Raw genomic sequence first — 57,671 nt, 5'->3', positions numbered from 1 at the left:
GTAGCTTAGTGTAGATCAAAACCCGTCTTAATACTTTGCCCTGCCCAACACCCAGTGGATATGCCAATAAAATCAACTCGCCAGCTTAATCCCCAAAAACTGCTGCAATCCAAATGGACTGCTGTCAATCCGCAAAACAAGGAAAAGCATTTCATCGTAATCAAGCTGCTTGAACCAGAATTGCCAAACATGCCGCTTGAACTGATTGAGCTTGAAGCCGTACACTCCCATCGCAGTTTCATCCTACCCTGGCGGGAACTGAAAAAATCAGAGCAGTGGTTGCAAGGCTGGAAGTGACAGGCTTAATCTGAGACCTTCAAAGACTGTAATGGTCAAATAATTCTGTTTTAACGGCGCTGGTAACTATAAAATTAGACAGCGTAGCCTCGATGAAACGAAGTGGAATCGAGGATCATCGCAGCAGATTGCTTTAAAAATACGATATGCTACCTCCAAGTCATTTTGTCAAATCACTACCAATAAACCCCATCTCCCAAGAAAGCAGAAATCGTTTTTAAAAAACAATAGAAATTCATTTTATTGTTGATTTAAACGCAAATTTTAGGATTTACTATTCATTTGATTTAGGTGAATAAATTTCTTGTTTACTTTTTTCAAACTTAAATCCACCAATTAGTTGTCCATTATAGGGACAAACAGATCCTACAGCATTATACAAACCAGAATAATAACGGACATTCCTTTCAATTGGCGCGTTATTTGCCACAAAAGCTTTACCAGCTGTCCACAACTCTGTAACCTCGTCATTAGTAAGAGACGGCGGTGGAGGTGTGCTGGTTGCACCACCAAATGGTTTTGCAAAGGCACTGAGTATCGATACTACCGTACTTTCCGGAAACGTAATAACAGCAGTCGCTGCTTGTAGAATGCCTTCTCCATCAAGAAGAGCACTGCCAATTACCGAATCCCTTTTTATGGCTCTTGCACATTCGTCCACTGCCGTTTGGATAGTCGCAATTTGATAGCTATCAAGCTTTACATCACTTAATGCTATTTGAGTTGTTTCATTTGGATGCTTTAAACTAGCACTACCAAAATTTTTGTACTCTCGTTGAAAAGGAGAACTACAGCCCATTCCGAAAAACAACAATAAAGCAACAAGAACTGACAATTTATTATTTTTGTACATAGCACCCTCAACTTTTATGATTTTATTATTAAATAAGAATACTGTCAGGTCTCACATTACTATATTTTCAAAACCCTTGAAACCCTTTTCCAAAGATTTAACACGGCGACTACCTATGCTAAATTAGCCGCCAGCTAATCCAACTCCACCCAGTTAATACCGGCGACACCTGCCGCCGCGGGCGGAGACTTGCCAACAGAAAATAAATGGCGCATATTCAGCCAATAATTGCCGGAAAATACCCACGAATGGAATGGCCAAACTATTTTCCCTCTGGAAATTGAACAAATTGACGGCTATTTTTTAAATGAACACAGATGAAGTTCATCGCAACAACTGAAGTCACGGATTCAGGGTAAAGTCACCCGTCGCGAAAAGTTTCTCGATCAACTCAACGGATTATTACCCTGGCAGTCCATGATGGCGGTGATTGCCCCGTATTACGCGCTCGGCAAGGGTCGCGGTCGGAGCCTTTCCTCTGGAATCCATGCTGCGTGCGCATGTGGCGCAGATTGTTTACAACTATTCCGATCCAGGCCTGGAAGATGCGCTGTATGAGATTGAATCCCTGCGCCGATTTTGCGGTATCCGCCTAGCAAACATTCCAGATGAAAGCACCATTCTGCAGTTTCGACATTTACTCGAAGCACACGGCTTAACCGAGCAAATTTTCAAGGTCATCAACCAAACGCTAGGTGAGCGTGGTTTGTTTTTAAAAGCGGGAACCATCGTCGATGCCAGCCTGATTGCCGCCCCGACCTCGACCAAAAATCAAAGCAAAACGCGTGACCCGGAAATGCATGCCAGTAAAAAGGGCAATCAATGGTTTTTCGGCAGCAAATTTCATATCGGTGTTGATCACGAAACCGGCTTGGTGCATACCCTCAAAGTCACCTCTGGACATGTCAGCGATATTGCCGAAGCCGCCGCCTTGCTGCATGGCGAAGAGCAGTTTGTACACGGCGATGCGGGTTATCAAGGGTTGGATAAACGCCCCGAGATGCCAAGCGAAAACCCGCCGACATGCGTGATTGCGATGCGTCCGGGCAAACTGGCCAAGTTAACGCAAGACGATAGCGATGAGGCCCAACGCATGCGCAAGGCAGCTCGCGAACTGGCCAGCCGCCGAGCCAAGGTCGAACACGTATTTCGGGATATTAAAATCCGCTTTGGTTACGCCAAAAATCGCTATCGCGGTTTAGCCAAAAACGCTGCCCGATTGACCTTCCTGGCAGCGATTGCCAATGTCATACGCGGGGATGCTTACGAACGTCGACGCCTGATTGCGTCTGAAATTTGAAAATAGGCCCAGAAACGGGCTTATTTTGGAGTAAATCCGGCTGTTTTTATACAAAAATGGCCAAATATTCAAATCTTTGATCAACTTTTCAAGTGGCTGATGCTGAAAATGTCAGTTTTTCAGAGATTCACTAACTTTTGTCGAAATTCTCTAAAAGGTTTTGAAACGGTTGGCGATTTTTCCAGCGATATGCTGCAAAATCACGCTTGTCAGTAGACAAAATTCGACCATGTCCTAAATGTTCTGCAAGTACGACCAATGATGCATCAGCAAAATCCATTGGTAGTTTTTCATATTGACGCATCAGTTCCAATTGCCTAGGTAACTGGGCAGCGCCAACTTCAAACAATAAAAAAAGCTGTTTTTCTTGTAACTGAATCAGTAGTTCAAGGAAATTCAAAGCAACTTTTTGATAACGACGCTGATTAAGCAAATGCACAGTTTCTGTCAACACAGGTGTTGTGGTAACTAAAGTTTCGTTGCATTGAACAAGAAAATGCTTACAGATATTATGATTTGAATCGCTACTGTCGAACAATCCAACCCAAAATCCTGTATCTGCAATGATCATGTCTTTGTTTAAGAAATTTTATTTGAAAAATCCATTTTTTCTTTATAACTGGTTGAAAGCTGTTCACCAGTTGAGATACATCCGATCAGACCGGCTGTGTCGAAAGCTTGATAAATTAAAGAAGTCTCATCATTTAGTTTGGTTTCAATATTTTGCCGCCAATTGGTATCTATCAAATCAGCAATAATTTCTGCAGGACTTTTATTAAAGCGCTGCTGTAACTCCAGGAATCGCTGAGCGTGAACAGGGTCTAATTCAGCTTCAATATGCATGGTAAATCTCCAATCAGATTTAAGGCCTCGCCTTTTACTTATTATTTTTCACAATCCGGTTAACTTGTAACTAGTGTAACCCAAAATGCTGTCCTATTTCTTTGATGCCATGAGGGACGCAGGTATTTATTTTTGCCAAATCACTCCCGGCTACTTACCACTAAACCCTACGGTTTAGGAAATACTCCAGCTACTTGGGCTATTTTTCTGGCGTGGGCCTTACCGTAAATGGCATAAATAGTGGCACATAAATGGAGTAAGTCCACTTATGGCCAATTTTTATCAGCCATTATTCAATAAATCTTTTGATCAATTTTGGCTATCAATAAAGAAATTACAATAAATCAGCACAAATTCGCGCCCCTGCCCAGAAGCTGAAACCGGGCTTTCTGGCAGAGGTGTTGCCAGCAGGGATGCTGGCAGCAAGCCTACAGGGATGTATTCACGGCGTCCTCTGGCAGGAAGCCCGGTTTCAGCTTCGGTGATTTACCAGCAACCTTTACACACAGTAACTATTTAATAAGCCTCAAAGCAAAAAACAGCTTAATAATCGCAAAGTCATCGCAAAATTCCTCTGTACACGACAAAACCTAAAAACCGGCTAAAGAAGATGATCTAAGCTTATGACTTGAAAGCCCATCGCAAATCTGTTTCACTCTCTAATGACTAAAAAAGGGGGTGAACATGGACTTAAACGATGGGCTTAGAGCGATTTTAAAAGACCATGTGTCTTGGAGCAAGCGCCGTTTAGATTGTTTTATCGGTCTGTTACTGGCGTTAATCCAATCCAGGCACATGAATTTAACGCAATTAGCGGTGAATTTTGGTGGACAGGCGACCTTAAAGTCCCGGTACAGGCGGCTTCAGCGTTTTTTTCAAACCGTTGTTTTTGATTATGACGCCGTGGCGCATCTGATCATGCAGTTGTTTGATTTTAAGGGCCAGTCGTATTATTTGACTCTGGATCGCACTAACTGGAAATGGGGAAAGGCCAATCTGAATATCCTCACCCTGGCGATTGCTTATAAAGGCATGGCGGTGCCGGTGTACTGGTTGGTGTTGAATAAGCAGGGTAACTCCAATCAGCGTGAACGAATCGCCTTATTGCAACGCTTCATCCGGCAGTTTGGTCGGCATGGCATTCAAGGCGTATTGGCTGACCGGGAGTTTATTGGCGATCAGTGGTGGCAATGGTTAACAGACCATACCATTCCGTATTTGATTCGGATGAAAGACAATCAGTTACTGACCAATCGCCGCCACGCCGGAAAGCCCGTTCAAGCCCTATTCCGGGATTTAAAGGTGGGCGAGCAGCGCGTACTGAGGAAAAGACAGCGCATTGGCGATCAGTGGGTTTGGTTGAACGCCTTAAAATTAGAGACCAACGAGCTATTAGTGTTGGCCAGTAACCGGCGCTTGGCTCAGGCGATTCAAGTTTACGGCCAGCGCTGGCAAATTGAAAACCTGTTCCAATGCTTGAAAGGGCGCGGCTTCCATTTAGAAGATACCCGGCTGACCCGGTATTATCGGATTAAGAAAGTCATGGCGCTCCAAGCCATTGCTTTTTGCTGGGCCCATAAAGTCGGGGAATGGAAACATCGAGCCGTTAAGCCGTTAACCATCAAACAACACGGTCGCCCGGAATGTAGCTTGTTTCGTTATGGGCTAGACGAGCTGAATAACTTTTTGTTGAAAACGGTTAAATCGGCTGATGAGATGCTTCGATTCTGGATTTTGTTTTTATGTCCGCCGACTATGATCGATTATGACCGAAGTCGGTCTGGGAAAATAACCCTCAGAATTTAAGTGGCGCGTTTTGTCGTGTACAGAGGCAAAATTCAAAGCCTATCCCTCGATTCCGCTTCGCTGCATCGAGGCTACGTCAACCTCGGCGCTTTTTATACTAAATCTCTACCAAACCCAAAATAACCATAAATTTAAGCAATACTGATCACAAATTAATATTTTGCTTAATCATAACCCATCAACCAGCTTTCAGAACACTTCAAACCCACGGCAACCGCCATCCCCCCAATCCCCTGTATAATATCCCCACACCCCAACCGCATTAAACCCAAACCATGCCAGAAACCGTTTACAGCGTTTCCCAACTTAACCGTGAAACCAAGCGGCTGCTGGCCAGTCATTTTTTGACGGTACAGGTAACCGGAGAGATTTCCAATTTGAGTATGCCCAGTTCCGGGCATATTTATTTCACCTTAAAAGACGCCCAGGCCCAGATTCGCTGCGCCATGTTTAAGGGCCAGCAGCTGCGCCTGCGCTTTAAACCGGCTAACGGCGCACAAGTGCTGCTTAGCGCCCAGGTCAGTTTATACGAGCCGCGCGGCGATTATCAATTGGTGGTGGAAGACATGCAGGCCGCCGGGGATGGGGCTTTGCGGCTGGCTTATGAACGGCTTAAACTTAAATTATCCCAGGAAGGCCTGTTTGATGAAGCCCGCAAACAGCCCCTGCCCTTGCTGCCGCGCCAAATCGGCGTAATTACCTCGCCCAGCGGCGCGGCCATTCATGACATTCTGACCGTATTAAAGCGCCGCTTTCCAGCCATCCCGGTATTGATTTATCCGGTTGCTGTGCAAGGCGAATCGGCCAAATTTGAAATCGTCCAAGCCCTGACGACCGCCAATCAGCAGGATCAGGTGGATGTAATCATCCTGGGCCGGGGCGGTGGTTCGCTGGAAGATTTGTGGGCATTCAATGAAGAAATAGTCGCCAGAGCCATCGCCGCCAGCCAGATACCGGTGATTTCTGCGGTGGGCCATGAAGTAGACTTCACCATTGCCGATTTTGTCGCCGATATCCGCGCCGCCACCCCATCCGCCGCCGCCGAACATGCCGTGCCGCATCAAAGCGAATGGTTTAATGCCTTTCTGGCCTATGAACAGCAGTTGCAGCAATTGATGCTGCGCCATGTGCAGCAGCGCCAACAAACCCTGAGCTGGCTGAGCAAAGCCCTGCAACAACAGCATCCCGGCCAGAAACTGCAACGCAATGCCCAGCGCCTGGACGAACTGGAACAGCGCATCAATCAGGCCATGCAGCGCAAACTGCACGATCTGGCCCAGCAACTGGCGATAGGCCGCCACAAACTGCGTCAGGTGCAGCCGGACGCCCAAATTGGCCGCCATCAGCAGCAATTACAGTATTTACAGCAGCGCCTGCACCGCGCCATGCTCAACAAATTACAAAAACTCCGCGACCGGCAGGCGGCAATCAGCCAGACCCTGCATGTGGTCAGCCCTTTGGCGACTCTGGAGCGCGGCTACAGCATCGTGCAACGCCAAGACAACCAGCAACTGGTTAAATCCGTACAGCAGCTGCAGTTAAACGATTTATTACTCAACCGCTTTGCCCAGGGCAGTGTTATCAGTCAGGTTAAGGAAATTATTCATGATTAAAACCATTTTATTCGGCAGTTTGCTGGCCCTGCCCACCCTGGCGGCAGCTTTGCCGCAAAGCCTGCTGGTGCCGGGCGGCATCGCCAGCATTGCGGTAGGCAATGCCCACAGCCCTGCCCCCAAAGTGTTTTACCAAAACCAGCGGGTGCTGGTGAGCCAGGATAACGGCCAGTGGCGAGCGCTGGTGGGCATCCCGCTATCTGCCGCACCGGGTATGCATCAGATCAGCATCCAGCAGGGCAGCGCCAGCCAAACGGCAGAATTTCTGGTGCTGGACAAGCATTATCCGGAACAGCGCCTGACCATCAGCAATAAACGCATGGTCGATGAAATGACCCCGGAGGATTTAAAACGCATTGACGCCGAGAAACAGCTGATGGCCGGTGTCAAAGCCACCTGGACAGAGCAGCCGGTCGATACCCATTTTCATGCCCCGGTAGATGGCCGGCTCAGCAGCCTGTTTGGCCTGAAACGCTTTTTTAATAATGTGCCGCGCCAGCCGCATAACGGCCTGGACATAGCCGCCCCACCCGGCACCGCCATCCTGGCCCCGGCTGCCGGCACGGTGCTGGCCACCGGCAACTTTTTCTTTAACGGCAATACCGTGTTTGTCGATCACGGCCAGGGCTTGCTCAGTGTTTACCTGCACATGACCCAGATTGATGTGCAGCGCGGCCAGCATGTCCAGCCCGGCGACCGGTTGGGCAGCGTGGGCGCCACTGGCCGGGTCACCGGCCCGCATTTGCACTGGATAGTCTATCTAAATCAGGAAACCGTAGACCCGGCTTTATTCATCCCCGCCGATCTGCCGCGTCTGGCGGCCAGAAACAAGCATTAGGCCGGGGAATAGCGATTTAATTGACCTTTTCCGCACTGGGTTATATAGTTATGGCTTCGCACCGCGCCATTTAATCAAGAAAATTAATTGCTTACGCTTTTAAACTAAACCGGGCGGTACGACCGGCTCGACCTTCTCCGGCCAGAGAGGCGGCCTTTAGGCAGAAGAATAAGAATAATAATCGCCAAAAATGATTAGCGCGGGTTTTGCTTAAGCCGCGCCGCCCGGCTTTAGCCTAAGCCGTTTGCTGATTAGCCACACTGTTCTTCCGATGCATTAATCATTGCTAGCTAATTTTCAGGACTTGTCCATGCACCAGTCATCAGAAGCAGACCATTTAACTCAGCTGCTGCAGCGCTTTCTGGATATACACGCCGGGATTGCCGCTTTTCTACCCGCTCAGTTTCTGGAAGAAGAACTGGGCTTATGCCGCAAATTTGCCGAACAGCTCCAGCACGAAGAATTTCCGATTGCTTTTACCGGCCTGAGTGGCCGCGGCAAGTCCACCATTATTAATGCCCTGCTGGAAAAAAAACTGCTGCCTACCGGTGTTAGCCCTCGTCCGGATTTTGCCTGTATTATCCGTCAGGGCAAACGCGATCTGGCCCAAGTGATTTATAGAAACCACCCCAGCCGCTATCTGGCCGATCTGGGTCAGGCCCGCGCCTATCTGCAAGGCCAGCCCGACCCGGCCGCCCCCGCCGACACCATCACCTGCCTGGAAATTCGCTTGCAGGACACCGCTTTTCCAGACAAATTTGCCCTGGTGGATTTTCCGGCCATCGACACCGCCACGCCGGAACAACACGCCGCCAGCCACGAATTTATCCGCGCCGAAGCCAAGGCCTGGGTGTTGTGTCTAAACGCTGCCGATGCCGATTTGCAATCGCCGCTGCTGCAAAGTTTTTTTCAGCAGATTCAGCATGACAATCCGGAATTGTTTAAGCGCTGCTTTGTGTTGATTAACCAATGGGATAAAGTCGATACCGGTCTGCAGGCCCAAGCCGAGGCCGACTTAAACGCCGCCATCAAAACCGCCGGTTATGAGTTTGCCAATCACCGGATTTATAAGGTCTCGGCCTTAAATTTCCAGATATTAAATCAGGAAATCACCACCGATACCGGCTTGCAGCGTGATGTGGATCATTTGCTGGTTTATGCCGATCTGGACAGCATTTTCGCCGACCCGCATGGCTTGATTGAGCAGCATGCCGAGCTGAGTGAATTTAAGCGCTTTAAGGCTAATCTGATTAAATTTATTAATCAGACTGCCGCAGCGGAACTCAACGACAATGCCCGCACCGCTTTGATTAAGGCCATTGTGGTGCTGAACAGCCATTTGCACGAAAACGCCGAACTAAGCCTGGATCCGGCCGAACAGGAAAAATATCTGCATAATCAGCGTGAAGATTATGTGGATACCATTTTAGTCCAGTTTAAACAGGACATCACCGGCATTCTGCAGCGCTTTGAAAACGATTTAACCGATGCCGCACCGCAAGTATGGCATGAAGGCGTGCAAAAAGATTTATTAACTGATATCCGCAAACTGCTGCTCGATCCTGAGCAGGGTCTGGCCCGGCAAATCATCCCCGGCCTGGGCAAAGGCGGCATCGCCGTGCCGCAGATTTCCAAATTTGTCACCGAGGTGTTTGAAGCGGTACAACTGGACAGACGCATGATAGAGGCGATGGAAAAAACCGCTCGCACCCATGAAAAACTGGACCGGCTGAAGTTTGAACTGCAACAGCCGTTCCGGCAATTCTGGTTTGACAGCCTGGATAAACGGGTGGATGCGGTACTTAATCCGGAATATATTGTGATGCGTATCTACGGCATTCTGGAAAATCTGATTACCTGGCGGGTCTGGCATCGGGATATCGAAAACAAGCTGGATGCCGCCAATCTGGAAAATATCGACAAAATCATTGCCGAAATCGATGGTTTTTTCAGCCGTAATCAGGAAAAAATCCGCGAACGGGTGCAACAAACCATCAAATACCATTTTCAACGCTATGTCATCCCCAAACTCAAAGACATTTTCAGCCTGCAACTGGGCGATGCCAATGAATTGACGGTGGGCCTGAAAAACCGCATCCGCAACACCATAGACGAACCAGGCAATAGTTATAACGATGAATATCAAAACCTGATGGCGGCCATTCAGGCCCAACAGCAGGCCCTGGCGCAATTATCCAGTTTGAAACAGGAGCTATATCAATTATGAGCAGTCTGATTATTCCCAACACCTGTCCAGATTGTGGCGCGCCTACTATTGATGATCGCTGTGAAGCCAATTGCGGCTGGACTTTTAACCCGGCGCTGCCGCTTACTGCGCCGCCGATAGTGGAAATCCCGGATAAGGGTTTACGCAAAAGTTTTTTTGACCGGTTTTTTAATATGGTCGGCAGCCACCCCGGCCCGGCCAACATTCCCGCCCCATTGCCGGAGCTGCCGCCGGAACCGGCAGCAGAACCGCTCAGCAGCAGCCCGCCGGCCGCGTTGGAAAAAGCCCCGGAACCTGCTACCCCACCTGCCGAAACCCTGGAAAATCGGGTGGGGCAGTTAGAAACCCGCATTAAATCCGCCGATCAACTCAGTAAATATCTGCTCAACCAACTGGATCACAAACTGGCGATCCGGGTTAAGGAACAGGAAAGCCTGATCGGCATCGAAGCCGAAAAAGCCGTGCAGCATATCAAACCGGCCATCCAGACTGAACTGCACACCTTTATACGCGAAGAAGTCAGTCTACAAACCGAGCCGGTGGTGGCGGAACAACTGCAAAAAATTGAGGCCGCCAATACCGTGGCGCTAAGCAATATTGTCCAGCAGCAGGTGGAACGCAAGTTGGTGGCAGAAGAACTGGACAGCCAGGTTGAACAACGGGTGCAGCACAATTTCCAGCAAAACTTTGCCCGCCAGTTTCAGGAAAGTCTGGATAAATTATTACTCACCGATCAGGACTATGTAGAAATAAAAAAAAAAGTGGTGAGTCGTTCCACGACTAAGCCCGGCATCCCAGGCCGGGACAAGGCCTGGTACTGGTTATCCGGCACCAGCGTGGAATTGCTGGAGCATTGCCCGGAATCGGAAATCAAAAAATATCAGGCACTGGGCATATCCATGTTAATGCCGATGCTGATGGGCTTTTTTGCCTGCCTGCATCTGGCCGAACAGCATTTCACCAGCGAAACCCTGGCCAGCCACAGCATGATTATCGGCCTGTCGTTGGTATGGACTTTATTCATCATGGCCATAGACCGGATTTTACTGGTGTCCTATCGGGTCAGCGGCCAGTGGCAGGTCAAAATTGTCCAGTTCGGCTGGCGGTTTTTTATTGCCCTGCTGTTTGCGCTGATTTTTGATGCCTCGTTTTTGCCGACTTTATACCACTCCGATGTGCAGGCGGTGATTAATAATAACCGTAAAATCCAGTTGGATGAGCTAGGCAATAAACTCAGCAGCCAACAGCAGCAGTTGTTCGGTTTGCCGGAAGCCGAAGATTTGCTCAGCGCCGATCATGCCGACCGCAAAGCTTATGAGCGCCTGAAAGCCGAGCTGGATGCCGCCGGCGACAACATTAAAGTCTACGCCGCCGACCGCCAGGCTGCCATTGCTGACGCCTCTTGCGAAATCAACGGCGGCCCGGCTTGCCAGAAAGGCATAGGCGCAAAATTCAATGCCGCCAAACTGCGTGAAGATGCCGCCAACGAGCGTCTGGAAAATGCCAAATTGCATAAACAGCTGCTGGAAAACCAGTTACACAGCTTGTATGAAAAAACCAGTGCCAGGGAAAACATACTGGCCGAACTCAAAACCAGCCCGGCCTACCACGATCGAAAGAAACAGGCCGAAGCCGAATATGAACTGGCCGGCAAAGATATTCTGGCTTCCAATCCCCGCGAAGAAACCAAAATTGTGTTCGATTTGTTCAAAAAAGCCTGCAGCGATGGCGATTGGCTAACCGCCGCCACGTTTCTGGCCTATCTGATCCTGTTTATTCTGGTGGATACTTTTCCGATCATCATGAAAATTCTGATGCCGCGCGGCATGTACGACAATCTGCTGGAGGCTCAGGATCAGGCCATAGGTGCTAAAAACACCGGTCCAACTCAAACCGTTAACGGCAATATCGTCACCACCGGCTTTCGCCAGACCGACCTGGGTTTTGAGATAACCGAAATTACCGCCCGGTTTGCCGTTAACAAGAGTTACACAGCCTGGCAGGTGATACAGAACACCCTGGAAGCGCAACTGGATCACTACATCCGCGCCAACTGGAAAAATCACGGCTCGGCACGCAGCAGCGATCCGGATAAATCCGGCTTTGCCGTGTATACCCTGTCCTGCGGCACGCCGCCGCTGAGTTGAGCTTATTGTGTGGCTGCGGCCCGGTCGCGCAAATAATGGCTGTAGCTTTGTTTGTTGACACAATCATCTTGCATGGCACGCTGGCATTGCTGTTGTTGCAAATTTTGCACAGTGGCGTAAGCGGATTGTTTCAGGTCGGTACAGCCGCAGGCGGCCAACAGTATCAGCCCGGTCAAAACCGGCACTTGCATAGGCACTGACTTGGCACTCCCCAAAAACCTGACAAATAGATACCGGCTTGTTCATTTCCACCGGCTTCGCGTAAAATCTCCCTAATTATAATGATACCCAGACACTGGAACAACACCATGAAAGCGATATTAACTGCCCTGTTACTGCTGTCCTCAAACTGGACTTATGCCGAAGAAGCTAAAAAAGAAGAAGAATGGCATGAAACCACCTTATCGGACGAAACTATCAAAAAAATTCAACAAGCCCAATACACTTATAAAAAATGCGTGGTGGATGCCATGAGCAAACCGGAGTTTGCCCAACTGGAAAGCCGGAATGCCACCGATGCCGTGATCAGACAATGCGAACCGGTACTGGGCGATATCCGTAAAGTCTATACCGATGTGGAAGTACCGGGCGTGATTGCCGACCGGCATCTGAAAAAACTGCGTATCCAAGTCACCCGCAGCGTTTTACAGGAACTGATGTATAAAGAAGCCGCCAAAAAAGCCGGCCAACCTTGATTTAATAATATATGAATACTTTTACCATTGATTTGTCTTTACAGCCCACAACCCTGGATTTGTGGCATGTCAGTCTGGCCGCCACCGTGGCCGTATTGTTATTGATTTTGCTGATTGTGCTGCTCAGCGCCCTGTTCCGCAAAAAACCCCAGCCTGCCGTCATCGTGGCGCCGGAGCCGGAAATCAGAATAGTGGAAAAAATTGTGGAAGTCGAAAAACGGGTGCAATTACCGGCACCGGAGCCGGTGATTTTAAAAGAAGCCAGCAGCGATGCCGCCCTGCAACTGCTCAGCCTGTTACAGCAGGAAGCCCGTTTTATTGATTTTATTCAGGAAAACATGAACGCTTACAGCGACACCGATATCGGTGCAGCGGCGCGTATCGTGCATCAGGGTTGTGCCAAAGCCATTAATGAGCATTTTAGCTTAAGCCCGGTCAGTCAGGAACTGGAAGGCAACCGTATCACCCTCAACCCCGGTTTTGATGCCAACCTGTTCCGCCTGACCGGTAATATCAGCGGTGTGGCGCCATTTAACGGCGTGCTGGTACACAAAGGCTGGCAAGTAACCGAGGTGCGTTTGCCCAAGCTCACCGAAAATCACAATGCCCATATTATCGCTGCCGCCGAGGTGGAACTATGAGCCAGGGCTCACGTTATTCGGTCGGCATTGATTTAGGTACCACCCATTGCGTTTTGTCTTATCTGGATTTGCACAGCGATCAGGATCAGCCGGTACAGCTGAACGTATTTGCCATCCCGCAATTGACGGCGCCCGGCCTGATTGAAGAAAAATCACAACTGGCGTCCTTTATCTACCTGGCGCATGGTGCAGAAATTGCCGAAGGCGCTGCGGCGCTGCCCTGGACCAGCCAGCCTGAGCATCTGGTGGGCGAAATCGCCCGGAATCTGGGCAGCAAAACCCCGGTGCGGCTGGTGGCCAGTGCGAAAAGCTGGTTGTGTCACACCGGCGTGGACTGCAAACAGCCTATCCTGCCGGCCGATGCCCCGGCGGATGTCCCCAGAGTGTCACCGTTTCTGGCCAGCACTGCCTACTTACAGCATTTAACGGCAGCCTGGAATCACCAATTTCCAGACCAGCCGCTGCAAGCTCAGGAACTGACCATTACCGTCCCGGCTTCGTTTGACCCGGCAGCACGGGATTTGACCATCGAAGCCGCCCGCAGTGTCGGCCTGACTCAGGCTGTTCTGCTGGAAGAGCCGCAGGCCGCTTTGTACAGCTGGATAGAAAAAAGCGCAGACGACTGGCGCAATCAGGTGCAAGTGGGTGATGTGATCCTGGTGGTGGATATCGGCGGCGGTACCACCGACTTGTCGCTGATTGCGGTGACGGCTGATCAGGGCAATCTGCAATTGACCAGGGTAGCGGTGGGCGACCATATTCTGCTGGGCGGCGACAATATGGATTTGGCACTGGCTTATACCGTTAAAGCCAAACTGGAAAAAGACACCGGCAAACGTCTGGAGCCTTGGCAATTACAGGCATTAACCCATGCTTGCCGGGAAGCCAAGGAAACCCTGTTCAACCAGCCGGAACTGGCGGCCATGCCGATTGCTTTGGCAGGACGCGGTTCGGCACTGATCGGCGGCACTTTGCGCAGCGAATTAAGCCGGGCCGAATTACACCAGGTGCTGGTGGAAGGCTTTTTGCCGGTAGTGGATATCCACACCAAACCGCACAGCAGTCCACGTAGCGGCTTGCGCAGCGCGGGTTTACCTTATGCTCAGGATGCCGCCATCACCAAACATCTGGCGGCTTTTTTAAGCAAACAACTGCATGCGGTACATGACTTTGCAGATATTAATCTGCCTGGCCACGCCGGATTTTTGCATCCAACCGGCGTGTTATTCAACGGCGGGGTACTAAAAGCCGAGGTGCTGGCCGAACGCCTGCTGGAAACCCTGAATCTATGGCTGGATGCCGAGCAAGCTCCACCAGCCCGGCTGCTGCAAGGCGCAGACCTTGATTTGGCCGTGGCACGCGGCGCGGCTTATTACGGCTATGTCCGCCAGGGTAAAGGAGTACGCATCAAAGGCGGTACAGCAGCGGCCTATTATGTCGGCGTAGAAAGCGCCCGGCCCGCCGTACCCGGTTTACCGCCGGAAATCGAAGCCTTATGTCTGGCCCCATTTGGCATGGAAGAAGGCAGTGAAATCTCCCTGCCCAATGATGAATTTGGCTTGATTATCGGTGAACCGGTCCGCTTCCGTTTCTTTGCCTCCAAAACCCGCCGCGAAGATCAAGCCGGCGACCGCCTGGATTACTGGCAGGATGAGGAGTTGGAAGAACTGGATGAGATCGAAATCACTTTACCCGAAGCCGGTTATCCCCCCGGCGAAGTGGTACCAGTACACCTGTCTGCCGCCATCACCGAAGTCGGCACCCTGGAACTGCGAGCAGTATCCAAACACAATCAGCAACACTGGAAAATAGAGTTTGAGGTGCGCGCAAACTAAGCCCATCCCCTCGATTCCGCATCGCTGCATCAAAGCTACATGTCAATTTCAAGCACCCCGTAGCCTCGATGCAACACAGTGGAATCGAGGAATTCGCAGGATGGCCTTCATCCAAGAGCACTTTAAGAATGTGTTAAACACATCATTCGCAGCAAACTACTCGTTTAAAAAACAATCACCCAACCTGACACAAAGAAACGCCAAACCAAGCAATTTTTCAACCCAACAACGCATCCACAATCAAACCATCTTCCATGTGCAATACTTTATCCATCCGCGCAGCCAGATCCGGGTCATGGGTAACAACCAGAAAACTCACCTGCAATTCCTGGTTTAATTCCAGCATCAATTGATAGATTTGTTCGGCGGTTTTACTATCCAGATTCCCGGTAGGTTCATCAGCCAATACGCATTTGGGTTTATTGATCAAGGCTCTGGCCACGGCGGCACGCTGGCGCTCACCACCGGACAATTCGCCGGGCTTATGCAAAATGCGATGACCCAGCCCCACCCGTTTCAATAAAGCCGTGGCTTTGATTTCTGCCTCGCGAATACTGACCTTAGCTATCAATAACGGCATAGCCACGTTTTCCAACACGCTAAATTCACCCAGCAGGTGATGAAACTGATAAATAAAACCCAGGGACTGGTTACGCAAGCGGCCTAATTTGGCGCCGCGCAGTTGGTTGTAATCGTAACCATCCAGGATCACGCTGCCGCTGCTGGGCTTTTCCAAACCACCCAACAAATGCAACAAAGTGCTTTTGCCGGAACCGGATGCGCCCATGATGGCTACCCGTTCACCGGCCAGAATCTGCAGGTCTACCCCTTTTAATACCTCAACATTCAAATCGCCTTGCACATAACGCTTGGTCAAATCCCGGCACTGCAAAATCACCGAATTACTCATAACGTAATACCTCGGCAGGATTGATGCGCGATGCTTGCCAGGCCGGATACAAGGTGGCCAACAAGGACAGCACAAACGCCATACCGGCAATCCAGTAAACATCCACCCAACTTAATTTGGAAGGTACTTCGCTGATGTAGTACACGTCGGCGGCCATAAAATGAATACCAAAAGCCTTTTCAATAGCCGGCACGATGGTTTCCACATTCAAGGCCAGCAGCACACCGCCTGCGGTACCTAACAGGGTGCCGATGCTACCGATCACACAACCCAATACAATAAAAATACCCATCACGGCAAGATCGGATAAGCCCTGAGTTTTTAAAATGGCAATATCACCGCGTTTATCGGTGACCACCATCACCAGAGTGGAAACAATATTAAACGCAGCCACCGCCACAATCAGCAGCAGAATAATAAACATGGCGCGTTTTTCGGTTTGTACGGCACGGAAGAAATTACTGTGTGCCTTGGTCCAGTCGCTGACCCGATAATCGTCACCCAGCGCATCCGCCAGATCCTGGGTAATCACCGGGGCATTGAATAAATCATCCAGTTTTAGCCGCAAACCGCTGACTGCCGGTTCTATGCGAAATAATTTACCGGCATCATCCAGATGAATCATGGCCATATTGCGGTCATACTCATACATACCCACCTGGAAAGTACCCACTACGGTAAAGCGTTTCAGGCGCGGCAGGATACCCGCCGGGGTAGAATTGACTTGCGGAGTAATGACGGTCAGCTTTTCTCCAACACCCACCCCCAGATAATGGGCCAGTTCAATACCCAGCACAATGCCGAATTCACCGGATTTTAAGTCGCTGAGCTGTCCCTGGGTCATGTGAGCCGCCACTTCGGAAACATTGGCTTCATATTCCGGCAGGATGCCCTGCAGCATGGAACCACTAACCTGACGATCGGCGTTGATCATCACCTGGCCTTGGGTAAAAGGCGCAACCCCTTCCACATGCGGCAATTTGCGGGTGCGCTCGGCCAGGGTTTGCCAGTTTTCCAGCTGGCCAAACCGGCCGCTGATGGTGCTATGGGCGGTCATGCCCAAAATGCGTTCCCGCAATTCGGCTTCAAAGCCGTTCATCACCGACAGCACGGCTATCAGTGCCGTCACTCCTAAGGCGATGCCCAATACCGAAGTCAGGGTAATAAATGAGATAAATTGAGTACGGCGCTTGGCGCGGGTATAGCGCAAGCCTATGAAAAAGATTAATGGTCTGAACATGTTATGGTTTTAGGCGGACTTACAATCGTGACAGTAGCCGTATAGATATAAACTGTGGTCGGTTAATTCATACCCTAGACGTTTGGCGATTTCGTCCTGGCGCTTTTCAATAACTTCATCGTTAAATTCATCAACTTTGCCGCACTTCATGCACACAACGTGATCATGATGACTGCCCTTATTGATTTCAAAAATCGAGTTGCCGCCTTCAAAATGATGACGATTGACCAAACCCGCCGCTTCAAATTGGGTCAACACCCGATACACTGTAGCCAAGCCGATTTCTTCGCCTTCGCTTAACAGGATTTTATACACCTTTTCGGCAGATAAATGCCGGTCATCCTGCTGCTTTTCCAGAATTTCCAATATCTTGACTCTGGGCAAAGTCACCTTTAAACCAGCATTTCGTAAATCCTGCGTTTCCACAAGTCTGCCCTCCGTTAAACGCTCACAAACAAAGTCATTGTATCGTTTTTTGCTGAAAGCCGCTGATGGAATTATGGGATAATGGGCTCAATTTCGGTCAATTTAGTTTTTTATTTCATGAACAAACCCGCATTATGGCTTGCTCTGACCGCCAGCTTGGCGCTGCCGGCCTGCTCATTCCTACTAAATAACGTGCCAGGCGTCTATAAACTGGATATTGAGCAAGGCAATATGATAGAGCAAAGCCAGGTGGATCAGCTCCGGCCCAATATGAACAAGCGCCAGGTGTTATTCATTATGGGTTCACCGATGTTGAGCGACAGTTTTCACGACAATCGTTGGGATTACATTTACGCCAAACAACCCGGCGGCGAAGACCGCGTGCAAAAACGCCTGACTCTGCTGTTTAACGGCGAAACCCTGATCGGCATGCAAGGTGACTACCGGCCCGGCGCCGCACCCGCCACCAACAAAGCCAGCACCGAAACCAGCATCGACTTACCCAAACGGGAACTTGACCAAACCCTGTGGGAAAAACTGACCGGCGCACCCGGTACCGCCAGCCAATCGTTACCCACCACCAAACCTTAGCTTCGATTTGGGAACTCTTGCCGGTTCCCATCATCTAACCGGGCTGAGTAGTGAATCTCACAGCCGGTTCTTTATCTCGTACTTATATCGTTAAATGTAATTTAAAATTCGAATTATATCGTTTTATTTAATTTGAATATTTTCTTATCATTAACCCCACAGTCAAGCAGACTGTAGATACGCGATCAATGGACTAGGTAATTCCTCCTCACCTAACACGGAAGTCTCAGGGCGGTGTAGCCGCCCTTTTTTTTTCGCCCCCTCGATGTCTGGGTTTCGCCAAAAGCCTGATGATCAACTTGCATAAAAAAGGAAAATTTCATGCCTCTACAACAATTAGTGGAATATTTTAATGACCGGCTTGAACACGAACACAATAGCGGGTTCAGACCCTTCATTTTAGAAAACAAACGCGTCCATGCCTTATACGGCCCTATTAAAATAGGCAGCACGCTGGCAGCTGTTCATACAGCGACGCCTGATCACACCATCATAGGCCACACCGCCCAGCTCAGTGTGGCAGCCAATCCGGCCCAGGCCCTCAAGCAGGGTGAACTGGATCAACTGGTAGAATTGCCGCCGGTAGAAACCGCCAATTCCCAGACTATCATTAATTTTGACCGCTTATCCAGAGCGGTGCATATGCTGAATTATCTACCGCAATCACATCTGGACGAGCTATTGTTCCTGGATGTCGATCCCCGCCATATTCTGGGGGTAAAGGAAGACCACGGTGCCTATTTTGAGGAAGTCATAGTCAAATGCGGCCTGCAAACCGAAAACGTGGCCATCACCATGACGGTGAATAATGTTTACGCCCGCTTCTTTCAATCGCTGTTAAAAGGCTTGAATAACTACCATAAACGCGGTTACCGGCTGGCTTTAAAATTTGACCATTACAGCTTGGAAAAGACCGCAATTGAATTAATTTCCCGTGCGGCGCCGGAGTTTATCGGCTTGTCGGCGCTGAATTTCGAACGCAACCGCGACAGTCTACTCCCGGAGAAACTCCAGCAGTTTAACGGCCTGGCCAATACTGTTAATGCGCAAAGCATCTTGCTGGACATCGAAGACCAAAAAACCGCCGACCTGGCCACCTCCAGTGAATTTAATCTGGTACAAGGCCGTTTTTACAATGAAAACGGTTATATTCCCGTTCACCACAAACAAGCTATCACCGTGCTGGGCAAAGAACAAAACGATTACCGATTTTAAGCCGCCCCCGCCCTGCTGCCACCCAGCAGGGCGAAATCACCGCCAACCCATCATAACTATTTGATAAATAACGAAATAAAATCACATCCCACCAAAATAACTCAGCAAAGCCAAAATTGCCTGTAAAATAAATGCTGTGTTTTCATGAAATTTTTGCTTAACCACCATGTCCGCATCCCCTGTTCAGCTTGATGTGCTCTGCATCGGCCACGCCAGTTATGATCTGGTGTTCTCAGTCAATTCACATCCCGGCCCGGACGAAAAAACCGTCGCCGACAAACTGCTCGGTTGCGGTGGCGGCCCAGCGGCCAATGCAGCGGTAATGGTCAGCCGTCTGGGCTGCAAAGCCGGCTTCGCCGGCTATCTGGGTAATGACAGCTTCGGCACCAGTCATCTTCAGGAATTGCAACATTACAACGTGGATACCCGCCTGGTGGTTCGCGGCCCAGCGGCCACACCTTTATCCACGGTACTGGTTAAACCGGACGGCAAGCGCAGCCTGATCAATTACAAAGAGGTCATAGCACTAAGCCCGGACTGTCTGGATTTTACTCAGGTACAAGCAAAAGTGATTTTATGCGACGGCCATGAAGGGCCATTGAGTTTAACCCTGCTCAACAGCCCGGCTCAGCAAAACACCCCCTCGGTACTGGATGCCGGCTCCCTGCATGAAGGCACCCGACTGTTAATGGAACGAGTGGATTATCTGGTGTGTTCTGAAAAATTTGCCTGCCAATACAGCGGCACTGTCGATCTGGCCCTTACGGAACTGGCAGCTCTAAGCCCGGTGGTGGTGATCACTCTGGGCGAACACGGCCTGATCTGGCGGCGCGGCACCGAACAAGGCAAACTTGCTGCGCCACCGGTCACCGCCGTTGACAGCACCGGAGCCGGTGATGCCTTTCACGGTGCATTCGCGGCTGGATTGGCCGCCGAATTGGCCTGGCCTGAACTACTGCGTTACGCTAGTGCTGCCGGTGGTTTATGTTGCCAACAATTAGGTGCGAGAACTGGTTTACCGGATCAGACTCAGGTTCTAAACTTACTGAGGCAGTGGGTGTTATAAGCTTGCCAAATTGAGAGTAGTCACTCAATGTCGTTGGACTTAATTTCTTTAGGCAAAAAAAAAGCCCAATGATTAGATTGGGCTTTTGGAGTTAGAAGCTTGGCAATGTCCTACTTTCACATGGCAAACTGCCACACTATCATCGGCGCTAAGCGGTTTCACTTCCGAGTTCGGGATGGGATCGGGTGGTTCACGCTCGCTATGGTCACCAAGCAATTTTGGTGGGCAGGCGGTTCTTTAACCTGCCGTCAGACCTTTGAGGCTTTAAGTCTTAGTCCTCCCGTATTTCTACGTTGGCTATGACTATTGCATCGCTATCGCTTTTGCAATCTTTTTTGCTTTTTTGCTTCTCAAAGGCGTCTGGAAATCTGTATTCGTCAGTTCTTTTCGTTTCTCTCGCATTTTATCAGCGCTTTGCCAACAAACACCAAACGCATTGGGTGTTATATGGTCAAGCCTCACGGGCAATTAGTATACGTTAGCTACATGCATTACTGCACTTCCACATCGTACCTATCAACGTCGTCGTCTTCAACGGCCCTTCAGGGGACTTATAGTCCCAGTGAGATCTCATCTTGGGAGGGGCTTCCCGCTTAGATGCTTTCAGCGGTTATCCTGTCCGAACGTGGCTACCCGGCAATGCCATTGGCATGACAACCGGAACACCAGAGGTTCGTCCACTCCGGTCCTCTCGTACTAGGAGCAGCTTCCCTCAAATCTCAAACGCCCACGGCAGATAGGGACCGAACTGTCTCACGACGTTCTGAACCCAGCTCGCGTACCACTTTAAATGGCGAACAGCCATACCCTTGGGACCTGCTTCAGCCCCAGGATGTGATGAGCCGACATCGAGGTGCCAAACACCGCCGTCGATATGAACTCTTGGGCGGTATCAGCCTGTTATCCCCGGCGTACCTTTTATCCGTTGAGCGATGGCCCTTCCATACAGAACCACCGGATCACTAAGACCTACTTTCGTACCTGCTCGACTTGTCCGTCTCGCAGTCAAGCACCCTTATGCCTTTGCACTCATTGCCTGATTTCCGACCAGGCTGAGGGTACCTTCGTGCTCCTCCGTTACTCTTTGGGAGGAGACCGCCCCAGTCAAACTACCCACCAGACACTGTCCCCAAGCCGGATGACGGCTCTAGGTTAGAACTCCAAACATACCAGGGTGGTATTTCAAGGTCGGCTCCACAAGAACTAGCGTTCCTGCTTCTAAGCCTCCCACCTATCCTACACAAGTAGGTTCAAAGTCCAGTGTCAAGCTATAGTAAAGGTGCACGGGGTCTTTCCGTCTAGCCGCGGGTACACTGCATCTTCACAGCGATTTCAATTTCACTGAGTCCCGGGTGGAGACAGTGTGGCCATCGTTACGCCATTCGTGCAGGTCGGAACTTACCCGACAAGGAATTTCGCTACCTTAGGACCGTTATAGTTACGGCCGCCGTTTACTGGGGCTTCGATCAAGAGCTTCTCCGAAGATAACCCCATCAATTAACCTTCCAGCACCGGGCAGGCGTCACACCCTATACGTCCACTTTCGTGTTTGCAGAGTGCTATGTTTTTGCTAAACAGTCGCAGCCACCGATTTTTTGCAACCTCCTTACGCTCCGTCCGCGAGGGACTTCACTTATCAAAGGCATACCTTCTCCCGAAGTTACGGTATCATTTTGCCTAGTTCCTTCACCCGGGTTCTCTCAAGCGCCTTAGAATTTTCATCCCACCCACCTGTGTCGGTTTGGGGTACGGCCACTGTTAACCTGAAGCTTAGAGGTTTTTCCTGGAAGCAGGGCATTCATCACTTCGCGTCTCTCTCAAGACACTCGTCATCACGTCTCAGCATTATGAATCCGGATTTGCCTAGACTCACTGCCTACTCGCTTAAACTGCCACTTCCAACCGACAGCTGATGTAGCCTTCTCCGTCACCCCATCGCAGTTAACATTGGTACAGGAATATTAACCTGTTTTCCATCGACTACGCCTTTCGGCCTCGCCTTAGGTGCCGACTAACCCTGCGTCGATTAACGTTGCGCAGGAAACCTTGGGTTTTCGGCGAGAGGGTTTTTCACCCTCTTTATCGTTACTTATGTCAGCATTCGCACTTCCGATACCTCCAGCCCACTTCTCAATGAACCTTCGCAGGCGTACGGAACGCTCCTCTACCACTCACGCCTAAGCGTAAATCCGTAGCTTCGGTACTATGCTTAGCCCCGGTGAATCTTCCGCGCAGACCGACTCGACCAGTGAGCTATTACGCTTTCTTTAAAGGGTGGCTGCTTCTAAGCCAACCTCCTGGCTGTCTGGGCCTTTCCACATCGTTTCCCACTGAGCATAGATTTGGGGACCTTAGCTGACGGTCTGGGCTGTTTCCCTTTTCACGACGGACCTTATCACCCGCCGTGTGTCTCCCGTGCTGGCACTTCTTGGTATTCGGAGTTTGCATCGGGTTGGTAAGTCGGGATGACCCCCTAGCCGAAACAGTGCTCTACCCCCAAGAGTGATACACGAGGCGCTACCTAAATAGCTTTCGAGGAGAACCAGCTATCTCCGAGCTTGATTAGCCTTTCACTCCTATCCACAGCTCATCCCCGTCTTTTTCAACAGACGTGGGTTCGGCCCTCCAGTCAGTATTACCTGACCTTCAGCCTGGCCATGGATAGATCGCCCGGTTTCGGGTCTACACCTTGCGACTAAACGCCCTATTAAGACTCGCTTTCGCTACGCCTCCCTTATTCAGTTAAGCTTGCCACAAAATGTAAGTCGCTGACCCATTATACAAAAGGTACGCAGTCACCCCACGAAGGGGCTCCCACTGCTTGTACGCATACGGTTTCAGGTTCTATTTCACTCCCCTCTCCGGGGTTCTTTTCGCCTTTCCCTCACGGTACTAGTTCACTATCGGTCAGTAAGGAGTATTTAGCCTTGGAGGATGGTCCCCCCATGTTCAATCAGAGTTTCTCGTGCTCCGACCTACTCGTTTTCACTAAGAGAAAGTTTTCGTGTACGGGGCTATCACCCTGTGCCGCCGGTCTTTCCAGGACCGTTCCACTAACTTTTTCCTAGCTTAAGGGCTAGTCCCCGTTCGCTCGCCACTACTTAGGGAATCTCGGTTGATTTCTTTTCCTCCGGGTACTTAGATGTTTCAGTTCTCCGGGTTCGCTTCCAGCCGCTATGTATTCACGGAAGGATGACGGGGTTATCCCCGCCGGGTTTCCCCATTCGGACATCTCTGGATCAGGGCTTGTTTGCAAGCTCCCCAAAGCTTTTCGCATGCTACAACGTCCTTCATCGCCTCTTACTGCCAAGGCATTCACCGTATGCGCTTATTCACTTGACCATATAACCCGAATGCGTCTGTTGTTCGGTGCTCGGTGTTGTTTGGGCTTGGGCCTCATCACTTGCGTGTGCGGCTTGCGCTTTAACTTTCTCCTCTCACTTCACTTCAGTGCTTTTGAGTTTCTAGTCTGCTGACATGTTCGCTGATTTTTGCTTGAGTGTTGTGCCCACTGTTTTCACAGTGAACAGAACCCATCACGATCTTGACTTTCGTGATGTTTACGTTTTACAGATTTCCAAATTGTTAAAGAGCGATTGGGGTTATTCTCCCAATTCCATGCGGTCTGTTCTCTATCCGGTTAAGCTGATCTCAGCCTACAGGATTCAAACGACATGGAGTTGTGAGTGTGTCCTTCATCTAAAACATCGACGCGCGGTTATGGTGGAGCCAAGGAGGATCGAACTCCTGACCTCCTGCGTGCAAGGCAGGCGCTCTCCCAGCTGAGCTATGGCCCCTTTGTGGGTATGGCTTACGGCTTGGCTTTCTTGGCCTTCGCTTTTCAGCGGCGGCTTGGCGTCGGCTTGCTATGCTGCTTGCCTCGGCCCGGTTTAGTTGGTGGGTCTGGGAGGAGTTGAACCTCCGACCTCACCCTTATCAGGGGTGCGCTCTAACCAACTGAGCTACAGACCCAGGTGCGTCGTGTTTTCTATCGAAATAATTTGTTGTGGATACGTGCCAGGATGGCTTTGACTTTGTAAGGAGGTGATCCAGCCCCAGGTTCCCCTAGGGCTACCTTGTTACGACTTCACCCCAGTCATGAATCACAAAGTGGTAAGCGCCCTCCCGAAGGTTAAACTACCTACTTCTTTTGCAACCCACTCCCATGGTGTGACGGGCGGTGTGTACAAGGCCCGGGAACGTATTCACCGCGGCATTCTGATCCGCGATTACTAGCGATTCCGACTTCATGCAGTCGAGTTGCAGACTGCAATCCGGACTAGGACCGGCTTTTTGGGATTTGCTGGCTCTCGCGAGTTTGCTGCCCTCTGTACCGGCCATTGTAGCACGTGTGTAGCCCTACCCATAAGGGCCATGATGACTTGACGTCGTCCCCACCTTCCTCCGGTTTATCACCGGCAGTCTCCCTAGAGTTCCCAGCCGAACTGTTGGCAACTAAGGATAAGGGTTGCGCTCGTTACGGGACTTAACCCAACATCTCACGACACGAGCTGACGACAGCCATGCAGCACCTGTCTCAGAGTTCCCGAAGGCACTCCGCTATCTCTAACAGATTCTCTGGATGTCAAGGGTAGGTAAGGTTCTTCGCGTTGCATCGAATTAAACCACATGCTCCACCGCTTGTGCGGGCCCCCGTCAATTCATTTGAGTTTTAGCCTTGCGGCCGTACTCCCCAGGCGGTCAACTTAATACGTTAGCTCCACCACTAAGTTCTTTAAGAACCCAACGGTTAGTTGACATCGTTTACGGCGTGGACTACCAGGGTATCTAATCCTGTTTGCTACCCACGCTTTCGTACCTCAGCGTCAGTTTGAGTCCAGAGAGCCGCCTTCGCCACTGGTGTTCCTTCAGATCTCTACGCATTTCACCGCTACACCTGAAATTCCACTCTCCTCTACTCAACTCTAGTGACCCAGTATCAAATGCAGTTCCCAGGTTAAGCCCAGGGCTTTCACATCTGACTTAAATCACCGCCTACGCACGCTTTACGCCCAGTAATTCCGATTAACGCTTGCACCCTCCGTATTACCGCGGCTGCTGGCACGGAGTTAGCCGGTGCTTCTTGTATGGGTAATGTCAGTCTACCGGGTATTCGCCGATAGGTATTCCTTCCCATTGAAAGTGCTTTACAACCCTCAGGCCTTCTTCACACACGCGGTATTGCTGGATCAGGCTTCCGCCCATTGTCCAATATTCCCCACTGCTGCCTCCCGTAGGAGTCTGGGCCGTGTCTCAGTCCCAGTGTGGCTGATCATCCTCTCAGACCAGCTATGGATCGTCGCCTTGGTAGGCCATTACCCTACCAACTAGCTAATCCAACATAGGCTCATCTCATAGCGCGAGGCCCGAAGGTCCCCCGCTTTCACCCGTAGGTCGTATGCGGTATTAGCGTGAGTTTCCCCACGTTATCCCCCACTATGAGGCAGATTCCTATGCATTACTCACCCGTCCGCCACTCGTCAGCGCCCGAAGGCCTGCTACCGTTCGACTTGCATGTGTTAAGCATACCGCCAGCGTTCAATCTGAGCCATGATCAAACTCTTCAGTTTAATTTCAACTGACACTAAATAAGATTAGTGTCCAATCTCTTGGCTCGACGACAGAGCGTCTGTACTGCTAAATTGACGTGTCTCTCTGTGTCGATCTTTCTATTAAGCAAAGCTTAAATCTCGACACATACCCACACAAATTATTTCGATTCGGTTGTTAAAGAGCTGAGGCTTTCGCCCCGTTGAGCCGACAAATTATACAGCCTTTCTTATTTCAGTCAAGCGTTTTTTTTCAGAAGTGATGTGCGATTCGGCATTAAAAACTCACTACCTCATCACCCAACGACCGAAAACCAACACCCGACTATTAAGCAACAACCTCAATTAAAACCGTTACTTAACAACACTGAAAACCTGTTCGTCTCGCCCCACCGCTGTTCGATTCCAGGAATCAATCACCGCTGAAGAGCCGCCCATTATACGGGGAATTTTGCCTTCGGCAACCCCTTTTTGACGACTTTGTGAATTTATTTTAGCCCTACTTTTAAGATCAATAACTTATCGGAAATGTTTTTTGAGAGAATGGCTAAGGACGGACTAAAGCACAATTATGCAGACCGGTGTTGTCGGCACATATGACAGATACAATCTAAAATTCTTTACACAATCGGCCATTAATTAATGACGCAGTCAATTTGATTTGCTATTGGTTTAACACCAGTCGAAAGCCCGCACTTGAGTTGCGTAGCCCCTGATGCCAGTAACAACGGTAAGCTGAGCGGCAGAGCACTCCACCACTAAGCCAAGAGCCACCACGCAACACCCGCCGATCTCGTTCTTCTGAAGACATATCGATGTCGACTGCGATTGCGACTGCTAAATGTTCTTGCCAATTGTCCTGGCACCATTCCCAGACATTGCCGTGCATTTCATATAAACCCCAGGCATTTGGAGGCAGGGATTTGACGGGCACAGTTCTTTTTCTATTTAAACCATGATCCGCGCCAGCATATGGCTTAATGCCGTTATAATTAACCAGTAGCGGGGTGATATTTTCCCCCAGAGAAAACGGGGAAATGGTACCGGCCCGACAGGCGTATTCCCATTGGGCTTCACTGGGCAAACTCACCGGCAGACCATGGTAAAACGCAATTAACCGCTGTATGAATTCCTGCACATCCAACCAACTGACACTGTCCATCGGATTTAAAGAGTTATCCCGAAAATGACAGGGATTAGCACCCATGACTGCGCGCCAAAATGCCTGAGTAACAGCAGTATCAGCAATCCAGAAACCTTGGCTGATCGTCACCTGATGCAGATCTTCGTCATCATAACGTTTGTCCTCATGCGGTGGCGAGCCCATCATAAACTCGCCCGGCTTGATCCAGCGGAAGATTTGCTTTATGCCGTTGAATATGAATACGGCATAAGGACCAAATTGATCGGCGCCCATTTGTTCAGCCCAGACTGGCTTGTCTGGCGTTAAAGTAGCCAGCAGATTAGGGGCATATTCTTTCACGACGCCTGTTAGCCATTGCAATTCGTGCCGCTCGGTACCTGTAAGAATGCGGGTAATTTCCCCATACAGCCGAACTTTATCAATAGCCGCGTTGTGGTCGGTTAAAGATTGAGTGTTATGACTAACGGTTGACGATTTGAAGTGTGACAGGACCTGCAAGCGCTGGATAAGCTTGCTTAAACCTTGAGTAATATTATGGAATGCCTCATCCAAATCTGACCAGCTTTTTACCGGCTTTAAATCGGTAGGCAAAACTTGCAGCTTGGCAAGCGGGGTAGTAGCGATATCGGTACAGCGCAAGAAAATCAATACCACTACGCATTCACCCCGCTCGTGACGCTGAATGGCTCTTTGCATTTCATTTTGATAACAATAATCGGAATCGATGAAGTCTGGACTGATCAGCAGCAAAACCAGATCGGCTGTTTCCAGATGGTAGTCAATGTGATTTTCCCGATACTCGCCGGATAATATGGCCTTATGATTCGATATGCCAATCAAGCCTTGCTGCTGCAATGGCTTCAGCCACTTTGCCAGTTCTTTACGATAAATTTCGTCTTCCCGTGCATAGGTAACAAATAAACTGATCGATTTTTTGCTTGGCATAATAGCGTGAATATCATTAGATTATCTAGCTTTAAGCGGATGAACCTAAGCCTAGTATAGTCATTTATAACAGACTTTGCTACTGACTTTACAACCTAGTAACCAACCAATCTTATTTTGACGGATATGGCGTAGGATGCGCTGAATAGTGATGCGCATCAATCGCAGCGCACATCCAGAATCGGCACATCCTCTGACGCTTCCGTCAAAGTAATGGTGGTCAACCACTAGGTAATTTAATTAGAAATTGACAACAATCCAGCCCCTGGCTCGTAACGGAAATAGTCAGGGGCAGTCCCATTTTATCCCGACAGCATTAGCTCAATTCTAAAATAAATCGATTAATGCGTAGCAACAATATTTTGACCGGGCACAAAGGGCGGCAATACCGGCAGGATGTCTTTCAAAAATACCTGTAGGCGTTGTTCGGCCGCTTCTTCGCCTTCAATGCGGTCTATATTGGTAATAATCCTGATCAACGAGCCATCGGTACGGTTCATGGTAATAGCATCATAGATCAAGTACCATTTGGCCAAGTATTCATTGGTGATGTCACGACCGCGCTGGGCGAACCAGAAGTACACCAATTGCCGGGTTTCGTCTTTTTCGATGATAGCCCGGTTCAGTTTTAAGGTTTGACCATCCAGGCTTAATGCCGGAAAGTCCACTTCGCGGATCTGGCTGATTTGCCAGCCGCCACCTGGTATGCAACTGCGCGGTGAGTGGATGGTGGCGCCTTTACGTTGGGATTGGTAATAGGCAGCGTAAAAATTGACACCATTGCGAGTTTGCGGCTGGGCGTAATTCATGATTACGTAATCGGTTAATTTAAGCTGATCCAAATAATCCTGACCCAGATAATCGTTTTTACCCTGCCAGTTACCGACTTGATTGGGGAAATTAATATAGGCTTTACGCTGGGGGATGATGTCGTCTCCCCTGCCCTTAAAGTTTTCCGAAACGCCCGCAGCCAACAACAGCAACAGCAGAACCGCGTAAAATGAGCGATTAAGTACGATAGGGCCGCTGGGCGCGGCAGGTGCGCCTGACCAGTTATCAGGAATCTGCACCAGTTCGTTGATAGGGACTTTATTACCGCTAATGCGGCTGAAGATCCACATTTCAATAAACAGCAATACCATGCACAACAAAAATACCGCCCAACCTTCAAAGTCATGTAAAAAGCCTTCGGCCATTTCCGTACCCCAGCTGTTAACCAAGACACCTATTACACCGATACGAAAGCTGTTCATAAAAATGGTCAGCGGTGCAGATGACAGAAAGATCAGCCATTTTTGCCAGAGAGGGCCATGAAACAGATAGGCGCATAAAAACGCCAGACTAGCTAAAGGAAACAGGTAACGCAAACCGCTGCAGGCATCGACCACCTGAAGTTTATAGACCCCCAGATCAATGACATTACCTTCCAGATAGACCATGATATTGCAGGCACGAATGAATTCGACGCCAAACCAGGAGGATATCAACTGCAGCTTGGAGGAGATGGTACTAATGATAAATGCCGGAAACGGCACCATAAACACCATAAACAACAATGGGATGGCTGCAATCCGCAAACCACGCACACCAAACACCACACCAAACAGACCGGTAAAAGCGATTAGAAATGCATATTGCTCCAGCGCGTACAAGGCGGCCAAACTACCCGGCACGAATATCAATAAACCCAGCAGCAGCAGGCCCAAACCGGCAAGTGAGTCTTTGAAACCTGATACCGGGTGAAATTCACTACGTCTTAACCAGAGAAAATAGATGCTGATGCAGGGGATAAAAAAGCCATGACTATATTCTTCGACATTAAACCAGACATCGACCATTTCTTCTATACCGACCCGAAACACCAACCCCAGCAAAACCAGAGCGATGCCCCATAGCAACCAGATAATATAAGGGTTGAGCGGTGTGTGAGCCTGTTTTAAAGAGGTCATGGTAAGACTGTTCCGTTGTCAAATAGGTAAAAAATCATGTGCGGCCAGGATTAACACTACATGGTAAAGCACTGGACGATGTGGATGCCGCGCGCCCCGCACTACACGAGCACGGGGCATTATATAATACTAATGATTATTCAACCTTGTCGCTGGTAAAAATGGGATTATTTTTATCTGCTTCGGTTAATTTGGCTTTTTCTTCCGGGTAGATATGCCAGAAAGACTGGTCAATAGCACCGTCAACATAGCTGTCTTTACGATCATGACCAAATGGGCACCACCAGTTTTCAACCACTTTGACCAGATAGGCGTGCCATTCAAACAGCGCAACGCTATATGGACAGTACCAGGTGCAATTGAGTATCCAGAACAGTTTGGATTGGGCCATGCTGAACTTGAACGAGCCATCCATGGTGATCTGGTTTTTTAAATTATAGCGGTGGCTCGCCCGGCTGGGTAGGTAATCACCCCACTTTTTCACATTCTCGGCGCCGACCAACTTCAGACTCCAGTAAGTCAGATAGGCGCTGCTGATCACGAACGGCAAAGTCAGGATAGGCAGATAGATAAACAGTAAGCCTATAGCTCTGGCAATTACCGGTTGTTGCTTATGGTGGCAGCCGATATTGACGCGCTCATGACAGGATTCGCAAGCTTTCATAATAATTTCTCCACGGGTTGTTTAATTATTGTTAGTTCGGGATTAAGTAATTGAAATACACTCAGACAGGCTTGGCAACAGAATTGTTTTTGATCGTTGTGATCATGCAAGACAAAGTCTGTCAGCAATACCGGCTGTTGGCACAGGGTACAGGGAAATACATACTTTTGCATACTTCTATTAAAAACGGCTGGAAACCGCACAAAAATAGGTTTTTAAATATTCACTTTCGGGTAAAGCAGGATGAATGGGATGATCCGGACCTTGGCCGCCGGTGGCTAATATCACCAAATGCCGGTCGATGTGGCGCGCGGATGAGCGGAGAATTTCGTGCAGATTGTCTCTGCTTAAATGATGTGAGCAGGAAGCTGAGACCAACAGGCCTTGATTATTCAGAACCTGCAAGGCCAGATGATTGAGGCGGCGATAGGCTTCATATCCAGCCTTGAAATCTTTTTTGCGTTTGATCAGTGCCGGTGGATCCAACACTACAGCATCATAACGCTGGTTTTGCTCGACCTGCTGCTTAAGAAATTCAAACACATCCGCTTTGATGAATTGCATTTTATCTTGCACGCCGTTCAAAACCGCGCTTTGTCCAGCCAGAGCCAACGCGCTTTCCGAGCTGTCCACACAGGTGACTTCGACGGCGCCGGCTACGGCAGCGGGAATCCCCCAGCCGCCAGCGTAACTAAACAAATCCAGCACTTTAAGACCTTGCGCCCACTGAGCAAACTGAGCGCGGCCCAGGCGGTGATCGTAAAACCAGCCGGTTTTTTGACCATCTGCGACATTAATATGGAAACGGCAGTTATTTTCGATTATTTCCAGGGTATCCGCCAAATCACCATAGGCCAGCACCGGTTCCAGACTTAAATTTTCCAATTGGCGCTGACTGGTGTCATTTTTTAACAATATTGCCGTCGGATTGAGCAGTTTTAACAGAATATCAATCAGCAAATCCTTGTGCTTTTCCATACCGGCAGTGGTGATCTGTACTGATAATACCTGCCCAAACCGATCTATCACTAAACCCGGCAGACCATCGCTTTCTGCAAATACCAGCCGGTAATAAGGCTGTTCGAACAAGCGCTGGCGTAATTCCAGTGCGGCGCTGAGCCTGGCGGTAAAGAATTTTTCGCCGATGGCAGCGGCGGGTTTTCTGGATAACAGCCGGGCGCAGATCAGGGCATTGGGATTGACATAAGCCACACCCAGCGCCTTGCCGGCATGGTCGTGGACGCTAACCAGATCACCAGGCGCAAACTGGCTGAGCGGACTACGACCGGTATCCACTTCATTGCTGAATACCCATAAATGCCCTTGACGCAGGCGTTTATCTTCGTGTTTTTGCAGAAATAACTGGGGATAACTCATGTCTTGCAGGTTTAACCATAGGGGTAGGTGCTATTCAGGAGCCGCGGTTTAGCTGCGGTATAAAGCCGAACCAGAATTAAGATTTAGGCCGTTTTTTGCTCGGCATCGATACGGCACCAGTCTTCACGACCATAGGTGCCGAGGACATTCAGGCCCAATTGACGATAGCTGGCCGCCACTTCACCGGCCTGTTGTTTGAGTATACCGGATAACACCAGCTTACCGCCGTCTTTAACCAAGGCGCTAATAGGGCCGGCCAGCTCTATCAATGGCTTGGCTAGAATATTGGCAACCACAATATCAGCGGTCAAAACATCAAATTGCTCCGGCAAATAATAACTGATGCGGTCTTGGACTTGATTTTTTTCGGCATTGTCGCGGCTGGCAGTTATAGCTTGCGGATCTATGTCCAGAGCGTGAACATGTTTGGCTCCCAACAATAAGGCGGCAACCGCCAATATGCCGGAGCCACAGCCGTAATCGACAACCACTTTGTCCTGCAAATCGTGACTGGCCAGCCATTCCAGACATAAGGCGGTGGTTGGGTGGGTACCGGTGCCAAAGGCCAAACCGGGATCTAAAGTCATGCATATCGTGCCGGCTTCGTGACGTTCCTGCCCGGTGGGACACACCCAGAGTTTATCGGCAAACTTCATAGGTTTGTAATGCTCCATCCAGGCCCGCTCCCAGGCTTGATCCAGCAGTACTTCGGCATTCCAGCCATCCAGCGGTTGACCGATGAACTGATTGAATACCAGGGTATGCACTACATCAGGATCGGTGTCCAGTTCGAACAGTGCCGTGACTTTGGTATTGCTCCAAATGATAGTCTGATCGATAGCGGGTTCATAAACCGGCTCATCTTCTGCGTCACTGAAGGTGACCGAAACGGCACCTAATTCACTAAAAAAATCCGAAAGTTCCGGTGCGGTAGATTCATCCGTTATCACCGAAAGCTGATGCCATGCCATAGTTTAACCACAGAAAAAATAAAAACCGCATTTTATACCTGTTGCAAGGCTAAAGCATGGGAAGTTTTGCCGGTTTGGTTTGGGCTTGGACTATGTATCGGTTAATTAAGAGACTGAAGTTTCCCAAAAATTTGTAGATTGTTAGAAGGCTTTGCGAGTGTTTATAAAGAATTGCTTTTGATGTTAGGCGCTTGTCGACTAATCATATACGTTAGACATTAATTGTTTATTTTCCTTAAAAAACAATACTTTGATAGTGAATGAGATCAAGTTTTACTGTATAATGAAAGTTCCTAACGCTTTGATTAGACAAATAAAAAGACCTCATTCATGTTCATTTTACGCGATATAACACAACCCTTACAAGCCCAATTTAGCCACTCTGAACTAGGCAAAGAGCGGTCCTCATTATTCATCTATACGCTGCTTTCCATTATCATCCCATTCACCTCGTCGATTACCTCAAACTGCTATCGCTGTCTTACCACCTTATTTGGCATTGACCTTAACCAAAAGCGTTTTTATACGTTTATGGCATCCAGCACTTTGCCGTGGCAGCGTGTTTGGCAAACTATTTGGGGATTAATTCCATCACCCGAAACAGATGGACGATTATTATTGGCTTTGGATGACACCATTAACCCTAAATCAGGAACCCATATCTTTGCTTGCGATACAGTATTTGATCATGCTGCCAAAACAAACCAAAGCCAATATCCTTGGGCTCAAAATATTGTTGCCGTTGGTTTACTTAAACGCATCAAAGGCCGCTGGGGTTGCTTATTCATGGATTTTCGATTTTACATTGCGCAAAAAACCCTAACGGCAAACTCGAAAAATGCCAGAATCAAAGATCAGCCTGTGCCTTTTCAATCAAAACTTGAACAGGCCTGCCATATGTTGATCGGCATAAGCCAACACTTTCCAAACACCCCTGTGCTGGCTGTCATGGATAGTTGGTTCGGTAACTATAGTGTATGGCAACCCGTACGAAAATGTTTAGGGTTACGCTTCCATATTCTATCTCGATTACGGAGCAACAACGTGTTGTATAATCAACTCGTCGAATCGAAAGAAAACAAGCGTGGTCGTCCTGCCAAGTACGGCAAGCGTATCGGTTCTACGGCTGAGATAGCCAAACAATTTGTCTCTTTAGCAAAGAACTATACCGTTGAACTCTACGGTAAAACGCGTCAGGTGTCTGCCTATGATCAAGTGGTGGTGCTAAAAACACTTAAATGTTCTGTTCGCGTTGTTTGGGTGTATCGTAAAACCCAATGGATAGCCTTGTTTACCACAGATCTGACGTTGTCGGTGAATCAAATCATTGAATTTTATGGCGCACGTTGGAAAATAGAATCTGGCTTTAAAGAACTGAAGCAAGACATAGGCAGCCAATCGGCGCAATGCCGCAAAGCGGCGGCTGTCATCAATCACTTGAACTTTTGCTTAATGGCTTCTACCCTGGCTTGGATTTATGCTGATAAATTAAAAGCAGACCCAGAGCGTCGGCATAAAGTTAAAGGTCGAACCAGTTTTGCCTTTTCTGATGTTCGACACATTATTGCTGAAGCCGCACTTAATGAGGATTTTGTTAGGCTTTGCCCTAAACCCAGCAACTCCCCAATAAATTCTATCGTAGCCGTGTTATTACGCATGGTGGCTTGATGAATTTCGCGGAAACTTCAGTTAAGAGATTGACTGCTGCTTTCTATTAGAACCAGACTGGCTTAATAGGTAAGCTGAGGATGGGATTACCAAGATAATGCCTTGTCACCTTTTTTCAAAAGCTATGTTTGCGGATTCCACTTTTTGCATAATAAATGCTTTCAGTTTAAGCCAAGCAACCCCCGCCCCCCTTTGAGAAAAGGGGGCGGGGGTTTATGAAGGACACACGACAGCGTGCCCTCTCTACATTAATGAATACCCAATTTCTTTTCCAGATAATGAATATTTTGGCCGCCGGCGGCAAAAGCCGCATCGGACATAATCATTTGCTGCAAGGGAATATTGGTTTTGATACCGTCGATAACCATTTCACTCAGAGCGGTTCTCATTCTGGCAATGGCGCTGGCGCGGTCTTCACCATGAGCAATTAATTTGCCTATCATGGAATCGTAATACGGCGGCACCCGGTAACCGTTGTAGATATGGGTTTCGCAGCGGATACCCGGGCCACCCGGCATGTGGAACTGATCGATCAGGCCGGGACAAGGCATAAAGGTTTGCGGGTCTTCTGCGTTGAGACGGCATTCCACCGCATGACCGGTGAATGTCACCTGATCCTGAGTGATGGACAGACGTTCGCCGGCAGCTACTCGAAGCTGTTCTTTGACGATATCAAAGCCGGTGATCATTTCAGTAACCGGATGCTCCACCTGTACCCTGGTGTTCATTTCGATAAAAAAGAACTCGCCTTTTTCATATAAAAACTCAAAAGTACCGGCCCCCAGATAGCCAATGTCGCGGCAGGCCTGTGCACAACGCTCACCCATTCTTTGCCGCTGTTCCGGTGTAATACCCGGTGCCGGAGCTTCCTCCACCACTTTCTGATGGCGGCGCTGCATGGAGCAATCCCGCTCACCCAGATGGATGGCGTTACCGTGAGAGTCGGCCATCACTTGAAACTCGATATGGCGCGGGTCTTCCAGAAATTTTTCCATATACACGGTGGGGTTGCCGAATGCAGCAGCCGCTTCGCCTTTGGTCAGATTAATGGAGCTGATCAGATGTGATTCGGTATGCACGGTGCGCATACCACGACCACCGCCACCACCGGCGGCTTTGATGATGACTGGATAACCAACCTCCCGGGCCAGTTTCAGGTTGGCGGCATCGTCATCGCCCAAAGGTTCACCATTGCCCGGTACACAAGGGATACCGGCAGCAATCATGGCTTTTTTGGCGGAGATTTTATCGCCCATCATGCGAATAGTATCCGCTTTGGGGCCGATAAACACAAAACCGCTTTGGCTGACTTTTTCAGAAAAATCGGCATTTTCCGACAGAAAACCATAACCGGGATGAATGGCTTGAGCATCAGTTACTTCTGCAGCACTGATAATAGCCGGGATATTCAAATAACTTAATGCGGAAGGTGCCGGGCCAATACAGACGGCTTCATCAGCCAGACGCACGTGTTTTAGATCACGATCAGCTTGCGAATAGACGGCGACAGTTTTGACGCCCAGTTCACGGCAAGCGCGTAAAATACGCAATGCAATCTCGCCGCGATTGGCGATAACAATTTTCTCGAACATAGTTCCCCCAGTGGCAATTTATTCTATAACGAACAATGGTTGACCGTACTCGACGGGATGACCGTTTTCCACCAGAATTTGTTTAATTTTTCCACTTTTATCTGATTCAATTTGATTCAGAATTTTCATGGCTTCTATGATGCACAAAGTCTGACCAACAGTAACAGTGTGACCGATTTCGACAAATGATCCTGAGCCCGGTGAAGCCGAGCGGTAAAACGTGCCGACCATAGGTGACAGTACTTGATGACCAAGGATTTTTTCTTCGACCGGGGCAGCTGTTGCCGAAACCAGCGGCACGGCAGGAGCAGGCGCTGGTGCAGCGGCGGGTGCAGGTGGCGCATAATGGCTATATTGCGGAGCAGGAGCCGATGAATAGCGGTTGATTCGGACTGACTCTTCACCTTCAGTAATCTCTATCTCAGCAATATCGGATTCCTCGATGAGATCGATGAGTTTTTTTATTTTTCTAATATCCATTGTTCTGAGTTCTCTCTTGTAAAAATTGATGAGCAGCTTGCAGCGCCAGCAGATAACCATTGGCACCTAATCCACAGATAACGCCAACGGCGATGTCTGAAAAATACGAATGTGTTCGAAAAGCCTCCCGTGCATGGACATTGGATAAATGTACCTCTATGAACGGAATTTTGGTGGCAAGTAAGGCATCGCGTAACGCCACACTGGTATGGGTAAAAGCGGCAGGATTGATGATAATGAAATCAGTATGTTGCAGATAGGCGGCGTGAATGTGTTCCACCAGGACATGCTCGGCATTGCTTTGCACAAAAGCAAGCTCTAGCTTTAAATCGGCAGCCAGATGCTCCAGATTGGTTTGAATATCCGCCAAACTTGTTGTGCCGTAAATCCCTGGCTCTCTGATACCTAGTAGGTTTAAGTTAGGGCCGTTAAGTACGGTGATTTGCGCCATAGCAGGTGGTAAACGATAAAACCTTAAAGGCGCAAATTTTGCCTAATTTGTGGGCTATTGTCCAGATAATCTGTTAATAAACCGAAATTATTCTGCTTTGGGTTTATTCAGCAGGGGAGCAAGGACAGAAAGCAGCTTGTCTTTGCTTAATTCCCCGGGCTGATGATGGATAATTTGACCCGTAGGATTGACGATAATGCTGAACGGCACGGCGTTGATTATATTGCCCAGCCGGTATGCCAGGCTCAGGCCGGCTTCTCCGGCAACCAGAATAGGGTAATTAATGTGGACACGAGCCAGATAATCCAGCACAGCCGCTTTTTCTTCGATAGCCACACCAATAAACTGAACACCCTGGGCTTGCAGCTCGGTTTGCATATTGATGAATTCGGGGATTTCTTTGATGCAAGGCCCACACCAGGATGCCCAAAAATTCACCACCAGAAATTTACCGCGCCATTCGCTGATAGCATGGGGCTTATCGTCGATATCCGGCAAGCTGAATTCAATAGGCGGCGCGGTGGCAGCTGTTTGTTCGCTGAGTTGCTGAATCCGCTGGGCAAATATACCCGCCAGCAAGGCTAATGCAGCTATGGCAAGAAAGATAACGGTTTTTTTAGTCATGCGTAAATTTGAAATGTTTGGGTGTCATGTTGGAGGCTAAGTATTAACTTAGGCGCCTGGCTGTCAGGCATTTTTCCATTTGATATTGCAACCGATGCTGGGGGTTTGTTCGGCACTGATGGTTTGACCGGCCAACAATTGATCCAGCGCATTACGCAAGTCCTGCCCGGTGACTGGCTGGTTATTTTGCGGGGTGGAGGCATCCAGACGACCGCGATACACACAATTCAAATATGCATCAAACAGATAAATATCGGGTGTACAGGCGGCCTGATAAGCTTTTGCCACTTGCTGGCTCTCGTCGTATAAATAGGCAGCAAAGGGATTACCCCACTCTGCCATCAGAGCCTGCATTTTATCCGGGGCATCTTGCGGATAATTGTCGATATCGTTGGCACTAATTGCGATAAAGCTGATGCCCAGCGGCGTGTACTGGCGTGGTATGGCCTGTAACTGCTGTTTAATATGCAGTACAAACGGGCAATGGTTGCAGATGAACATCACCACTGTACCGAGCCGACCTTGCAGATCAGACAATCTGAAAGTTTTGCCGGTGGTGGTATCGGGCAGGTTGAAATCGGGAGCGATGCTACCCAGTGGCAGCATATTGGAAGCGGTGGCGGCCATAAGTATCCTCTGGTTGGTATGTGGATGGACAATCCGGGTAAAACAGCCCTGGCCAAGCCGACAATATCCGCACGGTATATCTCCGGATTTTATTCAGCTTTTAGCAATGTCCGTAATCACGCTATAATAGCCTTTTTTACCAAACCTTGAGGATCAAAAAATGGCTGCAGATTTAATTGCCCCCTCCATTCTCTCCGCAGATTTTGCCCGTTTAGGCGAAGAAGTGGTGAACGTTTTAAATGCGGGCGCAGACATCGTGCATTTCGATGTTATGGACAATCATTTTGTGCCGAATCTGACCATAGGTCCCCTGGTTTGCGAAGCACTGCGTAAACACGGCGTTACCGCACCGATTGACGTGCATTTGATGGTAGAGCCTGTCGATCGCCTGATTCCTGATTTTGCCAAAGCCGGGGCCAGCATCATCACTTTCCACCCGGAAGCCTCTGTGCATATTGACCGCACCCTGCAACTGATTAAAGATCAAGGCTGTAAAGCCGGTCTGGTATTCAACCCAGGCACACCTTTGCATTATCTGGATTATGTGCTGGATAAAATCGACATGATTTTATTGATGTCGGTTAACCCAGGCTTCGGCGGCCAATCGTTTATTCCTTCCGCACTGGACAAACTACGTCAGGTGAGAAAAATCATTGATGATAGCGGCCTGGATATTCGCCTGGAAATCGACGGCGGCGTAAAAACCGATAATATCCGCGCCATCAAAGAAGCCGGTGCGGATACTTTTGTAGCTGGTTCCGCGATTTTCGGCAAACCGGATTACAAAAAAGTCATTGATGAAATGCGAGCTGAGTTGGCGTTAGCCGGTAAATAAATACCGCTAACCTAGTTCTTGAAAAACCGCTTTAGCCCTTGGGGCTGGAGCGGTTTTTTTGTGTCTGAGGAAAAACTTTTTGGTTATGGCGTGCCAGACTATCAGCATACCACCACTCAGGTCGCTGGCGGGATAACCAAAACCTGACCGATCTTGACATTGCCGTCGTTCATTTTATTGGCCAAACGCAAAGCGCGCATGGAGACTCGATATTGCTGGGCTATGCCGGACAGGGTTTCACCACGATTGATGGTATGCTGGGCCAGGCTGTCGACAACCTCGTCTTGAACAGCAGCCAGCAACATGGGTTTATCGGAGGCTGGCAAAGAATTATTTTCCACTTGGGCACGGACAACCCGAGCGGCCCTGGATTGCTGGGCCAACAGGGTATTGGCCGGGGCATACTGCCGAAAATGCGCCATGATGCCGCCAAACATGGCGGCGGCCATTCTGTCCTGATAAGCTCGGCTATTGAGGCGATTTTCTTCTTCTGGATTGGAGATAAAAGCGGTTTCTACCAGAATGGAAGGAATATCCGGTGATTTCAGCACCACGAAGCCGGCTTTTTGCACAGCGCTTCTATGTAATTCCCCCAAGCTTCTGACGCTTTTCAGAACCTTGTTGCCGACATTTTGACTGGCTTCCTTGGCGGCTTTATTGGATAAATCGTGCAGAATGCTAACCAGGGTATCGTTACCTGCGTCATTGCCGTTACCGCCAACGGCATCAGCGGCGTTTTCGGTGTCAGCCAGCCAGCGGGCACCGGCGCTGGAAGCACCTTTGCTAGCCAGGGTATATACCGACGCGCCACGGGCACTGGCATCATTAAAAGCATCAGCATGAATAGAGACAAACAGATCGGCTTTGGCCTCGTGAGCCAGCCTCACCCGCTGGTTTAATGGCACAAAATAATCACCATTGCGTATCATGGCGGCTTTCATGCCAGACTGATTGTTGATGATGGCCTCCAGGCGTTTGGCAATGGCAAAAACCACGTCTTTTTCCTGAGTGCCGTTACCGCCTTGGGCTCCGATATCTTTGCCGCCGTGACCGGCATCAATGGCGACAATGATATCCCGGCCTTTGGTTTTAGGGGCTTTCAGTGCCACCGGGCGCACTGGAGTGACTGGGGTTTCGACCGCTTTAACAGAGCTGGTTGCCACCAGATCGGCATGACGATCAACCTTCTGCGGCAAAGCTGCTTTTAACTGCAGATCAAACTGCAGTTCTGCGCCGTTATTTTTTTCTACCAACAGCGATTTGCCCTGGGCCGAGCCTTTCAGCTCGATGACTATGCGCAAATCCTGGCCGTTGCGGATGCCGGTACGCAGATTGGCAAACAGGGGATGATCATTCGGCTGATTTAACACCTGATTCAGCCGGGTGTTTTCTAGATCGATGACCAGGCGATGGGGATTGCTGAGGCTGAAATAACGGTGGCGGCATGGCGCGGACAAGTCAAAAGCGAGGTGGGTTGGCTCCTGGCTGGAATAACTGATGGATTTCAATTGCAATTGCTCAGCGTTGGCTGTACAGGAAATCACAGCAAAACACAGTATCCGGTAAAATTGACGGAGGCATCGCATAATCGTATCCAAGCATTCTTGATAATGTTGTTAAGATTATAGCAATATGTCTTTGTTTTTCCAGTGGAGAATTAAAGAATTTTTTAAAGCAGGCGCTAGGGCTTGAATTTCCAGCAACCGGATGTCGGCCTGATAGCGTAAATTAATTTCTAAATCAGCCGCCGGCAGAAAACCTTGGCCCATTTGCGGCCATTCGATCAGACACAAGGCGGTTTGTTGCAGATAGTCGGCCATGCCCATCCATTCCAGTTCTTCCGGGTCTTTGAGCCGATATAAGTCGAAATGAAACACTTGCCTGCCGGCCAGCTGATATTCTTCGACCAGACTATAGGTTGGGCTTCTCACTGCCTGGCTATAACCGGCGGCGCGCAATAACCCCCTAATTAAAGTGGTTTTTCCGGCACCCAATTCGCCATATAAAAACACCAGGCATTTTTCCGGCAAAGCCTGCCATAGCGCAGCACCAAACGCCTCGGTGTCCGCACTATGGTGCAAGGCGAATTGCACCAGCCTGCCTGCTGTTTATTCGCCGGCCAGGATACCTGCCAAGCGGGATGCCGGCACATAACCCGGCAACACATTGCCTTTGGCAGTAACTATCATCGGCGTGCCGCTCATGCCGAAATCTTCGCCCAATTGCATATGGGCATCAATGGGATTGACACAAGGCTTGCTGTCCAGGGTTTCACCTTTTTTGGCAGCGGTAAGGGCTTTGTTACGATCTGCGGCACACCAAACCGAGATAGCTTTTTTATAGGAATCCGAACCTTTACCGGCTCTGGGGAAAAACAGATAGCGTACCGTAATGCCCTGGGCCAGATATTGGTCAATTTCTGAATGTAATTTGCGACAGTAGCCGCAATCGATGTCGGTAAATACCGATACCTGATATTTGCTGGTTTCCGGTTTGAAAATTATCATGTTTTCCGAACCCAATTTATCCAGCGCCGCTTTACGCACATCGGCCAGTTTGGTTTCGGTGACATTTTTTTTGGCGACAGTATCGTATAACTGGCCTTGCAGCAAATATTTGCCGTCTTCAGAAACATAAAACAGATTAGCGCCCACTCTTACTTCGAACAAGCCATTGATTTCAGAAGGCTTGATGCTTTCGACCTCGGTATTGGGCATGAATCCGCTCAAGGATTTTTTAATAGCGGCCTCATCTGCCGCAGCGTTGACGGCAAAACCGGCAGCCCATAACAGCACGAACATGGAAATAAGTGATTTCATAGATAAACAAATAAGAAAAATGAGATTGATAGACTGTGGATTACCGGCTGGGTTCAGCCATTAATGCGGAAATAATTTGCCCAGATCCAGGAACACGGCAAAGATCATTAAAGACATCAACAAAAACATGCCGACTTGCTGAAAATACATCTGAATTTTTTCCGGCACCGGACTGCCCTTTACAGCTTCAATGGTAAAAAACAATAGATGGCCGCCGTCCAGCACTGGAATCGGCAACAGATTCAACACCCCCAAACTGACACTGACCAAGCCCAGAAATTTTAAAAAAGCCGTCAAGCCCATATCGGCAGACTGGCCGGCATACTGGGCAATACTGATAGGCCCACTGAGATTATCCACCGAAGCTGAGCCAACAAACATTTTGCCCATCATCTTCAGGGTACTGGTCACATAAAAGCCGGTTTTTTCGAAGGCAACCGGCAGGGCATCCCAAGGCGACAATACGTAATCGACTTTAAGACCGTCCATAAAATCCTTCGGTACATCCACACCGGCACCGATTTTGCCTATGCTTTTACCGTCACGTTCTTCTTTATGCGGAATAATCGACAATTGTACCGGCATCTCATTACGTTCGATGACCAGTTTGATCTCGACATCGGCTCTAGCCTGAACATAGTCCACCCATTGCTGCCAGTCCTTGATAACCTGACCATCGGCACTAATAATTAAATCGCCGATCTGCAGGCCGGCCACCTGGGCTGAACCGTGCTCAAACAGTTTGCCTATCACCGGCCGCAACACCGGCATCCAGGGCTTGAAGCCCAGATTTTGGCTAAACTGTTCGGGATTGTCGATATCGGCATCAGTCAACTGGATCAAACGCAACTGATGAGCACCATCCTGAGTTTTAACTTCAACATTGAGCTGATGTTCGCCATTCAGTGCCTGAGACAGCAAAGTATCCAGTGCCTCCATCCAGGTAATGACCGGTTTTTGGTTAATACTGATAATTTCATCCTGCTCGACAAATCCGGCGCCTGCGGCCAGACTACCCGGCGCCACCGGCCCCAGTATCGGCTTAAGACCCGGCTCGCCGATTACCAGCACCAGCCAAAATAAAATCACTGCCAGCAATAAATTAAATAGCGGCCCGGCAGCCACGATAGCGAATCTTTTCCACAACGATTGGCGGTTAAAAGCATGCGGCAGGTCTGCTGTTGCCACCTGACCTTCACGCTCATCAGCCATTTTTACATAGCCGCCCAGCGGAATGGCCGATATCACAAACTCGGTGTCGTCAGCAGATTTGCGCCATGAATACAAGCGCTTGCCGAAACCGATCGAAAACCGTAATACCTTAACCCCGGCTTTACGCGCCACCCAAAAATGCCCATATTCGTGAAACGTCACCAGAATGGCGATGGCGACGATAAAGTAGAACAGCGTATGGACGGTTTCCATATTTAGGCCGGTAAGGCGGTGATCAGACTATGAGCGACATTTCTGGCCTGCTGGTCGGCAGTCAGCACAAGTTCCAGGCTATCGGCAGATTCCGGGCTAAATTGACTCATAGTTTGTTCAATAATTTTAGCGATGTCGGTGAAACGAATTTCCTCATCCAGAAAAGCCTGAACGGCGATTTCGTTGGCAGCATTCAATACCGTGGGCATAATGCCGCCGGCTTTAATGGCCAGATAAGCCAGTTTCAAACAGGGAAACCGTTGTAAATCGGGTTGTTCAAAATCCATATGCCCCACTTTAAAAATGTCCAGCGGCGCTACACCAGAATCGAAACGCTCCGGCCAAGCCATAGCATAGGCAATTGGGGTACGCATATCCGGGTTACCCATTTGCGCCAACACCGAGCCGTCGACATAATCGACCATGGAATGAATAATACTTTGTGGATGTATGACCACCTGAACATCATCCGGTTCCACATTAAATAACAAACAGGCTTCAATAAGTTCCAGCCCCTTATTCATCATAGTGGCGGAATCTACCGAGATTTTTCTGCCCATATCCCATTTTGGATGGGCGACCGCCTGTTCCGGGGTGACATGATCCAAATCGGCCAGCGGGGTTTGCCGGAACGGGCCGCCAGAAGCCGTCAGCAAAATGCGCCGCACCGCTTTGGCAACTGTACCGGTGGTGTATGCAGCCGGCATACATTGAAAAATGGCATTGTGTTCGCTATCGATAGGCAATAACTGGGCACCGGCATCACGCACGGCCTGCAGAAAAATCTGACCGGACATCACCAGCGCTTCTTTATTGGCCAGCAAAATGGTTTTGCCGGCTTTGGCAGCCGCCAGAGTGGGAATCAGGCCCGCGGCACCGACAATCGCCGCCATGATGGAATCGACATTTTCCAGGGTCGCCACCTGCTGTAAAGCCTCGGCTCCAGCCAACACCTTGATGTCGGCCACCGATGAGGCGGCAATTTTGGCGCGCAGCGCATCGGCTTTACTTGCATCCGCCATCACCGCATATTCGGGATGGTGAACCAGACATTGCTCAAACAGACCGTCGACATTCCCGTTCGCGGTTAAAGCCACCACCTTATACAGGTCAGGATGGCGCGCCACCACATCCAGTGTACTGACGCCTATTGAGCCGGTGGCTCCCAAGATGCAAATGCCCTTCATGCAAATACGCTCCTACCAATTAACACGATACCGGCATAAAAAAACGGCGCTGCGGCAATAACACTGTCTATTCTGTCCAGAATGCCGCCATGACCCGGCAATAGATTGCCGCTGTCTTTAACACCTTTTTTTCTTTTCACCAGACTGAAGAACAAATCCCCGTAAATCGATACCAGCACGGTCAAAACCGACAGGAATAAAATATCCACCGACATCAGGATAGCAATTTGCGCTTCTTCGGCTTCCAGCGGCGCCAGACCATAATACAGGCGCAAGGCTATGCCGCACACCAAGGCAGAGACCAAAGCACCGTACATGCCTTGCACGGTTTTACCGGGGCTGATATCGGGCGCCAATTTGGTTTTTCCCCATTTTTTACCGGCAAAAAAAGCGCTGACATCGGCCGCCCAGATCAACAACAGAAAATACAGCACCATAGCCGAGCCGTAATAAGCCCGCAGTTTTACCAAGAACATCCAGGCCGATAACAATACCAGCCACCCGACAAAGGCCTTGAATCGCGGAGAAAACGCCATAGCCAATAATTGCCCGCCGGCATTTCTGATCAGGATCATGGTTACTATCCAGAACAGTACCGGTGCAATCACCAGCCATTCCAGAGCATCGGAATAATCTTTGACTTCCGGCCATTCCAGGGCATCGCCCAACAACTCCAGAAATACCGTCCAATAAGTTACCCCCAGCATCGGCAAGATCAGCAACACCAAAAATTGGATGCGTTTAGGCTTAGAGTCAACATCAGTCAGCGCCAACCATTCCCAAGCACCCAGCAAGGTAATTATTGCAATGAACAGGGAAAAATACAGCGTAGGCAATTCAAAAATCGCCAAAACGGCAACACTCGCTAACACGACTGCTGTTATTATTCTTTTTATTAACATAATTTAGCTTATTAATTATTATTGGTAATTATTCAGGGTAAGGTTGCCGGTCTTGTTATTTTTAAAGGAACACTGGGACGCTGAATAGTTACTATTGTATTTATAAATTAGCCAGCGTTTTTTTCTCAACCATTTGTTCACCGGTGTGCCCAAACCGTCTTTGCCGGCTTTTAAAGCTGGCTACTGCATTGGCAAGTTCATTCTTGTCAAAATCCGGCCATAGCCGATCGGTAAAATAGAACTCGGTATACGCCAGTTGCCACAGTAAAAAATTACTGATGCGCTCTTCGCCGCCGGAACGGATAAACAAATCAGGTTCCGGCAAACCCGCGGTTACCAGATGCTCGTTAAGCAATTGTTCGGAAATCTGTTCAGGCTGCAATTCACCCTGGGCAATGCGCTCGCCAATTTTACGCAGTGCCTGGGTAATATCCCAGCGTCCACCATAATTGGCCGCAATCAACAGCGTCAAACCGGTGTTTTGCTGGGTTTGGGCTTCTGCTTCACGGATTTTTTCCTGCAATTTTTCCGGAAAACCGCTTTTGTCGCCAATGATTTGCAAACGAATATTGTTTTTCATCATACTGTTGACTTCGGATTGCAGCGTTTTCATGAATAAATCCATCAACAAGCTGACTTCATCCAGCGGCCGCCGCCAGTTTTCACTACTAAAGGCAAATAAGGATAACACCTCAATATGGTTATCGCTGCAAAATTCAACAGCCTTGCGTACCGCCTTGACACCGGCATGATGCCCGACGATACGCGGCATCAGCCGCTTTTGCGCCCAGCGGCCATTACCATCCATGATAATGGCTATATGGCGCGGCACATCACCATCGCTTACCGGTATTTTTCCTACTTTAGCAGTCATAATTTCGCTCAATTACATGGATAGCAGATCGGCTTCTTTTTCTTCCAAGGCTTTTTCCACTTCCTTAATATACTGATCAGTCAATTTCTGAATTTTATCTTCCGCCTGACGGGCATCATCTTCGGAAATCAATTTTTCTTTCAGGGCTTCCTTAATCGCGGAATTGGCATCCCGGCGAATATTGCGAATCGCCACCCGACCGCCTTCAGCCTCATTTTTCACTACCTTGACCAAATCCCGGCGCCGCTCTTCGGTTAATGCCGGCAAAGGGATACGGATCACCGTACCCTGAGTGGCGGGGTTCAACCCCAGGCCGGAAGACATAATAGCTTTTTCGATGGCCTGGACTATACCTTTCTCCCAAGGCACCACTTTCAGGGTGCGGGAATCTTCAACCGAAACATTGGCCACCTGCGATAAGGGTGATTCCGAGCCATAATAACTGACCGAAATCTGATCCAGCAGGCTGGGATGAGCCCGTCCGGTTCTGATCTTGGTAAAAGCTTTTTGCAGCGCTTCGATACTTTTCACCATGCGCGATGCTGCATCTTGTTGAATATCATTGATCATTCTATTCTCTCACGATAAGCGAGCCGATATCTTCACCCTGCATCAGGCGCATTACCGCTCCAGGTTCAAAAATATTCATAACCCGCATAGGCAAATTATTTTCCCGGCATAACACCAGTGCGGTGGCATCCATAACGTTCAGACGCTGATCGATAGCCTCGTCATAGGTTAAACGCGGATAAAACACTGCATCCGGATCTTTATTGGGATCAGCGGAATAGACCCCTTTGACTTTGGTAGCCTTGATCATTAATTCCGCATCAATTTCAATGGCGCGCAGACTGGCAGCGGTATCCGTGGTAAAAAACGGATTACCGGTACCGGCGGCAAAAATGGTGACCCGACCTTTTTCCAAATGTCTGACCGCCCGGCGGCGAATATAATCTTCGCAGACCTGATTAATTTTCAGGGCTGTCATTACCCGCACCGGTTGGCCCAGGTATTCCAAAGCATCCTGCATGGCCAAGGCATTGATCACGGTAGCCAGCATACCCATTTGATCACCGGTCACCCGATTCAAACCGGCAGAGACTTTTTCTGCCCCACGCAAAATATTACCGCCGCCTATCACCAAGCCCACCTGGATACCGGCATCACACAAATCTTTAACTTCATGAGCTAAGCGCTGAACGATATCAGGATCAATACTGCCGCCCTGTTCACTCATGAGGGCTTCGCCACTCAATTTAAGTAAAATTCTTTGACAAATTATCCGACTCATAATCAAACGTATCCGCTATTAATGTTAAGTTAAAGGTAATTATTCAGCGTCATGTTGCATGAGCCTTTTTTAAAAAACGTACTTGGCTGCGAATGATGCGCTGTACTGCGGTTAGCACATCCTACAACCAGCTGTTTTTAAAGGGACACTTGGACGTTGAATAATTACAGTTAAAGCAAGTCTTGCCCGACAGAAAAAACCCGGTATCGACCGGGTTTCTGGAGCGGGATTAAGCTCTGACCTGCGCCATGACTTCTTCAGCAAAGTTTTCTTCTTTCTTTTCGATACCTTCGCCCACTTCAAAGCGAGCAAAACGCACCACTGAATTCCCTTTGGAAGTCAACAATTTGCCTACGGTAACGCTGTCGTCTTTGATGAAAGGTTGACCCAGCAGAGTCACTTCCGCCAAAAACTTGGCGATCCGACCGTCTATCATTTTTTCTACAATTGCCGCCGGTTTGCCGCTTTCCAGGGCCTGAGCCGCGAAAATTTCTTTTTCTTTGGCTATTACTTCAGCAGACACTTGGTCGCCGGAAACATAAGCCGGTTTGGCAGCTGCCACATGCATGGCAATATCTTTGCCCAGTGCAGCGTCTTCCTGGCTCAACTCTACGATCACGCCAATTTTGCTGCCATGCAGGTAAGCGGCCTGACCGCCAGTGCTGGTGGTAAATTTAACGAACCGACGCACAGTGATATTTTCACCCAATTTGGCGATCAATGCACGGCGGGTTTCATCCACAGTGCTGCCATTAGGCAATACCAGGCCCTGTAACTGTTCTTCGGTTTCCACATCACTGTCCAGCAACGCAGTGGTGACATCGTTAACAAAACCGGAAAAATCATCGCCTTTGGCAACAAAATCGGTTTCGGAATTGACATCCACCAGCACTACGGTTTTGGCATCGTCAGATACTTTTACACCGATAATGCCTTCTGCAGCGATACGGCCAGATTTTTTATCTGCTTTGGCCAAACCTGATTTGCGCATGTTTTCGATGGCCAATTCCATATCACCGCTGGCTTCCACCAGGGCTTTTTTGCATTCCATCATCCCGGATCCGGTTCGCTCACGCAATTCCTTCACCATAGCCGCACTAATACTCATGATTATTCCTCAAGTTTATTAACTAAAAAAACGCCTCACTAAGGAGGCGTTTAAAAGACTTACTCACCCTGGCCGAATAAATCAGCCCGGCATAGCCGCATTAACGGCCTAATTAATTTACTGCTTCAGGAGCGACTTCTTCGACAAAGTCGTCCGCTTTGGCTGACGCATCCAGGCGTAATGATTTGGCTTCCAGAATTGCAGCCGCTGCACTTTGGCAGTATAAAGAAACCGCCCGAATTGAATCGTCGTTACCAGGAATTACATAATCTACCGTTTCAGGTGAATTGTTGGAATCCACAATACCTACCACCGGAATGCCCAGTTTTTTGGCTTCCATAATGGCATTTTTTTCGTAACCGACATCCAATACAAAAATCACGTCAGGGGTACCGCGCATATCTTTGATACCGCCCAGACTGCGTTCCAGTTTTTCCAGCTCACGTTCCATGCCCAAAGCTTCTTTTTTGCTGAAACGTTGGTAAAGTGTACCGTCAGCTTTCATCGCTTCCAGTTCTTTCAGGCGATTAATGGATTTTTTGATGGTTTTAAAGTTGGTCAGCATACCGCCCAACCAGCGATGGTTGACATAAGGCATGCCCGCGCGAGTGGCTTCATCAGCCACGGTTTTGCGCGCGGCTTTTTTAGTGCCGACAAACAGAATAGTGCCTTTATTGGCAGTCATTTGACCCAGATAATTCATGGCATCATTAAATAAAGGAAGCGTTTGTTCCAAATCAATGATATGAATCTTGTTACGAGCGCCGAAAAGGTAAGGTGCCATTTTCGGGTTCCAGTAACGGGTTTGGTGTCCAAAATGAACACCGGCTTCTAGCATTTGACGCATTGACACTGCGGCCATTGTTTTCTCCTAAGAATTTGCCGGATTTTCCGGCTTTGGGTTACGCCTCCGTACTGTCCCGACTGATGACCGGCCCAGGCAAACTTGCCTAAAACCAGCACCCCATCAATCGTGTCGACAGACGTGAGTATTAAAAATACATAGTGAACTTATCTTTATACCATGATTACGTTTTCACAACAAGGCCGAATCTGTTAGACTGACTAAGCACCCGCATAACCGCGACTGTAAAACCTTATTAACCCTATGTTTTCTATTTAAGAGCCACGCAAAGACCGCATGAGTATTGTAATAAAAACCGCTGACGAAATTGCCAAAATGCGAATTGCCGGTAAACTGGCCGCAGAAGTGCTGGAAATGATTGCACCCCATGTTGTGGTTGGCGTTACCACCGAGGAACTGGATCAAATTTGCCACGATTACATTGTCAATGTGCAGCAGGCAATTCCAGCGCCATTAAATTATCGCGGTTTTCCCAAATCGATTTGCACTTCGATTAATCATCAAATCTGTCACGGCATTCCCAGCGATAAAAAACTGAAAAGCGGCGATATTGTTAATATTGATATTACGGTGATTAAAGACGATTATCACGGCGACACCAGCCAGATGTTCTGTGTCGGCGAGGTTAGCCCGCACGCCCGGCGGCTGGTGGAGATTACTCGCCAAGCCATGTTTTTGGGCATTGAACAGGTCAAACCCGGCGCCCATTTTGGCGATATCGGTTACGCGATTCAAAAGCATGCCGAAACCAATCGTTATTCTGTGGTCAGAGAATTTTGCGGCCATGGTATCGGCAAAAAGTTTCATGAAGAGCCGCATGTGCTGCATTACGGTAAACGCGGCGATGGGGCTGTTATCGAGCCGGGTATGATATTTACCATAGAACCCATGCTGAATCTGGGCAAACCGCACATGAAAATCCTGGCTGACGGCTGGACCGCCGTGACTAAGGATCACAGCCTTTCCGCTCAATGGGAACATACGCTGCTGGTGACAGACACCGGCTATGAAATTCTGACTTTACGTGAGGAAGAACGGTGAATCTAGTCGAGTTACCGGTTCGTAAATCTATCAGCTGTTTTGCCCAACCCAATCCGGCGGCAGCTTTTAAGGCCCTGATTCAAACGCATTCTCAGGGGCTAAGATTACGGTTTCGACCGGATCAGTCGGTGTCAAGCTTGCTGACTGCTAAATCACGCTTCACTGATGGTTTGCTGAAATGCTGCTGGCAGCATTTTCTGGGTGTCAAAAACCACGCCCTGGCCTTGATTGCTACCGGGGGTTATGGCCGCACTGAACTGTTTCCCCATTCTGATGTCGATATTTTGATTATCGCCAGTCCGGCGGATAAAGAGTTGTTTCAGGAACAATTAGCCAATTTCAGCCGTTTTCTGTGGGATATCGGTCTGAAACCGGGCCAAAGTGTGCACAGTATCGACGAATGCCTGGAAGCCGCCGGTGACGATCAGACTATTTTCACCAGCTTGCTGGAAATGCGGCTGATCACCGGCAATGCCGAGCTGTTCCGAAGCCTGAAAACTCAGCTGAGCACACGCCAACTTTGGCCTTCCGAACAATTTCTACCGGTTAAGATTGCCGAACAAGAGCATCGCTACAGCAAGTTTCATGAAACCGCCTACAATCTGGAACCCAATATCAAGGAAGGTCCGGGCGGCTTACGCGATCTGCAAGTTATTGCCTGGGTATTTAAACGCCACTATCATGCGGCCAGTCTGAACGAGCTGATTAAGTACGGCTATTTACCCAAATCCGAATATCACAGCTTTATTACCGCCAAACAAATTCTGTGGCGCTTGCGCTTTGCTCTGCATTTATTAACCAATCGCAGCGAAGACCGGCTGCTGTTTGATTACCAGCGCGAACTGGCGGCCTGGTTTGGTTATCTGGATCAAGATCAGCAGCCCGATGTTGAAAGCTTTATGCAGTTTTATTACAAGACGGTCGTGGACATTGAACGTCTGAATGAAATGCTGCTGCAATTGTTAAATGAGAAGCTGATCAGCGATCCTGATCAATTGAAACCCATACCGATCAGCGCCGATTTCTCGGCAATCGGCGGCTATCTGGAAGCTACCAATCACGAGGTCTTTACCGAAAATCCGCTGGCATTGCTGGAAATATTTCTTTTGGCTCAGCAATTACCTTCGTTAAAAGGCATCCGCGCCAGCACTTTGCGTTTGATTCGCAAAAACGTGCATCGAATCGATCAGGCCTTCCGCACCAGTAAACAGGCCAACCGGCTGTTTCTGGAAATATTGCGCCAACCGCGCGGCATTACTCATGAATTAAAACGCATGAACCGTTACGGTGTGCTGGCCGCGTATTTGCCGGACTTTGCCAATATTGTTGCGCGCATGCAATACGATTTGTTCCACATTTATACTGTGGATGAACATACTCTGTTTTTAATTCGCAATCTGCGCCGGTTTTCGCTGGACAAGCACAGCAAGGAATTGCCGTTCTGCAATAAAATATTCCTGCTGATCCCCAAGCCGGAAATTCTGTATATTGCCGCGCTGTTTCATGACATTGCCAAAGGCCGGGGCGGCGATCACTCGCAATTGGGTGCTACCATTGCTGAAAGATTCTGCTTTCAGCACGATTTACCCACCCATGACATCAAGCTGGTCACCTGGCTGGTGCGGAACCATTTACTGATGTCTATGACTGCGCAGCGTAAAGATATCAGCAACCCGCAGATTATCCATAGCTTTGCGCTGCAAGTCGGCAGCATAGAATATCTAAACCATTTATACCTGCTGACTGTGGCCGACATCCGCGCCACCAGCCCCAGCCTGTGGAACTCTTGGAAGGACTCGCTGCTTAGAGAATTGTATATCGCCACCCATAATGCCTTGCACCGGGGCCTGCACAATCCGATGGCCCGCTCGGAACGCATTAGCGATAATACCCGTGAAGCCCGTCAGGAATTGCTTAAACTGGGCATTTCCACCACCAGCATTGACCAATCCTGGCGGCATTTAAGCGAAGACTATTTTTTGCGCTACTCGGCGGACGAAATTGCCTGGCATACCATCGCTATCGCCGCCAGCGCCGAAACCGAATTGCCGCTGGTGCTGCTGCGCCCGCAAACTCAACGCAGCAGCGCGGAAATCTTTGTTTATACCCATAATCAACCCGGCATTTTTTCCACCTGTACCGCCACGCTGGATCAACTGGGCTTAACCATTCTGGATGCCCGCATCATTACCACTGCTGATCAATATGTGTTGAACAGTTTTCAGGTGCTGCAACAATCCGGCCAACCGATTAAAGATCTGTTTCAGGAAATACATATCGCCAGTTCGCTGCGCCAGGCACTGTTAAGCAAACGGGTCAATCGCCACCCCCGCAATTTGCATAAACAATCGCGTCAGGCCCGCCACTTTCCGATTCCAACCCGCATCACCTTCCTGGATGATCCTTATCAGCGCCATACCATTATTGAGCTGATTACCACTGACCGGGCCGGGCTGCTGTCGACTATAGGCCAGGCCTTTAGTGAACTGGACGTGCAATTGCATGATGCCAAGATTACCACCATCGGTAGCCGGGCTGAAGACATGTTTTATATTACCGACCAGCAGGGTCAGCAAATTGGTGATGCCGATAAACAACTCCAAATCCAGGAGCGCATTTTGGAGTTATTACACAATGATGCTTGAGGTTGTTGGGGTGGCGAGCTGCGAGCGATGGGCTTTATTGGGTTTGGCAAATTACATGGCGGTCGCTTTGATTAAGATTATGTTTGTGTTGATAGTTGATTTTGGTTGAAGCGGTGGTGGGTATTGATGAAGTCTGCTGACGCTGGTTTGATTGAGGCTGCGCGGTGAATTCCTCGATTCCACTGCGTTGCATCGAGGCTACGGGGCGCTTTGATTAAGGCTGTGTTTGCGTTGATAGCTGATTTTGGTTATAGAGGGGTGGGCATTGGCGAAGTCTGCTGGCGCTGGTTTGATTTAGGTTGTGCTGCGAATTCCTCGATTCCACTGCGTTGCATCGAGGCTACGGGTCGCTTTGATTGAGGCTGTGTTTGTGTTGATAGTTGATTTTGGTTATAGAGGGGTGGGTATTGGTGAAGTCTGCTGACGCTGGTTTGATTTAGGTTGCGCGGCGAATTCCTCGATTCCACTGCGTTGCATCGAGGCTACGGGTCGCTTTGATTGAGGCTGTGTTTGTGTTGATAGTTGATTTTGGTTGAAGCGGTGGTGGGTATTGATGAAGTCTGCTGACGCTGGTTTGATTGAGGCTGCGCGGTGAATTCCTCGATTCCACTGCGTTGCATCGAGGCTACGGATTCCTGGCTTTAATAACCGTAAATCAATTTTAAATAAGTGGTTAGCTTCGAGCGATGGGTTTTATTGGGTTTGGCACATCATATGCCGTATTCGTCAAAATAAGATTGGTCGACTACTAGGGGTTGATGATGAACCGCAACGAATCCGATACCGTTAGGGTTGGCATTTATGCCAAAAATTAAAAAATTTGGCACTGCTTTATTGTTTAAATATCAATTGCGGCATTTTTGATTAGCCCTTATGCTGTTCAGCCCAATGGAATTGCCGGGTTAACCACTAAAATCATGCCGATTTTGCCAACTCATAAAACCACCATAGAATATCTAGAGCATTGCCGGGTACAGGCAGCCGACGAACGCTTGGTTTATGTCAAACGCAAAGAGGCCCTGGAGCAGCATTTCGCCATACCCTATGGCAATACCTCGGTATTACTGTTAGGCCCCGGCACTTCAATCACTCAACAGGCTGCGCGGCTGGCCGCCTCGCAAGGCATGTTAATCGGCTTTTGCGCCGGCGGCGCTACACCGATTTATCTTGCCGCCCTTAACGAATACCGCGAACCGGAATATCTGCAAAAATGGTATCCCTTATGGGAAAATCCGGTAAGCCGGCTGGCGATTGCCAAGCACTGGCAAAAAGTACGTGCTGAATTGGTTTGTAAAGTCTGGCTGAAACTGGACGGCGTAGAAATCAACTGTCGGGAAATCGCCGACAACTTTCTGGCCAGGGTGGCCGCAGCCGCCGACACTCAGGGCGTGTTAATTGCCGAAGCCTGGTTCGCCAAACAACTGTACGCCCTACTATCCCGGCACTTCAGCACCCAATTTACCCGCCAACCCAAAGCGCTTGATCTGACCAATCAATTTCTGGATAACGGTAATTATCTGGCTTACGGTTTGGCGGCTTGCAGTTTATGGATATTGGGCATACCCCACAGCCTGCCGGTATTACACGGTAAAACTCGGCGCGGTGCATTGGTGTTTGACCTTGCCGACTTGGTTAAAGACGCCGCCATCATGCCCAACGCATTTCTGGCAGTTGCCAATAAAGAAAACGAAAGTCAGTTCCGGCGCCGTGCCCTGGCAACCCTGGATGAAATTAAAGCCCTGAAATGTTTATTTGCCGAACTAACCGCCGCCTGTAACGGCGACATAAACCCAACCGACCAGCCCAGCGCTTAACCATGTTAGTGGTATTAATCAACGAATCGGAAGGCAAAGCCTGGAAACGTACCCGACGGGTACTGGCCAAATATCTGCCGCAAATCGGCAGCCGGGTCTGGGCCGGGCACATCAGCGAAGAAGGTCTGAAAGATCTGCATCAGGAAATTAAAAAAACAGTTAGTAAAGCCGGCTCTGTAAGCTGTCACCGGGTCATGAGCCGCAATCGCTTGGAACTGCAATGGATAGCCGGCCAAAAAGACTTTTATGATTCCCAAGGCCGTTATGCCTTTCGCACCACGCACATCCGCAAAGAATACAGCACCGAACCACTAGGCCCCTATGCAGAACTGGTATATCTATGCCGACGCATGGCAGCATTGCTGCACGACATCGGCAAAGCCACACTGGCCTTTCAGGGCAAACTGCGAAGCGCATATCACCATGAAGAATACCGGCATGATCTGGTAGGCTTTTTGATGCTGCAACAGCGCTTTGCCGCCAGCCAGCCACCTGATGATCAGGTTTTTCTCACGGAACTGGCAAAGGCGGATCCGCTGTGGCCGGAGGGCGAACTGCTGTTTGAAACCAAAAACCAACCCACACACTTTCCCAATCTCAGCCCCAAACAACTCAAGACATGGCTGGCAACCGCGCCTATTTTTAGTCTGGTAAGCTGGCTGGTGTTAAGCCATCACCGTTTACCAGCCGGCAATGACCAAATTGAAGTATGCGCCAAAGACCCCACTAAAAAAAGCACACACGTCAATCAAACAACATCGCAAGACGGCAAAGTCGCCACCCGAACCCTCAGCCAACAAGCCGCAAACAGCCAACTACCCTGGCAAGAACCTAAATGGCAAACCCAAGTTGCCGCCATTGCAGAAAAAATCAGCGCACTACTCAAGCAATACCCAGACTTACGCGCCGATTTAACCACAAACACCGGCGACTGGATTTTGGCAAACGTACATTACAACCGTCCCCTGCTGATTGCCGCCGACCACTTAGCCAGCATTCAATGCAATACCAGCAAACTGGCGGTAGACAAAGCCTCACCCAGCCAGCCAGCCTACGCCAACACCTATCAGGAACAGCAAAAACCCTACTGGGGCGACACCCTCCCCCAACATTTGCTGCGCGTGGAAAAACTCACCCGCAAACTAAAAACCCTGCTGGCTAATGCCGGGCATTTCCGTTCTGCCGGGTTACAGATAACGTCTCAAGCGCGAATCCCCATTACAGCCCCCAATTTTTACTGGCAACAAAAACTCGCTGAAGCCGCTCAACACACCCTGGAAAATCGCCCGGTATTTGCCGCCATCCTGGCAGAAACCGGCAGCGGCAAAACCTTGGCCGGCGTGCGCTTGCTGGCAGCCATCAGCCCTAAGGATGAACAGGGTGAACCGCGTTTGCGTTATACGTTGGCTTTAGGCTTACGCTCACTAACCCTGCAATCTGCAACTGCATTACGCGAACAAGCGCTGATTAGCCAAGAAGATTTTGTCACCTTAGTGGGAGGCCTAGTCTTGGACGACACCCAAAATTCCAGCGAATCCAGCGAGGCATCCAAAAATGGTAAGGAAAACACCACAGCCGATGACGAAAACGGCTACAGCGTAGGCGGGAAAGATATTAACACCCTCAATCCCGACAATATGCCCTGGCTGGATTGCCTGGACGCCCACCTAGATGGAGACTGCCAAGGCAAACGCGACCGACCGGCCTTATTCAAGATTGTTCATGAGTGGCTAGGCCAACGCGGCCTGCAATTGCTGGAAACCCCAATAGTCGCCTGTACCGTTGACCATCTGGTTCCAGCCACCCACGCCACCAGCGGTGGTGATGCGCGAATGGCATTACGCATCTTCACATCCGATCTGATACTGGACGAAATAGACAACTACAGCGCCCAAGATCTGATCACCCTGGGCAAACTATGTTTCATGGTTGGGCTGGCTGGTCGCCATGTGGTATTAATGTCAGCCACAATGGGGCCGTATGTGGTACAAGGCCTGTTTGACGCCTGGTGGCGGGGCTTATGCATAAAAGCCAAACTGGACGCACCCAGCTTTAACTCCCACACAGCCCACCCGCTTCCCGCCCGACTGATCTTTGCCGGCAACCAGCCCGGTCTGGAAGTTGAATGCCACGATCTTCACACCCACGTTCCGGCCAAATTAATGTTGCATTACAATGATTACGTCAAGCGCACCTGCATAAAAATTCAAGCTACGGCACAACGCCGTCATTTGGATATTTTGCGCCTGACCCCACTGGCACAAGCTACCGATAAAACCAG

The 57,671-nt window shown here is 49.3% G+C and carries 46 protein-coding genes, 2 tRNA genes, 3 rRNA genes and 1 pseudogene (1 of these 52 running past the window's edge); 19 read left to right on the top strand and 33 right to left on the bottom strand.

Annotated elements, in window-relative coordinates:
- Window positions 1-60 precede the first annotated feature (60 nt).
- The gene (locus KEF85_RS04780) at window positions 61-297 is read left to right on the top strand and encodes a TIGR02450 family Trp-rich protein (protein WP_215583572.1); all 237 of its coding nucleotides are present in this window, start codon (window positions 61-63) and stop codon (window positions 295-297) included.
- Between the two features lie 274 nt (window positions 298-571).
- Here KEF85_RS04780 and KEF85_RS04775 read toward each other — a convergent pair whose 3' ends face one another.
- Window positions 572-1,150 carry a hypothetical protein gene (locus KEF85_RS04775; protein ID WP_215583571.1) on the bottom strand — a complete coding sequence of 193 codons (579 nt, stop codon included), beginning with the start codon at window positions 1,148-1,150 and terminating at the stop codon, window positions 572-574.
- 336 nt (window positions 1,151-1,486) lie between these two features.
- Between KEF85_RS04775 and KEF85_RS04770 the strand changes: the two are divergent.
- Window positions 1,487-2,450, top strand: a pseudogene (locus KEF85_RS04770) (IS5 family transposase).
- 130 nt (window positions 2,451-2,580) lie between these two features.
- Here KEF85_RS04770 and KEF85_RS04765 read toward each other — a convergent pair.
- Window positions 2,581-3,021: a type II toxin-antitoxin system VapC family toxin gene (locus KEF85_RS04765; RefSeq protein ID WP_215583570.1), complete on the bottom strand. Its 441-nt coding sequence runs from the start codon at window positions 3,019-3,021 to the stop codon at window positions 2,581-2,583.
- Window positions 3,022-3,029: 8 nt separating this feature from the next.
- The gene (locus KEF85_RS04760; RefSeq protein ID WP_215583569.1) at window positions 3,030-3,293 is read right to left on the bottom strand and encodes a hypothetical protein; all 264 of its coding nucleotides are present in this window, start codon (window positions 3,291-3,293) and stop codon (window positions 3,030-3,032) included.
- Between the two features lie 684 nt (window positions 3,294-3,977).
- On the opposite strand from KEF85_RS04760, the gene KEF85_RS04755 reads away from it, so the two are divergent.
- From KEF85_RS04755 to KEF85_RS04735, 5 genes are all read left to right on the top strand, one after another.
- Entirely contained in the window at window positions 3,978-5,099 is a 1,122-nt protein-coding gene (locus tag KEF85_RS04755; protein WP_215579373.1) for an IS4 family transposase, read from the top strand.
- Window positions 5,100-5,374: 275 nt separating this feature from the next.
- A complete protein-coding gene (gene xseA, locus KEF85_RS04750; RefSeq protein WP_215583568.1) occupies window positions 5,375-6,712 on the top strand; it encodes an exodeoxyribonuclease VII large subunit in 1,338 nt (445 codons plus the stop codon).
- A complete protein-coding gene (locus KEF85_RS04745; protein ID WP_215583567.1) occupies window positions 6,705-7,550 on the top strand; it encodes a peptidoglycan DD-metalloendopeptidase family protein in 846 nt (281 codons plus the stop codon). Before xseA ends, KEF85_RS04745 begins: the two co-directional genes overlap by 8 nt.
- A 310-nt stretch (window positions 7,551-7,860) precedes the next feature.
- Window positions 7,861-9,777, top strand: coding sequence for a dynamin family protein (locus KEF85_RS04740; RefSeq protein ID WP_215583566.1), 1,917 nt, complete (start codon window positions 7,861-7,863; stop codon window positions 9,775-9,777).
- Entirely contained in the window at window positions 9,774-11,924 is a 2,151-nt protein-coding gene (locus KEF85_RS04735) for a DUF4407 domain-containing protein (protein ID WP_215583565.1), read from the top strand. The genes KEF85_RS04740 and KEF85_RS04735 overlap by 4 nt, the downstream gene beginning before the upstream one ends.
- Window positions 11,925-11,926: 2 nt before the next feature.
- Here KEF85_RS04735 and KEF85_RS04730 read toward each other — a convergent pair whose 3' ends face one another.
- Window positions 11,927-12,115, bottom strand: coding sequence for a hypothetical protein (locus KEF85_RS04730; RefSeq protein WP_215583564.1), 189 nt, complete (start codon window positions 12,113-12,115; stop codon window positions 11,927-11,929).
- Window positions 12,116-12,232: 117 nt separating this feature from the next.
- Here KEF85_RS04730 and KEF85_RS04725 point away from each other — a divergent pair, with 117 nt between their 5' ends.
- From KEF85_RS04725 to KEF85_RS04715, 3 genes are read left to right on the top strand one after another with little or no spacing between them, the layout of a single operon-like run.
- Window positions 12,233-12,619, top strand: coding sequence for a hypothetical protein (locus KEF85_RS04725; RefSeq protein ID WP_215583563.1), 387 nt, complete (start codon window positions 12,233-12,235; stop codon window positions 12,617-12,619).
- A gap of 11 nt (window positions 12,620-12,630) precedes the next feature.
- The gene (locus tag KEF85_RS04720; RefSeq protein WP_215583562.1) at window positions 12,631-13,260 is read left to right on the top strand and encodes a DUF2760 domain-containing protein; all 630 of its coding nucleotides are present in this window, start codon (window positions 12,631-12,633) and stop codon (window positions 13,258-13,260) included.
- Window positions 13,257-15,095 (top strand): Hsp70 family protein, encoded by a 1,839-nt coding sequence (locus tag KEF85_RS04715; RefSeq protein ID WP_215583561.1) that lies wholly within the window; start codon window positions 13,257-13,259, stop codon window positions 15,093-15,095. Before KEF85_RS04720 ends, KEF85_RS04715 begins: the two co-directional genes overlap by 4 nt.
- 217 nt (window positions 15,096-15,312) lie before the next feature.
- Here the strand turns inward: KEF85_RS04715 and lolD are convergent, their stop codons facing one another.
- The 3 genes from lolD to fur are packed head-to-tail and all read right to left on the bottom strand — an operon-like array spanning window position 15,313 to window position 17,671.
- A complete protein-coding gene (gene lolD, locus KEF85_RS04710) occupies window positions 15,313-16,005 on the bottom strand; it encodes a lipoprotein-releasing ABC transporter ATP-binding protein LolD (protein ID WP_215583560.1) in 693 nt (230 codons plus the stop codon).
- A complete protein-coding gene (locus KEF85_RS04705; protein ID WP_215583559.1) occupies window positions 15,998-17,245 on the bottom strand; it encodes a lipoprotein-releasing ABC transporter permease subunit in 1,248 nt (415 codons plus the stop codon). Before KEF85_RS04705 ends, lolD begins: the two co-directional genes overlap by 8 nt.
- Window positions 17,246-17,254: 9 nt before the next feature.
- A complete protein-coding gene (fur, locus tag KEF85_RS04700; RefSeq protein ID WP_215583558.1) occupies window positions 17,255-17,671 on the bottom strand; it encodes a ferric iron uptake transcriptional regulator in 417 nt (138 codons plus the stop codon).
- A 117-nt stretch (window positions 17,672-17,788) separates the two neighbouring features.
- Here fur and KEF85_RS04695 point away from each other — a divergent pair, with 117 nt between their 5' ends.
- The 3 genes from KEF85_RS04695 to KEF85_RS04685 all read left to right on the top strand — a co-directional run bounded on the left by KEF85_RS04695 (window position 17,789) and on the right by KEF85_RS04685 (window position 20,543).
- Window positions 17,789-18,262: an outer membrane protein assembly factor BamE gene (locus KEF85_RS04695; protein WP_215583557.1), complete on the top strand. Its 474-nt coding sequence runs from the start codon at window positions 17,789-17,791 to the stop codon at window positions 18,260-18,262.
- Window positions 18,263-18,583: 321 nt separating this feature from the next.
- Complete coding sequence (locus KEF85_RS04690) at window positions 18,584-19,477, top strand: hypothetical protein (protein ID WP_215583556.1); 894 nt, start codon at window positions 18,584-18,586, stop codon at window positions 19,475-19,477.
- 166 nt (window positions 19,478-19,643) lie between these two features.
- Window positions 19,644-20,543 (top strand): carbohydrate kinase family protein, encoded by a 900-nt coding sequence (locus KEF85_RS04685; protein WP_215583555.1) that lies wholly within the window; start codon window positions 19,644-19,646, stop codon window positions 20,541-20,543.
- A gap of 97 nt (window positions 20,544-20,640) precedes the next feature.
- On the opposite strand, the gene rrf is transcribed toward KEF85_RS04685, so the two are convergent.
- The 10 genes from rrf to prmA form a co-directional block, all read right to left on the bottom strand.
- Window positions 20,641-20,756: ribosomal RNA gene (rrf, locus tag KEF85_RS04680) — 5S ribosomal RNA — on the bottom strand.
- Between the two features lie 234 nt (window positions 20,757-20,990).
- A 23S ribosomal RNA gene (locus KEF85_RS04675) occupies window positions 20,991-23,885 on the bottom strand.
- A 379-nt stretch (window positions 23,886-24,264) separates the two neighbouring features.
- Window positions 24,265-24,340 (bottom strand) — tRNA-Ala (locus KEF85_RS04670).
- Between the two features lie 98 nt (window positions 24,341-24,438).
- Window positions 24,439-24,515 (bottom strand) — tRNA-Ile (locus KEF85_RS04665).
- 65 nt (window positions 24,516-24,580) lie between these two features.
- Window positions 24,581-26,113 (bottom strand): 16S ribosomal RNA (locus KEF85_RS04660).
- Together the 16S, 23S and 5S rRNA genes with 2 tRNA genes alongside form the textbook arrangement of a ribosomal RNA operon.
- 643 nt (window positions 26,114-26,756) lie before the next feature.
- Entirely contained in the window at window positions 26,757-28,181 is a 1,425-nt protein-coding gene (locus tag KEF85_RS04655) for an SUMF1/EgtB/PvdO family nonheme iron enzyme (protein WP_215583554.1), read from the bottom strand.
- Window positions 28,182-28,522: 341 nt separating this feature from the next.
- Window positions 28,523-30,130 carry a VPLPA-CTERM-specific exosortase XrtD gene (xrtD, locus tag KEF85_RS04650; RefSeq protein ID WP_215583553.1) on the bottom strand — a complete coding sequence of 536 codons (1,608 nt, stop codon included), beginning with the start codon at window positions 30,128-30,130 and terminating at the stop codon, window positions 28,523-28,525.
- A gap of 136 nt (window positions 30,131-30,266) precedes the next feature.
- Window positions 30,267-30,794, bottom strand: a complete 528-nt coding sequence (locus KEF85_RS04645; protein ID WP_215583552.1) for a hypothetical protein — start codon at window positions 30,792-30,794, stop codon at window positions 30,267-30,269.
- 180 nt (window positions 30,795-30,974) lie between these two features.
- On the bottom strand, window positions 30,975-32,171 hold the full coding sequence (locus KEF85_RS04640; protein ID WP_215583551.1) for a class I SAM-dependent rRNA methyltransferase: 1,197 nt from the start codon (window positions 32,169-32,171) through the stop codon (window positions 30,975-30,977).
- 83 nt (window positions 32,172-32,254) lie between these two features.
- Complete coding sequence (gene prmA, locus KEF85_RS04635) at window positions 32,255-33,142, bottom strand: 50S ribosomal protein L11 methyltransferase (protein ID WP_215583550.1); 888 nt, start codon at window positions 33,140-33,142, stop codon at window positions 32,255-32,257.
- Between the two features lie 330 nt (window positions 33,143-33,472).
- Between prmA and KEF85_RS04630 the strand changes: the two genes are divergently transcribed.
- Window positions 33,473-34,810 carry an IS701 family transposase gene (locus tag KEF85_RS04630; protein WP_215580473.1) on the top strand — a complete coding sequence of 446 codons (1,338 nt, stop codon included), beginning with the start codon at window positions 33,473-33,475 and terminating at the stop codon, window positions 34,808-34,810.
- Window positions 34,811-35,058: 248 nt separating this feature from the next.
- Here KEF85_RS04630 and accC read toward each other — a convergent pair whose 3' ends face one another.
- The 5 genes from accC to KEF85_RS04605 all read right to left on the bottom strand — a co-directional run bounded on the left by accC (window position 35,059) and on the right by KEF85_RS04605 (window position 38,584).
- Complete coding sequence (accC, locus tag KEF85_RS04625; RefSeq protein WP_215583549.1) at window positions 35,059-36,402, bottom strand: acetyl-CoA carboxylase biotin carboxylase subunit; 1,344 nt, start codon at window positions 36,400-36,402, stop codon at window positions 35,059-35,061.
- 18 nt (window positions 36,403-36,420) lie between these two features.
- Entirely contained in the window at window positions 36,421-36,882 is a 462-nt protein-coding gene (accB, locus tag KEF85_RS04620) for an acetyl-CoA carboxylase biotin carboxyl carrier protein (RefSeq protein ID WP_215583548.1), read from the bottom strand.
- Window positions 36,872-37,333: a type II 3-dehydroquinate dehydratase gene (gene aroQ, locus KEF85_RS04615; RefSeq protein ID WP_215583547.1), complete on the bottom strand. Its 462-nt coding sequence runs from the start codon at window positions 37,331-37,333 to the stop codon at window positions 36,872-36,874. Before aroQ ends, accB begins: the two co-directional genes overlap by 11 nt.
- A gap of 87 nt (window positions 37,334-37,420) precedes the next feature.
- Complete coding sequence (locus KEF85_RS04610) at window positions 37,421-37,957, bottom strand: TlpA family protein disulfide reductase (RefSeq protein ID WP_215583546.1); 537 nt, start codon at window positions 37,955-37,957, stop codon at window positions 37,421-37,423.
- A gap of 63 nt (window positions 37,958-38,020) precedes the next feature.
- Window positions 38,021-38,584: a thioredoxin family protein gene (locus tag KEF85_RS04605; RefSeq protein ID WP_215583545.1), complete on the bottom strand. Its 564-nt coding sequence runs from the start codon at window positions 38,582-38,584 to the stop codon at window positions 38,021-38,023.
- Between the two features lie 160 nt (window positions 38,585-38,744).
- On the opposite strand from KEF85_RS04605, the gene rpe reads away from it, so the two are divergent.
- The gene (gene rpe, locus KEF85_RS04600; RefSeq protein WP_215583544.1) at window positions 38,745-39,419 is read left to right on the top strand and encodes a ribulose-phosphate 3-epimerase; all 675 of its coding nucleotides are present in this window, start codon (window positions 38,745-38,747) and stop codon (window positions 39,417-39,419) included.
- 116 nt (window positions 39,420-39,535) lie between these two features.
- Here the strand turns inward: rpe and KEF85_RS04595 are convergent, their stop codons facing one another.
- From KEF85_RS04595 to rpsB, 11 genes are all read right to left on the bottom strand, one after another.
- Entirely contained in the window at window positions 39,536-40,963 is a 1,428-nt protein-coding gene (locus KEF85_RS04595; RefSeq protein ID WP_246535037.1) for an N-acetylmuramoyl-L-alanine amidase, read from the bottom strand.
- 78 nt (window positions 40,964-41,041) lie between these two features.
- Window positions 41,042-41,512 carry a tRNA (adenosine(37)-N6)-threonylcarbamoyltransferase complex ATPase subunit type 1 TsaE gene (gene tsaE, locus KEF85_RS04590; protein WP_215583542.1) on the bottom strand — a complete coding sequence of 157 codons (471 nt, stop codon included), beginning with the start codon at window positions 41,510-41,512 and terminating at the stop codon, window positions 41,042-41,044.
- A 15-nt stretch (window positions 41,513-41,527) separates the two neighbouring features.
- Window positions 41,528-42,238 (bottom strand): DsbC family protein, encoded by a 711-nt coding sequence (locus KEF85_RS04585; protein WP_215583541.1) that lies wholly within the window; start codon window positions 42,236-42,238, stop codon window positions 41,528-41,530.
- Window positions 42,239-42,298: 60 nt separating this feature from the next.
- Window positions 42,299-43,663 (bottom strand): RIP metalloprotease RseP, encoded by a 1,365-nt coding sequence (gene rseP, locus KEF85_RS04580; protein ID WP_215583540.1) that lies wholly within the window; start codon window positions 43,661-43,663, stop codon window positions 42,299-42,301.
- Between the two features lie 2 nt (window positions 43,664-43,665).
- Window positions 43,666-44,850: a 1-deoxy-D-xylulose-5-phosphate reductoisomerase gene (gene ispC / locus KEF85_RS04575; protein ID WP_215583539.1), complete on the bottom strand. Its 1,185-nt coding sequence runs from the start codon at window positions 44,848-44,850 to the stop codon at window positions 43,666-43,668.
- Window positions 44,847-45,752 (bottom strand): phosphatidate cytidylyltransferase, encoded by a 906-nt coding sequence (locus KEF85_RS04570; protein ID WP_215583538.1) that lies wholly within the window; start codon window positions 45,750-45,752, stop codon window positions 44,847-44,849. Before KEF85_RS04570 ends, ispC begins: the two co-directional genes overlap by 4 nt.
- Window positions 45,753-45,852: 100 nt before the next feature.
- On the bottom strand, window positions 45,853-46,626 hold the full coding sequence (gene uppS, locus KEF85_RS04565; RefSeq protein ID WP_215583537.1) for an undecaprenyl pyrophosphate synthase: 774 nt from the start codon (window positions 46,624-46,626) through the stop codon (window positions 45,853-45,855).
- A 12-nt stretch (window positions 46,627-46,638) separates the two neighbouring features.
- Window positions 46,639-47,196, bottom strand: coding sequence for a ribosome recycling factor (frr, locus tag KEF85_RS04560; protein ID WP_215583536.1), 558 nt, complete (start codon window positions 47,194-47,196; stop codon window positions 46,639-46,641).
- A 1-nt stretch (window position 47,197) separates the two neighbouring features.
- Window positions 47,198-47,917, bottom strand: coding sequence for a UMP kinase (gene pyrH / locus KEF85_RS04555; RefSeq protein ID WP_215583535.1), 720 nt, complete (start codon window positions 47,915-47,917; stop codon window positions 47,198-47,200).
- A 229-nt stretch (window positions 47,918-48,146) separates the two neighbouring features.
- Window positions 48,147-49,025 (bottom strand): translation elongation factor Ts, encoded by an 879-nt coding sequence (gene tsf / locus KEF85_RS04550; protein WP_215583534.1) that lies wholly within the window; start codon window positions 49,023-49,025, stop codon window positions 48,147-48,149.
- 112 nt (window positions 49,026-49,137) lie between these two features.
- Entirely contained in the window at window positions 49,138-49,887 is a 750-nt protein-coding gene (gene rpsB / locus KEF85_RS04545) for a 30S ribosomal protein S2 (protein ID WP_215583533.1), read from the bottom strand.
- A 279-nt stretch (window positions 49,888-50,166) separates the two neighbouring features.
- On the opposite strand from rpsB, the gene map reads away from it, so the two are divergent.
- The 4 genes from map to KEF85_RS04525 all read left to right on the top strand — a co-directional run.
- A complete protein-coding gene (gene map / locus KEF85_RS04540; protein WP_215583532.1) occupies window positions 50,167-50,931 on the top strand; it encodes a type I methionyl aminopeptidase in 765 nt (254 codons plus the stop codon).
- Window positions 50,932-50,960: 29 nt separating this feature from the next.
- The gene (gene glnD, locus KEF85_RS04535; protein ID WP_215585009.1) at window positions 50,961-53,576 is read left to right on the top strand and encodes a [protein-PII] uridylyltransferase; all 2,616 of its coding nucleotides are present in this window, start codon (window positions 50,961-50,963) and stop codon (window positions 53,574-53,576) included.
- Window positions 53,577-54,493: 917 nt separating this feature from the next.
- Entirely contained in the window at window positions 54,494-55,390 is an 897-nt protein-coding gene (cas1f, locus tag KEF85_RS04530; RefSeq protein ID WP_215583531.1) for a type I-F CRISPR-associated endonuclease Cas1f, read from the top strand.
- 2 nt (window positions 55,391-55,392) lie between these two features.
- A protein-coding gene (locus KEF85_RS04525; RefSeq protein ID WP_215583530.1) for an HD domain-containing protein crosses the window boundary here: on the top strand, window positions 55,393-57,671 show its 5' portion. 1,315 nt of this gene lie beyond the right edge of the window; the window shows 2,279 of its 3,594 coding nt (coding positions 1-2,279); its start codon is at window positions 55,393-55,395; the stop codon falls past the right edge of the window.

Source organism: Methylomonas paludis (genome assembly GCF_018734325.1).
In the GTDB taxonomy this organism is placed as follows: domain Bacteria; phylum Pseudomonadota; class Gammaproteobacteria; order Methylococcales; family Methylomonadaceae; genus Methylomonas; species Methylomonas paludis.
Note: the sequence above shows the minus strand (reverse complement) of the source record. Positions and strands in the feature narration are given on the sequence as shown.

Bases quoted from the DNA above. Each gene is read 5' to 3' on its own strand.
- KEF85_RS04780 (WP_215583572.1), top strand. From the start codon at position 61: ATGCCAATAAAATCAACTCGCCAGCTTAATCCCCAAAAACTGCTGCAA.
- KEF85_RS04775 (WP_215583571.1), bottom strand. From the start codon at position 1,150: ATGTACAAAAATAATAAATTGTCAGTTCTTGTTGCTTTATTGTTGTTT.
- KEF85_RS04765 (WP_215583570.1), bottom strand. From the start codon at position 3,021: ATGATCATTGCAGATACAGGATTTTGGGTTGGATTGTTCGACAGTAGC.
- KEF85_RS04760 (WP_215583569.1), bottom strand. From the start codon at position 3,293: ATGCATATTGAAGCTGAATTAGACCCTGTTCACGCTCAGCGATTCCTG.
- KEF85_RS04755 (WP_215579373.1), top strand. From the start codon at position 3,978: ATGGACTTAAACGATGGGCTTAGAGCGATTTTAAAAGACCATGTGTCT.
- xseA (WP_215583568.1), top strand. From the start codon at position 5,375: ATGCCAGAAACCGTTTACAGCGTTTCCCAACTTAACCGTGAAACCAAG.
- KEF85_RS04745 (WP_215583567.1), top strand. From the start codon at position 6,705: ATGATTAAAACCATTTTATTCGGCAGTTTGCTGGCCCTGCCCACCCTG.
- KEF85_RS04740 (WP_215583566.1), top strand. From the start codon at position 7,861: ATGCACCAGTCATCAGAAGCAGACCATTTAACTCAGCTGCTGCAGCGC.
- KEF85_RS04735 (WP_215583565.1), top strand. From the start codon at position 9,774: ATGAGCAGTCTGATTATTCCCAACACCTGTCCAGATTGTGGCGCGCCT.
- KEF85_RS04730 (WP_215583564.1), bottom strand. From the start codon at position 12,115: ATGCAAGTGCCGGTTTTGACCGGGCTGATACTGTTGGCCGCCTGCGGC.
- KEF85_RS04725 (WP_215583563.1), top strand. From the start codon at position 12,233: ATGAAAGCGATATTAACTGCCCTGTTACTGCTGTCCTCAAACTGGACT.
- KEF85_RS04720 (WP_215583562.1), top strand. From the start codon at position 12,631: ATGAATACTTTTACCATTGATTTGTCTTTACAGCCCACAACCCTGGAT.
- KEF85_RS04715 (WP_215583561.1), top strand. From the start codon at position 13,257: ATGAGCCAGGGCTCACGTTATTCGGTCGGCATTGATTTAGGTACCACC.
- lolD (WP_215583560.1), bottom strand. From the start codon at position 16,005: ATGAGTAATTCGGTGATTTTGCAGTGCCGGGATTTGACCAAGCGTTAT.
- KEF85_RS04705 (WP_215583559.1), bottom strand. From the start codon at position 17,245: ATGTTCAGACCATTAATCTTTTTCATAGGCTTGCGCTATACCCGCGCC.
- KEF85_RS04695 (WP_215583557.1), top strand. From the start codon at position 17,789: ATGAACAAACCCGCATTATGGCTTGCTCTGACCGCCAGCTTGGCGCTG.
- KEF85_RS04690 (WP_215583556.1), top strand. From the start codon at position 18,584: ATGCCTCTACAACAATTAGTGGAATATTTTAATGACCGGCTTGAACAC.
- KEF85_RS04685 (WP_215583555.1), top strand. From the start codon at position 19,644: ATGTCCGCATCCCCTGTTCAGCTTGATGTGCTCTGCATCGGCCACGCC.
- KEF85_RS04655 (WP_215583554.1), bottom strand. From the start codon at position 28,181: ATGCCAAGCAAAAAATCGATCAGTTTATTTGTTACCTATGCACGGGAA.
- xrtD (WP_215583553.1), bottom strand. From the start codon at position 30,130: ATGACCTCTTTAAAACAGGCTCACACACCGCTCAACCCTTATATTATC.
- KEF85_RS04645 (WP_215583552.1), bottom strand. From the start codon at position 30,794: ATGAAAGCTTGCGAATCCTGTCATGAGCGCGTCAATATCGGCTGCCAC.
- KEF85_RS04640 (WP_215583551.1), bottom strand. From the start codon at position 32,171: ATGAGTTATCCCCAGTTATTTCTGCAAAAACACGAAGATAAACGCCTG.
- prmA (WP_215583550.1), bottom strand. From the start codon at position 33,142: ATGGCATGGCATCAGCTTTCGGTGATAACGGATGAATCTACCGCACCG.
- KEF85_RS04630 (WP_215580473.1), top strand. From the start codon at position 33,473: ATGTTCATTTTACGCGATATAACACAACCCTTACAAGCCCAATTTAGC.
- accC (WP_215583549.1), bottom strand. From the start codon at position 36,402: ATGTTCGAGAAAATTGTTATCGCCAATCGCGGCGAGATTGCATTGCGT.
- accB (WP_215583548.1), bottom strand. From the start codon at position 36,882: ATGGATATTAGAAAAATAAAAAAACTCATCGATCTCATCGAGGAATCC.
- aroQ (WP_215583547.1), bottom strand. From the start codon at position 37,333: ATGGCGCAAATCACCGTACTTAACGGCCCTAACTTAAACCTACTAGGT.
- KEF85_RS04610 (WP_215583546.1), bottom strand. From the start codon at position 37,957: ATGACTAAAAAAACCGTTATCTTTCTTGCCATAGCTGCATTAGCCTTG.
- KEF85_RS04605 (WP_215583545.1), bottom strand. From the start codon at position 38,584: ATGGCCGCCACCGCTTCCAATATGCTGCCACTGGGTAGCATCGCTCCC.
- rpe (WP_215583544.1), top strand. From the start codon at position 38,745: ATGGCTGCAGATTTAATTGCCCCCTCCATTCTCTCCGCAGATTTTGCC.
- KEF85_RS04585 (WP_215583541.1), bottom strand. From the start codon at position 42,238: ATGAAATCACTTATTTCCATGTTCGTGCTGTTATGGGCTGCCGGTTTT.
- rseP (WP_215583540.1), bottom strand. From the start codon at position 43,663: ATGGAAACCGTCCATACGCTGTTCTACTTTATCGTCGCCATCGCCATT.
- ispC (WP_215583539.1), bottom strand. From the start codon at position 44,850: ATGAAGGGCATTTGCATCTTGGGAGCCACCGGCTCAATAGGCGTCAGT.
- KEF85_RS04570 (WP_215583538.1), bottom strand. From the start codon at position 45,752: ATGTTAATAAAAAGAATAATAACAGCAGTCGTGTTAGCGAGTGTTGCC.
- uppS (WP_215583537.1), bottom strand. From the start codon at position 46,626: ATGACTGCTAAAGTAGGAAAAATACCGGTAAGCGATGGTGATGTGCCG.
- frr (WP_215583536.1), bottom strand. From the start codon at position 47,196: ATGATCAATGATATTCAACAAGATGCAGCATCGCGCATGGTGAAAAGT.
- pyrH (WP_215583535.1), bottom strand. From the start codon at position 47,917: ATGAGTCGGATAATTTGTCAAAGAATTTTACTTAAATTGAGTGGCGAA.
- tsf (WP_215583534.1), bottom strand. From the start codon at position 49,025: ATGAGTATTAGTGCGGCTATGGTGAAGGAATTGCGTGAGCGAACCGGA.
- rpsB (WP_215583533.1), bottom strand. From the start codon at position 49,887: ATGGCCGCAGTGTCAATGCGTCAAATGCTAGAAGCCGGTGTTCATTTT.
- map (WP_215583532.1), top strand. From the start codon at position 50,167: ATGAGTATTGTAATAAAAACCGCTGACGAAATTGCCAAAATGCGAATT.
- cas1f (WP_215583531.1), top strand. From the start codon at position 54,494: ATGCCGATTTTGCCAACTCATAAAACCACCATAGAATATCTAGAGCAT.